This window comes from Planosporangium spinosum, from assembly GCF_049999945.1.
GTDB classification, from domain to species: Bacteria; Actinomycetota; Actinomycetes; order Mycobacteriales; family Micromonosporaceae; genus Planosporangium; species Planosporangium spinosum.
In genome coordinates this window covers 228,082-285,752 of record NZ_JBLYUB010000006.1, presented here as the reverse complement: position 1 = coordinate 285,752, position 57,671 = coordinate 228,082, and the positions used below count along the sequence as shown (strand labels likewise).

The 57,671-nt window shown below is 71.7% G+C and carries 55 protein-coding genes (1 of these 55 running past the window's edge); 16 read left to right on the top strand and 39 right to left on the bottom strand.

Translation table 11 applies throughout. The features are described 5' to 3' along the window. Positions 1–39 precede the first annotated feature (39 nt). The 4 genes from ACNTMW_RS11345 to ACNTMW_RS11330 form a co-directional block, all read right to left on the bottom strand. A complete protein-coding gene (locus ACNTMW_RS11345; protein WP_426633396.1) occupies positions 40–606 on the bottom strand; it encodes a hypothetical protein in 567 nt (188 codons plus the stop codon). A 27-nt stretch (positions 607–633) separates the two neighbouring features. Continuing rightward, the gene (locus ACNTMW_RS11340; protein ID WP_426633395.1) at positions 634–1,023 is read right to left on the bottom strand and encodes an ACT domain-containing protein; all 390 of its coding nucleotides are present in this window, start codon (positions 1,021–1,023) and stop codon (positions 634–636) included. A 183-nt stretch (positions 1,024–1,206) separates the two neighbouring features. Continuing rightward, positions 1,207–1,635 (bottom strand): hypothetical protein, encoded by a 429-nt coding sequence (locus ACNTMW_RS11335; RefSeq protein WP_426633394.1) that lies wholly within the window; start codon positions 1,633–1,635, stop codon positions 1,207–1,209. Between the two features lie 194 nt (positions 1,636–1,829). Then, entirely contained in the window at positions 1,830–2,441 is a 612-nt protein-coding gene (locus ACNTMW_RS11330) for a nuclease-related domain-containing protein (protein ID WP_426633393.1), read from the bottom strand. A gap of 256 nt (positions 2,442–2,697) precedes the next feature. Here ACNTMW_RS11330 and ACNTMW_RS11325 point away from each other — a divergent pair, with 256 nt between their 5' ends. Further along, positions 2,698–3,894 carry an arginine deiminase gene (locus tag ACNTMW_RS11325; protein WP_426633392.1) on the top strand — a complete coding sequence of 399 codons (1,197 nt, stop codon included), beginning with the start codon at positions 2,698–2,700 and terminating at the stop codon, positions 3,892–3,894. 187 nt (positions 3,895–4,081) lie between these two features. On the opposite strand, the gene ACNTMW_RS11320 is transcribed toward ACNTMW_RS11325, so the two are convergent. The 14 genes from ACNTMW_RS11320 to ACNTMW_RS11255 all read right to left on the bottom strand — a co-directional run bounded on the left by ACNTMW_RS11320 (position 4,082) and on the right by ACNTMW_RS11255 (position 18,858). Beyond that, positions 4,082–5,011, bottom strand: coding sequence for a DUF5926 family protein (locus ACNTMW_RS11320; protein WP_426633457.1), 930 nt, complete (start codon positions 5,009–5,011; stop codon positions 4,082–4,084). Beyond that, entirely contained in the window at positions 4,978–5,472 is a 495-nt protein-coding gene (locus ACNTMW_RS11315; protein WP_426633391.1) for an ATP-binding protein, read from the bottom strand. The genes ACNTMW_RS11320 and ACNTMW_RS11315 overlap by 34 nt, the downstream gene beginning before the upstream one ends. A gap of 34 nt (positions 5,473–5,506) precedes the next feature. After that, positions 5,507–6,781 (bottom strand): sensor histidine kinase, encoded by a 1,275-nt coding sequence (locus ACNTMW_RS11310; protein WP_426633390.1) that lies wholly within the window; start codon positions 6,779–6,781, stop codon positions 5,507–5,509. A 22-nt stretch (positions 6,782–6,803) separates the two neighbouring features. Then, positions 6,804–7,637, bottom strand: coding sequence for a glycerophosphodiester phosphodiesterase (locus ACNTMW_RS11305; protein WP_426633456.1), 834 nt, complete (start codon positions 7,635–7,637; stop codon positions 6,804–6,806). 64 nt (positions 7,638–7,701) lie between these two features. Further along, the gene (locus ACNTMW_RS11300; RefSeq protein WP_426633389.1) at positions 7,702–8,040 is read right to left on the bottom strand and encodes a rhodanese-like domain-containing protein; all 339 of its coding nucleotides are present in this window, start codon (positions 8,038–8,040) and stop codon (positions 7,702–7,704) included. A gap of 59 nt (positions 8,041–8,099) precedes the next feature. Further along, positions 8,100–9,173, bottom strand: a complete 1,074-nt coding sequence (locus ACNTMW_RS11295; RefSeq protein ID WP_426633388.1) for an LCP family protein — start codon at positions 9,171–9,173, stop codon at positions 8,100–8,102. Positions 9,174–9,717: 544 nt separating this feature from the next. Beyond that, positions 9,718–10,977: an LCP family protein gene (locus ACNTMW_RS11290; RefSeq protein WP_426633387.1), complete on the bottom strand. Its 1,260-nt coding sequence runs from the start codon at positions 10,975–10,977 to the stop codon at positions 9,718–9,720. Between the two features lie 237 nt (positions 10,978–11,214). Continuing rightward, entirely contained in the window at positions 11,215–12,432 is a 1,218-nt protein-coding gene (locus tag ACNTMW_RS11285; RefSeq protein ID WP_426633386.1) for an LCP family protein, read from the bottom strand. A gap of 97 nt (positions 12,433–12,529) precedes the next feature. After that, positions 12,530–13,504, bottom strand: a complete 975-nt coding sequence (locus tag ACNTMW_RS11280) for a UDP-glucuronic acid decarboxylase family protein (RefSeq protein ID WP_426633385.1) — start codon at positions 13,502–13,504, stop codon at positions 12,530–12,532. A gap of 95 nt (positions 13,505–13,599) precedes the next feature. Continuing rightward, entirely contained in the window at positions 13,600–15,276 is a 1,677-nt protein-coding gene (locus tag ACNTMW_RS11275; protein ID WP_426633384.1) for a solute symporter family protein, read from the bottom strand. Further along, positions 15,273–15,650, bottom strand: coding sequence for a DUF485 domain-containing protein (locus ACNTMW_RS11270; protein WP_426633383.1), 378 nt, complete (start codon positions 15,648–15,650; stop codon positions 15,273–15,275). The genes ACNTMW_RS11275 and ACNTMW_RS11270 overlap by 4 nt, the downstream gene beginning before the upstream one ends. Positions 15,651–15,891: 241 nt before the next feature. Then, complete coding sequence (locus tag ACNTMW_RS11265; RefSeq protein ID WP_426633382.1) at positions 15,892–16,407, bottom strand: flavin reductase family protein; 516 nt, start codon at positions 16,405–16,407, stop codon at positions 15,892–15,894. A gap of 7 nt (positions 16,408–16,414) precedes the next feature. Then, positions 16,415–18,115 (bottom strand): ABC transporter permease, encoded by a 1,701-nt coding sequence (locus ACNTMW_RS11260; protein WP_426633381.1) that lies wholly within the window; start codon positions 18,113–18,115, stop codon positions 16,415–16,417. Next, positions 18,106–18,858, bottom strand: a complete 753-nt coding sequence (locus ACNTMW_RS11255) for an ABC transporter ATP-binding protein (protein WP_426633380.1) — start codon at positions 18,856–18,858, stop codon at positions 18,106–18,108. Before ACNTMW_RS11255 ends, ACNTMW_RS11260 begins: the two co-directional genes overlap by 10 nt. 122 nt (positions 18,859–18,980) lie before the next feature. Here ACNTMW_RS11255 and ACNTMW_RS11250 point away from each other — a divergent pair, with 122 nt between their 5' ends. Further along, positions 18,981–19,538, top strand: a complete 558-nt coding sequence (locus ACNTMW_RS11250; RefSeq protein ID WP_426633379.1) for a Uma2 family endonuclease — start codon at positions 18,981–18,983, stop codon at positions 19,536–19,538. 24 nt (positions 19,539–19,562) lie between these two features. Here ACNTMW_RS11250 and ACNTMW_RS11245 read toward each other — a convergent pair whose 3' ends face one another. The 5 genes from ACNTMW_RS11245 to ACNTMW_RS11225 form a co-directional block, all read right to left on the bottom strand. After that, positions 19,563–21,263, bottom strand: coding sequence for a sodium/solute symporter (locus ACNTMW_RS11245; RefSeq protein WP_426633378.1), 1,701 nt, complete (start codon positions 21,261–21,263; stop codon positions 19,563–19,565). Beyond that, the gene (locus ACNTMW_RS11240) at positions 21,260–21,661 is read right to left on the bottom strand and encodes a hypothetical protein (protein ID WP_426633377.1); all 402 of its coding nucleotides are present in this window, start codon (positions 21,659–21,661) and stop codon (positions 21,260–21,262) included. Before ACNTMW_RS11240 ends, ACNTMW_RS11245 begins: the two co-directional genes overlap by 4 nt. A 91-nt stretch (positions 21,662–21,752) precedes the next feature. Next, positions 21,753–23,396 (bottom strand): DUF4153 domain-containing protein, encoded by a 1,644-nt coding sequence (locus tag ACNTMW_RS11235; RefSeq protein WP_426633376.1) that lies wholly within the window; start codon positions 23,394–23,396, stop codon positions 21,753–21,755. A 96-nt stretch (positions 23,397–23,492) separates the two neighbouring features. After that, a complete protein-coding gene (locus ACNTMW_RS11230; RefSeq protein ID WP_426633375.1) occupies positions 23,493–24,512 on the bottom strand; it encodes a HAMP domain-containing sensor histidine kinase in 1,020 nt (339 codons plus the stop codon). Next, a complete protein-coding gene (locus ACNTMW_RS11225; RefSeq protein WP_426633374.1) occupies positions 24,512–25,204 on the bottom strand; it encodes a response regulator transcription factor in 693 nt (230 codons plus the stop codon). Before ACNTMW_RS11225 ends, ACNTMW_RS11230 begins: the two co-directional genes overlap by 1 nt. A gap of 165 nt (positions 25,205–25,369) precedes the next feature. Between ACNTMW_RS11225 and ACNTMW_RS11220 the strand changes: the two genes are divergently transcribed. Beyond that, positions 25,370–26,197 carry a DUF4097 family beta strand repeat-containing protein gene (locus tag ACNTMW_RS11220; RefSeq protein ID WP_426633373.1) on the top strand — a complete coding sequence of 276 codons (828 nt, stop codon included), beginning with the start codon at positions 25,370–25,372 and terminating at the stop codon, positions 26,195–26,197. Positions 26,198–26,335: 138 nt separating this feature from the next. On the opposite strand, the gene ACNTMW_RS11215 is transcribed toward ACNTMW_RS11220, so the two are convergent. The 5 genes from ACNTMW_RS11215 to ACNTMW_RS11195 all read right to left on the bottom strand — a co-directional run bounded on the left by ACNTMW_RS11215 (position 26,336) and on the right by ACNTMW_RS11195 (position 32,639). Beyond that, positions 26,336–27,121 (bottom strand): LytR/AlgR family response regulator transcription factor, encoded by a 786-nt coding sequence (locus ACNTMW_RS11215; protein WP_426633372.1) that lies wholly within the window; start codon positions 27,119–27,121, stop codon positions 26,336–26,338. After that, complete coding sequence (locus ACNTMW_RS11210; protein ID WP_426633371.1) at positions 27,118–28,335, bottom strand: sensor histidine kinase; 1,218 nt, start codon at positions 28,333–28,335, stop codon at positions 27,118–27,120. The genes ACNTMW_RS11215 and ACNTMW_RS11210 overlap by 4 nt, the downstream gene beginning before the upstream one ends. 70 nt (positions 28,336–28,405) lie before the next feature. Continuing rightward, positions 28,406–29,899, bottom strand: coding sequence for a sugar transferase (locus ACNTMW_RS11205; protein WP_426633370.1), 1,494 nt, complete (start codon positions 29,897–29,899; stop codon positions 28,406–28,408). A gap of 236 nt (positions 29,900–30,135) precedes the next feature. After that, positions 30,136–31,749 (bottom strand): DUF2142 domain-containing protein, encoded by a 1,614-nt coding sequence (locus tag ACNTMW_RS11200; protein WP_426633369.1) that lies wholly within the window; start codon positions 31,747–31,749, stop codon positions 30,136–30,138. Positions 31,750–31,778: 29 nt separating this feature from the next. Next, positions 31,779–32,639 (bottom strand): Fpg/Nei family DNA glycosylase, encoded by an 861-nt coding sequence (locus tag ACNTMW_RS11195; RefSeq protein WP_426633368.1) that lies wholly within the window; start codon positions 32,637–32,639, stop codon positions 31,779–31,781. Positions 32,640–32,700: 61 nt separating this feature from the next. On the opposite strand from ACNTMW_RS11195, the gene ACNTMW_RS11190 reads away from it, so the two are divergent. Both ACNTMW_RS11190 and ACNTMW_RS11185 read left to right on the top strand, forming a co-directional pair. Then, positions 32,701–33,855: a glycosyltransferase family 4 protein gene (locus ACNTMW_RS11190; protein ID WP_426633455.1), complete on the top strand. Its 1,155-nt coding sequence runs from the start codon at positions 32,701–32,703 to the stop codon at positions 33,853–33,855. After that, a complete protein-coding gene (locus tag ACNTMW_RS11185) occupies positions 33,852–35,297 on the top strand; it encodes an O-antigen ligase family protein (protein WP_426633367.1) in 1,446 nt (481 codons plus the stop codon). Before ACNTMW_RS11190 ends, ACNTMW_RS11185 begins: the two co-directional genes overlap by 4 nt. Before the next feature lie 89 nt (positions 35,298–35,386). On the opposite strand, the gene ACNTMW_RS11180 is transcribed toward ACNTMW_RS11185, so the two are convergent. Beyond that, positions 35,387–35,692, bottom strand: coding sequence for a hypothetical protein (locus tag ACNTMW_RS11180; protein ID WP_426633366.1), 306 nt, complete (start codon positions 35,690–35,692; stop codon positions 35,387–35,389). Positions 35,693–35,920: 228 nt separating this feature from the next. Here ACNTMW_RS11180 and ACNTMW_RS11175 point away from each other — a divergent pair, with 228 nt between their 5' ends. Beyond that, positions 35,921–36,142, top strand: coding sequence for a GntR family transcriptional regulator (locus ACNTMW_RS11175; protein WP_426633365.1), 222 nt, complete (start codon positions 35,921–35,923; stop codon positions 36,140–36,142). A 265-nt stretch (positions 36,143–36,407) separates the two neighbouring features. On the opposite strand, the gene ACNTMW_RS11170 is transcribed toward ACNTMW_RS11175, so the two are convergent. The 5 genes from ACNTMW_RS11170 to ACNTMW_RS11150 form a co-directional block, all read right to left on the bottom strand. Further along, positions 36,408–36,734 (bottom strand): hypothetical protein, encoded by a 327-nt coding sequence (locus ACNTMW_RS11170; protein ID WP_426633364.1) that lies wholly within the window; start codon positions 36,732–36,734, stop codon positions 36,408–36,410. 682 nt (positions 36,735–37,416) lie between these two features. Next, a complete protein-coding gene (locus ACNTMW_RS11165; RefSeq protein ID WP_426633363.1) occupies positions 37,417–38,733 on the bottom strand; it encodes an MATE family efflux transporter in 1,317 nt (438 codons plus the stop codon). A gap of 2 nt (positions 38,734–38,735) precedes the next feature. Then, positions 38,736–39,461 carry a CDP-alcohol phosphatidyltransferase family protein gene (locus ACNTMW_RS11160; RefSeq protein WP_426633362.1) on the bottom strand — a complete coding sequence of 242 codons (726 nt, stop codon included), beginning with the start codon at positions 39,459–39,461 and terminating at the stop codon, positions 38,736–38,738. Then, the gene (locus tag ACNTMW_RS11155; RefSeq protein WP_426633361.1) at positions 39,458–40,162 is read right to left on the bottom strand and encodes a phosphocholine cytidylyltransferase family protein; all 705 of its coding nucleotides are present in this window, start codon (positions 40,160–40,162) and stop codon (positions 39,458–39,460) included. Before ACNTMW_RS11155 ends, ACNTMW_RS11160 begins: the two co-directional genes overlap by 4 nt. An 86-nt stretch (positions 40,163–40,248) precedes the next feature. Beyond that, positions 40,249–41,700 carry a GuaB1 family IMP dehydrogenase-related protein gene (locus ACNTMW_RS11150; RefSeq protein WP_426633360.1) on the bottom strand — a complete coding sequence of 484 codons (1,452 nt, stop codon included), beginning with the start codon at positions 41,698–41,700 and terminating at the stop codon, positions 40,249–40,251. A gap of 148 nt (positions 41,701–41,848) precedes the next feature. Between ACNTMW_RS11150 and ACNTMW_RS11145 the strand changes: the two genes are divergently transcribed. The 3 genes from ACNTMW_RS11145 (at position 41,849) to ACNTMW_RS11135 (ending at position 44,846) form a co-directional block, all read left to right on the top strand. Then, entirely contained in the window at positions 41,849–42,241 is a 393-nt protein-coding gene (locus ACNTMW_RS11145; protein ID WP_426633359.1) for a CBS domain-containing protein, read from the top strand. A gap of 152 nt (positions 42,242–42,393) precedes the next feature. Next, complete coding sequence (locus ACNTMW_RS11140; RefSeq protein WP_426633358.1) at positions 42,394–43,494, top strand: aminotransferase-like domain-containing protein; 1,101 nt, start codon at positions 42,394–42,396, stop codon at positions 43,492–43,494. Between the two features lie 227 nt (positions 43,495–43,721). Next, entirely contained in the window at positions 43,722–44,846 is a 1,125-nt protein-coding gene (locus ACNTMW_RS11135) for a magnesium and cobalt transport protein CorA (RefSeq protein ID WP_426633357.1), read from the top strand. 123 nt (positions 44,847–44,969) lie between these two features. Here ACNTMW_RS11135 and ACNTMW_RS11130 read toward each other — a convergent pair whose 3' ends face one another. Next, positions 44,970–45,605: a hypothetical protein gene (locus tag ACNTMW_RS11130; protein ID WP_426633356.1), complete on the bottom strand. Its 636-nt coding sequence runs from the start codon at positions 45,603–45,605 to the stop codon at positions 44,970–44,972. Positions 45,606–45,863: 258 nt separating this feature from the next. Between ACNTMW_RS11130 and ACNTMW_RS11125 the strand changes: the two genes are divergently transcribed. Next, a complete protein-coding gene (locus tag ACNTMW_RS11125) occupies positions 45,864–46,403 on the top strand; it encodes a peptidylprolyl isomerase (RefSeq protein ID WP_426633355.1) in 540 nt (179 codons plus the stop codon). 10 nt (positions 46,404–46,413) lie between these two features. Continuing rightward, positions 46,414–47,346, top strand: a complete 933-nt coding sequence (locus ACNTMW_RS11120; protein ID WP_426633354.1) for a rhomboid family intramembrane serine protease — start codon at positions 46,414–46,416, stop codon at positions 47,344–47,346. A gap of 109 nt (positions 47,347–47,455) precedes the next feature. On the opposite strand, the gene ACNTMW_RS11115 is transcribed toward ACNTMW_RS11120, so the two are convergent. Further along, on the bottom strand, positions 47,456–48,037 hold the full coding sequence (locus ACNTMW_RS11115; protein WP_426633454.1) for a TetR/AcrR family transcriptional regulator: 582 nt from the start codon (positions 48,035–48,037) through the stop codon (positions 47,456–47,458). A 123-nt stretch (positions 48,038–48,160) separates the two neighbouring features. Here ACNTMW_RS11115 and ACNTMW_RS11110 point away from each other — a divergent pair, with 123 nt between their 5' ends. From ACNTMW_RS11110 to ACNTMW_RS11100, 3 genes are all read left to right on the top strand, one after another. After that, complete coding sequence (locus ACNTMW_RS11110; protein ID WP_426633353.1) at positions 48,161–48,613, top strand: SCP2 sterol-binding domain-containing protein; 453 nt, start codon at positions 48,161–48,163, stop codon at positions 48,611–48,613. A gap of 3 nt (positions 48,614–48,616) precedes the next feature. Next, a complete protein-coding gene (locus ACNTMW_RS11105) occupies positions 48,617–49,831 on the top strand; it encodes an acyl-CoA dehydrogenase family protein (protein WP_426633352.1) in 1,215 nt (404 codons plus the stop codon). 110 nt (positions 49,832–49,941) lie between these two features. Next, positions 49,942–51,681, top strand: a complete 1,740-nt coding sequence (locus ACNTMW_RS11100) for an AMP-binding protein (RefSeq protein ID WP_426633351.1) — start codon at positions 49,942–49,944, stop codon at positions 51,679–51,681. Between the two features lie 60 nt (positions 51,682–51,741). On the opposite strand, the gene purD is transcribed toward ACNTMW_RS11100, so the two are convergent. Both purD and ACNTMW_RS11090 read right to left on the bottom strand, forming a co-directional pair. Further along, entirely contained in the window at positions 51,742–52,995 is a 1,254-nt protein-coding gene (purD, locus tag ACNTMW_RS11095; protein WP_426633350.1) for a phosphoribosylamine--glycine ligase, read from the bottom strand. 31 nt (positions 52,996–53,026) lie between these two features. After that, positions 53,027–54,313 carry an adenylosuccinate synthase gene (locus ACNTMW_RS11090; RefSeq protein ID WP_426633349.1) on the bottom strand — a complete coding sequence of 429 codons (1,287 nt, stop codon included), beginning with the start codon at positions 54,311–54,313 and terminating at the stop codon, positions 53,027–53,029. A gap of 82 nt (positions 54,314–54,395) precedes the next feature. Here ACNTMW_RS11090 and ACNTMW_RS11085 point away from each other — a divergent pair, with 82 nt between their 5' ends. Both ACNTMW_RS11085 and ACNTMW_RS11080 read left to right on the top strand, forming a co-directional pair. Beyond that, the gene (locus tag ACNTMW_RS11085) at positions 54,396–55,328 is read left to right on the top strand and encodes a diacylglycerol kinase family protein (RefSeq protein WP_426633348.1); all 933 of its coding nucleotides are present in this window, start codon (positions 54,396–54,398) and stop codon (positions 55,326–55,328) included. Between the two features lie 188 nt (positions 55,329–55,516). After that, on the top strand, positions 55,517–57,523 hold the full coding sequence (locus tag ACNTMW_RS11080) for a MinD/ParA family ATP-binding protein (protein ID WP_426633347.1): 2,007 nt from the start codon (positions 55,517–55,519) through the stop codon (positions 57,521–57,523). A 129-nt stretch (positions 57,524–57,652) separates the two neighbouring features. On the opposite strand, the gene ACNTMW_RS11075 is transcribed toward ACNTMW_RS11080, so the two are convergent. Then, positions 57,653–57,671: the 3' end of a DUF3151 domain-containing protein gene (locus ACNTMW_RS11075; RefSeq protein ID WP_426633453.1), read on the bottom strand. Its footprint extends 437 nt past the window's final position; the window shows 19 of its 456 coding nt (coding positions 438–456); the start codon falls outside the window, past its right edge; it ends in the stop codon at positions 57,653–57,655.

Sequence of the window (57,671 nt, the reverse complement as noted above, 5' to 3'; positions counted from 1 at the left end):
GGCTCGCCGGCAGTGCACCGCACGGGCCGCCGCACGGTCCTACTGGCAGTGTGCCGCGGCGACGATGCCGGCCGGCGCCGCACCCTTGACCTCCGGCGTACACACGAACGTGCCGGCCGTGACGACCGTGAGCGGGTCACCGCCCCGCGTCACCACCTGGAGCATGCCCTGACCGGGGAAGTCCAGCACCGTGTACTGCCACGAGCCCGCGCACACCGGCGCGGTCACCACCCGGGGCGTCGTACCCGGCGGCCGTACGCCACCGTTCCGGCGCAGCGCCGCGATCACCTGGTCGACGCCGGGCTGGCCGGCGCACGGTACGGCGGTGGCGCCGGGCGTCGGGGTGGGGTACCCGGAACCGGGCAGGCCGGCGGCCGGATCGTCCGGTCCGGCCGACGGGTCGGCGCCCGGCGACGGGCCGTCACCCGGATCGGTTCCGGTCCCCGGCCAGGCTTCGTCATCCGGCGACGCCGAGGCGGCCCCGGGTGGCGCGGACCGGCTCCCGTACGGGGCCGGCACCCGCTCGACCCGGCCGCAGCCGGCCGCCGCCAGCAGCATCGCCGTTACCACCAGCAGGGCCCCGGTCAGCGTCCTCGGCCTGCTCACACCTGCTGCGCTCCTCCGCGTTGCCCGCTACCCGGAGACGCGATGCCCCGCCGCGGTGAGCGCGGCGACCGCCTCGGTCAACCGGACCGATGGCACCAGAAGATAGTCGGTATCGAAAGTGGAGAAGGCGAAGATGTTGACCCGGGCATCGGCGAGCGGGCTCACGATCGAGGCCAGGATGCCGGTGAGCGCGAGGTTGACCGGCCCGACGACCCGGAAGCACCGCCACGGCGTCTCGACGCTGGCCCCCTCGGGGGCGTACACCGCCGGGCACATGATCGACACCTCGTCAGGGGTCCACGTCACGGAGACCACCTTGCCGCGAGCGGCGTGCGCGAGGAGGTTCTGCGGCAGTGGGGAGCCGACCGGCAGGCGGCAGACAGCATAGTCCTCGCGCAGCAGCTCCAGGTCCAACATGCAAGGAGACTACGGGCCTTCCAGCGGTGAAACCCAGCGAGAAACCGCTCGTGGGACTTACGCAACATAGAGTGATCTCACGTAGGCCATCGAAAGCGGACGAACCAGACCGGCCGCTGGCGGGGTCAGGACGGCCGGAGAGACGACGGACCGGGCGGCCCACACCGGGCAGCAGCGGGCGACTCAGACCGGGCAGAAGAAGGTCAGCGAGCCGGCCAGCACGGAGCCCTCACGCAGCGGCGTGGCGATCGCGTCCACGGTGCACGGCCCCTGGTGGCACTCCACCCGCAGCAGGCCGCGGGCCAACCGGCCGGAGTCCAGTGCGAGCAGCGGCGGGATCTTGCGCGCCTCGCTCTGGCTGAGCGCCCCGCCGGGGCTGGAGAAGTCGAGCAGTCGCAGGACGTCGAGCAGGTGGGCGCCGACCGCGGGACCACCGAGGTCGAACATCTCCTCGCACGCCGGCGACACCGCCACGATGACGGCCTCGGCGTTGATCACCAGACTCGACTCGGCCGCCTGAGCCACGGCCTTGGCCCATCGACCAAGCGACGACCGGCCCGACGGGCGTCGCTGGACCGCCGGTTCGGACAGCGACAGTTCGACGTGAGGCACGGCGCCTCCTCAGGCAGCCAGGATGCGCGGCGGTTCGGTGAGCCTCTCCATCATCGGCTCCCGATCCGGCGCCGTGCTACCGCTGAGGAGGAACGGGCCGAACATTCGCACACTCCGGCAACGCCCGAGGTGCCGAGAGGGGGAATGCTGCCTGGCGCCATGCGAAGCTAGGTTACCCGCCCGTCGATCTCTTGTCAGCGGCGCGTACCGACCGAACTGTCGCCCTCCGAGTACCAGCGGTACCGGTCCGCGAGCGGGACGTACGGTGGGTTGATCCAGGTAGCGGGGTCGGCCGCCAGGGCGTACACCTTCTCCACCGTGTCCGGCCCGAGCCGGTGGCCGCGGGCGTTGAGGACCCGACTCAGCTCCTGGTACGAGGAGATGATCACGCCTTTGGGCATGCCGTACACGCTGATCGCCCCGGTTCCGGCGAACGCCAGCACCGGCATCACCGGTACGGAAACGCCCGCGATGCGGGTCAACGCGATGGCCGCGCGCTTGGCGACCTTGCGGGCCTCCTGTACGTACTTGGGCCGCCGCCCGTCGATCTGCACCACGTCCCCGGAGAAGCTGACCCGGCTGCGCCCGTGGTCCTTGACCGTCACGGCGAAGATGCCGCCGGGCCCGACGGCGAGGAAGCTCATCCGGTCCGAGCCGGCGGTCGCCTGCAGGTCGAGAACCCGCCAGTTGTCGCCGAGCGCCTCCAGTCGTTGGGCGGCCCGCTGGTGGGCCAACTCCGCGCGGCGGGTCTCCCGCTCCGTCCGTCGACTACGGATCCACTCCAGTGCGGACGTTCGGCCCTCCATGGTTGCCGGGGATGATGCGTACCCTTCGGCGGAAGACCGAAGATCACGACCACCGCTGGCATGGAGGAAACTGGTCATCGCGCACCTCCCAGTTCGTACCCGCACCGTGCTTGTGTCACTACGTTACGTGTCAACTTACACGATCATCGATGAATGAGTACGAGTGAGTGTGGATGAAAGCCGCATTCACACGAAGATTCAGAATCAGATGGTGCCCAAGTGGCCCATACCGGACTGCTCGATAGGGTGATTGTTCGTGAACCATTACGTCGACAGCGAAGTCGGCCAGTTGGGTACGGTCCTGCTCCACCGGCCCGGTCGCGAACTCGCGCGGCTGACCCCGCGCAACAACGACTCACTGCTCTTCGACGGCATCCCGTGGGTCGGCCGCGCGCAGGAGGAGCACGACCAGTTCGCCGCCGCCCTGCGCGGCCGCGGCGTGGAGGTGCTCTACCTGGCGGACCTGATCACCGAAGTGCTCGGAATTCCGGCCGCCCGGGCCGAACTGACCGAGGCGGTGCTGTCGGACGTCCGACTCGGCGACACGCTGCGCGCGGAGGTCGCCGCGCACCTGTCCGACCTCGACCCGGCCGGCCTGGCCGACGTCCTCATGACCGGGCTGGCCCACGAGGAGCTACGGACCGGCAGCGGCATCGTGTACTCGCTGATGGACCGGCACGACTTCATCATCGACCCGCTGCCCAACCTGCTGTTCACCCGCGACTCGTCGGTCTGGGTGGGCGACGAGGTCGCCGTCACCAGTCTCGCCATGCCGGCCCGGGGCCGGGAAACCACTCTCACCCACGCCATCTACCGCCACCACCCGCGCTTCGCCGGCACCCCGCTGGTGTACGAGCCGGGGCTGGAGCACCTCGAGGGCGGTGACGTGCTGCTGCTGGGACCCGGCGTGCTCGCCGTCGGCGTCGGCGAACGCACCCGGCCGGCCGGCGCCGAGCGGCTGGCCCGCCGCTGCTTCGCCCGCGGCCTCGCACACACCGTCCTGGTCGTCCCGATCGCCCAGGAGCGCGCCACCATGCACCTGGACACCGTGTGCACCATGGTCGACGCCGACGCCGTCGTCATGTACCCCAACATGGCCGACAGCCTCCAGGCCTGGACCGTCACCGCCGGCGAGGGCGACGAACTGCGGATCCACCCGCCGGAGCCGTTCCTCACCGCGGCGGCCAAGGCGCTCGGCATCGACACGCTGCGCGTCATCGACACCGGGCTCGACCCGGTGACCGCCGAACGGGAGCAGTGGGACGACGGTAACAACACGCTCGCCCTGGCGCCCCGGCTGTGCGTGGCGTACGAACGCAACGTGGAGACCAACGCCCAACTGGAACGGGCCGGCATCGAGGTCATCCGGATCAGCGGCTCGGAACTGGGGTCGGGGCGGGGCGGACCGCGGTGCATGTCCGCGCCCGTGAGCCGGGCGCCGGTCAAGCTCTGATAGCCCGCAGCCCCTGTCCGCGGTCGCGGTCGCGGTCGCGGTCGCGGAGCGCCTCAAGATCCGCGCAATGTCGCAGACATTGCTGCTATGGACGAACCGGTAGCAGCAATGTTCGCGACATTGCGCGGATCTTGGGACGCGGAGGCGGAGCGAGGCGCGCAGGGCGGGCGCGGACCCTGAGGATCGCTCAGCGAAGCGTGAACTGGCGGCCCAGCAGGCCCTGGCGCGACCGGCGCTCCGCGGCGGTCAGCGGCTCGCTCACCCCGAGCGCCTCGCCGTACCGCTTGGCGAACTCCGCCACGGGCGCCTCCCAGTCGCCGGCCTCCCGCTCGCCCGGCAGATCCCACACCGGTACGAGCAGACCGTGCGCCCGGAACATGCCGGCGAACTTCGTACCGTCGCCGAGTAGCAGGCCACCGGCCGCGGACAGCCGGGCCAGGGCGTCCAGCGCCGGATCCTCGTCCTCGGTGAGCACCCAGCGCACGTGGGCCCGGTCGGGCATCCGGCACCAGTACGCCGCCGGCGCGGCGGTGAGCTTCACCGTCGGGTAGATGGCGGCGTTGGCCCGCTCCAGCGACGCCTTGACGTTCGGGTCTTCGGTCGCCCCCGGTTCCAGCCAGAACTCGTAGCTGTCATGCAGTGTGATCTCCAGCGGCCCGTCGGCGAGCACGTCCTGCAGCCGGGGACCCTCACCCGGCAGCGCCGGTACGCCGACGGTGGCGCCGGGCTCGGTCTCCAGCGCGTTCAGCACCGCCACCGCGAGGTCACGCGAGACGTCGCCGGACTGCACGTGCCGCTGCAGGCCGATGAAGATCCGGCCGTCCGGCTTGGTCATGGCCGGCCACGCCATCGGCAGCACCGTGGCGAGTGTGATCGGGCGGTCGCCGAACTGCTCCACGAGGTCCGGCGCCAGCCGCAGCGGGGCGGTGGCCGCCGGGACGAGCTCACGGAGGGCGATCCACTCGGCCTCGTCGGCGAGGCCGGCGAACGGGCGGGGGACGAAGATGTCACGCACCTTCTGGCGCTTGGGTGCGTCGGTACGGGTACGCGAGTTCCTGGCACGCTTGCTCACGGCGACCCAGCCTAGGCCCTGCCGGGCGGTACGGCGCGCACCCAGGTCGGTTCACCGGACGCGCCGGCCGGTTCGGCACCGGCCGGGGGCGACACCGAGGCCGCCATCCGGGCCCAGACGCACTGTCCGAGGCCGTCCCGGTCGACTCCCCACCGGTCGGTGAGCGCCGCGACGATCGCCAGGCCGCGGCCGTCCGGCGAGTCGGAGCCGACCCGACGCTCCACCGGCCGGGTCGCGGCACCGCCGTCGGTCACCCGGATCTCGATGTCGCCGCCCGGCTGCAGCCGCCACGCCACCCGCACCACGCCACCGGGCAGCGGTGCGGCGTGCCGGACGGCGTTGCCGACCAGCTCCGCGGTGACCGCGATCGCGTCCGCCAGCATGACCGCCGGTAGCCACCCGGCCAGGCTCGCGGCCAGGCGCCGCCGGGCCAGCCGGGCACCATCGGCGTGGTGCGGCACGACCACGCACCAGGTACGCGCGGCTTCTGCGGCCTGGGTACTCATTCCGGCGCCTCGCTTTGCCACGTCACTCGCCTGCTCATGTCGGACCGCCCGCCGCGTCGGCGCGGGGCAGGCGGATCTCGGCGACGGCACCGCCGCCTGGGCGTGGGCGCAAGCTGACCCACCCCTGTTGGCGCTCGACAATCTTGCGGACAAGGTACAGGCCGAGGCCCACCCCGCCGTATTGTCGCTGATCTCCCCGTTCCAACTGCCAGAAACGATCAAAAGCGCGTTCGGCGTGCTCGGCCCGGATCCCCACGCCGCGGTCGGTGACCCGGATCCAGACCGTGTGCGCGTCCGAACCCGCCGTCAGCTCCACGTCTACCCGATCCGGGGAGTACTTGCACGCGTTCGTCACCAGTTCCGTCAGTACGGTGGCGAAACTGGCCCGGTCGCCGCGCACCTTCGGCAGCGTGTCGGGGAGGTTCACACGCAGGTTGCTGCGCAGGTCCGGACTCAGCTCCAGGGCGGCGTCGCGCAGCACCCGGGCGGGGTCGAAGGGCATCGCGGTCGAGCCGTCGCTGATGCCGGTGACGTCGCTGGCGGCGATCAGCAGACGGTCGATCAGCCGGGCCAGCTCCCGGGCGCGCTGCCACACGGCGTGAACGGCCTCCCGGCGGGTCGGCTCGTCGAGCGAGGCCCACCGCTCGACCAGCGTGTCCGCGTACCCCTTGATCACCGTGACCGGGGTGCGCAGTTCATGACTGGTCATCGCGATGAAGAGGTCACGCCCCTGCTCCCGCTCGTGCCGCCCGGCGGCGGCCGCGTCGGGTCGGCCGTCCGCCGGCCCGTCCGGGTGCACCGGCGGCCCCGCGCTCGCCTGGTACACCGCGGTGGCGACGGTGGCCAGCAGGCGCATCGCGGCGATCTGCCGGGCGTCGGCCCGGCCGTCGGGGTCGGGGAAAGCCGCGTGCAGCGATCCGACCAGCACACCGTCGACCGTGCTGACCGAGGTGAGGACCCGGCCGATGCCCCGGCCACGGAGGTGGTCGGCCCACGGCGGCAACAACTGGTCGACCCGGACCTGCTGGCCGTGCATGGCGACCAGGTCCTGTTCGGCACGCGGCCCGGACAGATCGACCGGTACCCCCATCCCCCAGCTCAGCGAGGTCGTGGCGGCGACGACATGACCGCCGGGCGGGACGTACTCGATGAACACCGCCCCGGTGGCGCCGGTCGCCTCGGCGGCCAGCTCGACGATGAGCTGCAGGACCGACCGGCCCGCCGCACCACGGTTGGTCAACGCGATCAGGTCGGCGAGGCGGTCGAGCAGCGCGACCGGGTCGAGCGGCTGGGTGGGGGAGGCGGCCATGATGCAGAGTGTGCCGGGCCGGTCAGGTCCGCGGTAGGCCCAGCTCGTCCAGGCGCCGCTGCACGAAGGCCGGCCGGTCGCTGATCACGCCGTCGATGCCCAGCTCGACCATCAGGTCCACGTCGGCCGCCTCGTTGACGGTCCACACGTACACCTGGTGGCCACGCTCGTGCAGCCGGACCGCCACCTCTGGGTGGGCGCGCAGCAGGCGTACACCGGGGCCGCCGATGCGGGAGCCGAACGGCAACCGACCCCCGCGCAGCCCCGCCGGCAGCAACTCCATCAGCATCACCGTGGGCAGCCGCGGCGCCAGGCGGCGGGTACGGCGGATGGCGAGCGCGGAGAACGACATCACCGAGACCTCGACGGGGTGCCCGGCGCGTGGCTCGTCCAGCCCGTACCGGCGCAGCGCCTCGATGACCTGTTCCTCCACCGCCGGCCCGTACCGGGTCGGGTGCTTGGTCTCGATCAGCAGCCGGATCGGCCGGTTGGCGTCGTGGACGGTCGCCAGCAGGCGGTCGAGGGTGAGGATCCGGGCCCGGCCGTCGGCCGTGACGTCGTAGACGAGGTCGGCGTCGTCGTCTCCGGGGCCGGGATGCCAGGAACCGAAGTCCAGCTCGTTGAGTTCGGCCAGCGTCCTGGTGCTCACCAGGCCACGGCCGTTGCTGGTGCGCTCCAGTCGCCGGTCGTGCACGCACACGAGCTGGCCGTCCCGGGTCAGCCGGACGTCGCACTCCAGCCCGTCGACGCCCTCCTCGATCGCCCGCAGGTACGCCGCCAGGGTGTGCTCGGGCTCGGCGGCCGACGAGCCACGGTGAGCGAAGACGAGCGGACGGGTCGGTGCGGTACGCCGCACCGACCCGTGCGCCGCGCGCGGGACACGTCGGATCCGGCGCCGGAACGGCAGTTCCGCGGTCACCTCAGGCAACCTGCGGTGCGCTGCCGTCCTCGCTGACCATCGGCCGGCCGGTCCGCGCCCATGCCGCCATGCCACCGTCGAGGTTGCGGACGTTGTCCCGCCCCATCGCCACCAGGTATGCGGTCACCTGTGCCGACCGTCCGCCGGAGCGGCAGACCACGACCACGTCCCGGTCAGCCGGGATCTCGTCCAGCCGGGCCGGCACGGTGTGCATCGGTACGTGGTGTGCGCCGGGAGCGTGGCCCGCGACCCACTCCTCGTCCTCCCGTACATCCAGCAGAAATGCTTCGTCCGACACGTCGGCGGCGGTCACGCCGGGAACCTGGTTACGCCCAAACACGCCGCCAGCTTAGAGGCTGCCCGGACGGCCGGCCGCTGACATCCCGGTACATCCACCATTCAGAGGCTGTTGAGCCAGGTCGGATTGTTCTGTATCCACGTGTCCAGGCTGTCCTCGCGGATCGCCTGGTACAGCGCGGTGGCCTCCTGCTCGTGCGCGATCACGTAGGAGATGCCGCCGATGTCCTGCGGCTCGGATGGGATCTTGATGCCGACGAGCTCGCCGGGGTTGACGCCGCGCAGCGCGTACCCGAGGTCGGCGAGCGCCACGCCGCCGGTGTCGACGGTCAGCGAGGATCCGACCGAACGGATCAACGAGTCCAGCTTGCGCGGGTTGGTCGCCAGGCCCTGTCGGCGCGCCTCGTCGAGCATCGCTCTCAGCAACTGCTGCTGGTGGCGCTGCCGGCCATAGTCGCCGTCCGGGATGCTCTTGCGCTGGCGCGAGTAGTCCAACGCCTGCCACGGCTCCAGGCGCCGGCAGCCGATCTCGTACACCTCCGGCGTGCTCTCGTAGTTGCGGTACGAGCCCTCCGGCCCGTACCACGGGGGCAGGAAGTTGCCGTCCTTGTCGTGGCCGATGTGCTGGGACTCGGTGCGCTCGTCGATGCACATGTCGACGCCGCCGAGCAGGGTCATGACCTTCTCGAAACCGCTGAAGTCGACCACGGCGGCACCGTCGAAGCGGATGCCGATGAGGTCGTGGAGGGTGGCGGACAGCAACTGCACCCCGCCCTCACCACCCCGGCCGTAGTCGAACGCCCCGTTGATCTTCTCGTGGCTGCCCTGGAAGTCCGTCGCGGGGAACGCCGGGATCTGCACCCGCAGGTCGCGCGGGACGGAGATCAGGTACGCGCGGTCCATGGAGGCCGGGACGTGCACGATGATGATCGTGTCGGAGCGCTGGCCGGCCGCCGGGTCGTCGGCCCGCGCGTCGGAGCCGATGAGCAGGTAGTTGAGCGGGCCGGTGAGCCGCACCTGCGGCTGATCCCCGCCGGACCGGGCCTCCGGCGCGATCAGCGTGCCCTTCTTCACGGCGGCGTCGTACCGGTGGGTCAGCACCTCGGTCGTGGTGACGGTGGCACCGGCGGTGACCACCAGGAGCACGCCGAGCAGGACGAGCAGCCGCGCCCACACCGGGTCCCGTCCGGGCAGCTTGCCCGGACGGAAGGGGCGGGCGGCGGCGGGCGGCGCCGGGTCGGCGGGCTCGGACTGACCGGCGGGCTCGGCCGCGCCGGTGGACTCGGACTGACCGGCGGGCTCGGCCGCGCCGGTGGACTCGGATTGACCGGCGGCCCCGGCCGCGCCGGTGGACTCGGACTGACCGGCGGCCCCGGCCGTACCGGCGGATCCGCTCTCGTCGACCCGGTCGGCGCGGTCGGTTAACTCGGCGTCGACCCGGTCGGCGCGGTCGGTTAACTCGGCGTCGACGGCGTTCGACTCGGTCGCCGGCGCCTCCGGCTGGCCGGACGCGCGTCCGGTAGCCGGATGACTGGTTTCAGGTGCGGTGGGCGTCGCGACTCCCCGTGCCGATGCTTGACCCGCATCGGCCCATGTTGATGTAGCCGACCGGCGGGAATGGCTGCCAGTTTACGACACCCCTACCACGGTCCCGGGCCCGAAAGATCCGTTCGCGGGCCCGCGACCGGGGACGTCAATCCGTAAATCCTGGCCATGAACGTCAACCCGTGAATCCGTCCGTGGAGACGAAGGTGGGGTTGTCCACGACGAACCGGTCGAGCGTGTCGTCGGCCAGCGCCCGGAACAGCTGGACGCTCTCCGGTGTCAACTCCTCGGCCTCTTCGTTGCCCAGCTGGACCGTATTGGTCCGGCCGGCATTGGTCTTGATCATTACCGGCTCACTGGTGATCACGTTGCGCACGGTGAACAGCCAGTCCTCCAGGGCGATGCCGTGCCGGTCGACGGTGAACGCCTTCCCCGCGGCATCCATCATCTTGACGAGCTTGACCGGATTGGTCGCCACGCCCTGCTTCTGCGCCTCCTTGAGCATGGCCTTGAGGAACTGCTGCTGGTGGCGCTGGCGGTCGTAGTCGCCGTTCTCCAAGCCGTACCGCTGGCGGGCATAGTCCAGCGCCTGCCAGGGCTCCATCCGCTGACAGCCCTTCTCGTACACGACCGCCTTGCCGCCCTTGCTCGGCGACAGGAAGTTGCCCTTCCGGTCGAAACCGATGTGGTGGGAGACGACCCGCTGGTCGATGCACATGTCCACGCCACCGAGCACGTCGACGAGGGCCTGGAAGCCACCGAAGTCGACGATGGCGCCGCCGTGGAACGTGAGCCCCGGCGCGATGTTCTTCTGGATGGTCAGCGCCAGCAGTTCGAACCCGCCCTCGCGGCCACCCTTGCCCTGACTGCCGAACGCGAACGCGGCGTTGATCTTCTCCCGGCCGCCCCGGTAGCCGGTCTTGTCGTACGCGGGGATCGTCACCACCAGGTCGCGCGGGATCGACACCAGGAACGCCTGGTCGTGCGCGGCGTTGACGTGGGCGATGATGATCGAGTCCGACCGGATCAGGTCCGTACTGTTCGGACGCTGGTCGATACCGACCAGGAGGATGTTCAGCGGCCCGTCGATCGAGACGTGGGTGGCACCCGCGTCACCGAGCAGGTTGCCCTGCTGGATCGCGCTGCCCGCCCGGCCGACGAGAACCTTGACACCGACGATCGTGCCGCCGCTCGCCAGCATGATGAGCGTTCCCACGACCACCAGGAGCCGGGCCCACAGCGGACCACCGGCCCGGCGACCCTTGCGCGGCGCACCGGGCGTGGCCGGTGGGGAGGGCGGCGCGGGCACCGCGGCCGGCGCGGGCACCGCCGGCGACACGGCCCGGGCGGCCGGCGGAGGTACGACCGGCGCGGCTGCAGCGGGCGGCGCGAGCGGCCGGGACGGGACCTCGCCGGTCGGCGCCGGCGGCCCCATGGGCCGACCGTAGGTCGTCGACGACCCCCGAGGCGTGGTCTGCTGCATCCGGTCTCCCGCGCGGCGAACTGAGGGTAGCGATCTTGGCCTATGTGACTGTACGGGTCGTCGGCGGTTTCCGCGACGCATCGAAGGCGGCATCAATACGCATATCAAAGGCGAAAGGGGCATCTCCGCACTCGCGGAGATGCCCCTTTCGGTATCGGCTCAACTCAACGTATTCGGCTTTGATTCAGCTCAACGGCCAGGCTTCGCCGCCGAGGTGCCATTCTGCGCCACCCATTCGGCCACCGTGTCCTCGGCCACGGCCTTGTACAGCGACAGCGCCCGCGGCTTGTCGGAGACGACCACGCTCTCGCCGTTGACCGTGTCCGAGCCGAGGTTCGGGCTGGTCATGAACGTCAGGTCCGCGCTGGTCATGTTGTGGAACGCCCAGGCGGTACTGGCGAGGGAGAAGTCGTTGTCGACCGTCATCGCGTTCGTCACCGACTTCAGGAATGCGTTCAGCTTCAACGGGTTACTCATCGTGCCGGTACTGGTCGCCTTGTCCAGCAGCGCCTTCATGAACTCCTGCTGATGGCGCATCCGGGCGAAGTCGCCGTCGGGGAACTGGTACCGCTGACGCACGTAGTCGAGCGCAGCGGCGCCGTCGAGGTGCTGCATTCCCTTCGTGAACTTCCGGTTCGGCTTGTGGATCGAGGTGATGTCCTGCTCGATATTCATGTCGACCCCACCGAGCGCATCCGTGACCTGCTGGAAGCCGCCGAAGTCGACCAGTACCACGTGGTCGATGTGTACGCCGCTGTAGTTCTCCAGGGTCTGCACCGCCAGCGGTACGCCGCCCCACGCGAACGCCGCATTGATCTTGGCGTTGGTGTCGCCGAAGTCCGGGTTGGTCGGACTCTTCGGGATGTGGACGTACAGGTCACGCGGTAGCGAGATGAGGTACGCCTTCTGGTGAGCGGCGTCGACGTGCAGCAGAATGATGGTGTCGGTACGCCACTGCCCCGGCTTGGCCTTGTTGTCCGGGTCCCGCGAGTCACTGCCGAGCAGCAGGATGTTCTGCGCACCGGCGACAGAACTGGTCGGCCGATCCCCGGAGATCTTCGAGAACGCGTCGGTGCGCTGGAGACCGGAGTCGAGGTTGCGGTAGTACAGGAACGCGCCACCCGCGCCCAGCCCCGCCAGCAGGAGCAGCGCGAGCGCCAGCACGAGCGCGATCCGCCCCCAGCGGGGACGGATCCGGCGCCGGTACGGCGTGCCGCCAGGGCCCTGCGGCGGGCGGCCACCGGGGTCCTGCGGCGGGCGGCCGTCCCGGTACTGCGGTGGAACGGCGCCGTGGCCCACGGCACGGGGAGGGATCTGAGCCCGGCCGGAGCCGCGGTACGCGGAAGGACCGCTGGGTACCGAGGCCCGGCCGCTGGAACTGCCACGGCGGGGGGTCGGGGAGGACATGGCACCAGCCTACGTAGCCCACGCCAGTACGCGCGCAGGCCGATACCGATGGTGACCAGGAACCGGGCCCGCTACCCGCGCCCGGTGAGGCCGCGGGTCAGCCGCGACCGGTGAAGTAGTCGATAGTGCGCCGCAGCCCGTCCTCGGGACCGACGGTCGGCTCGTACCCCAGGAGCGTGCGGGCCCGGGTCAGGTCCGGCCGGCGCTTCTCCGGGTCGTCCGCGGGGCGCGGCACGTACGTGACCTCCGACGCGCTCCCGGTCAGCCGGACGATCGTCTCGGCCAGCTCGCGCATCGTCATCTCGTGCTCCGTGCCGACGTTGACCGGCCCGGTCTCACCCGAGTCGAGCAGCGCGACGATGCCCCGGACGAGGTCGTCGACGTAGCAGACCGAACGGGTCTGCGCGCCGGTACCGTGCACGGTGATCGGCTCCCCGCGCAGCGCCTGCGAGATGAACGTGGGGATCGCACGGCCGTCGTCGGGGCGCATCCGCGGGCCGTACGTGTTGAAGATGCGCACGATGCCGACGCTGAGGCCGTGGCGGCGGTGGTAGGCCATGGTGGCCGCCTCGGAGAAGCGCTTGGCCTCGTCGTACACGCTGCGCACGCCGATCGGGTTGACGTTGCCCCAGTAGGTCTCAGGCTGGGGGTGCACGAGCGGATCGCCGTAGGCCTCCGAAGTGGACGCCATGACGAAGCGGGCACCGTCGGCCACCGCGCGCTCGAGCAGGTTCAGGGTCGCGACCGAGCCGACCCGCAGGATCTCGATCGGGATCTGGGCGAAGTCGGTCGGGCTCGCCGGTGACGCGAAGTGCATGATCGCGTCGAACCGGCTGGCGAGCGCCCCGGCGTCGGCCGGCAGCGGCTCGGTGACGTCCGCCTCGATCAGCGTGAAGCGGGGGTGGTCGGCAAGGTGGGCGACGTTGTCCTTGCTTCCGGTGACGAAGTTGTCGACCGCGACGACCGTCGCGCCCCGCGCCAGCAGCGCGTCCACCAGGTGTGACGGCACGAATCCGGCGCCCCCGGTGACGAGGATCCGATGATCTTGTCCGTACTGTCGCGCATCCGTCATGCCGGAGAGCCTACGCTGAACCGGCCGCGCAGACGCGGCGCGGGGCGGATCATCCGACCCGCCCCGCGCCATCGAACCACTACTTTACGTGACGATCAGTGCGCACCCGCTCCGGTGAGCGACCGGACCTCCATCTCCGCGTACTTCGCCGCGTCGGCCGGCTCCCGCGACAGCACGGTGCCGAGCCAGCCGCACAGGAACCCGACCGGAATCGAGATGAGTCCCGGGTTGGACAGCGGGAACCAGTGCCAGTCGTTGTGCGGGAACATCGCCGTCGGCGAGCCGGAGACCACGGGCGAGAAGAACACCAGCACCACGGCGGAGAGCAACCCGCCGTAGATCGCCGCCGTGGCGCCCGTCGTGGTGAACCGCTTCCAGAACAGCGAGTACAGGATCGCCGGCAGGTTGCCCGAGGCGGCGACCGCGAACGCCAGCGCCACCAGGAACGCGACGTTCAGACTCTGCGCGTAGATCGACAGTCCGATCGACACCGCGCCGATGATGAGCGCCGAGATCCGCGCGACCTGCACCTCCTGGCGCTCCGACGTCTGCCCGTTCTTGAGCACGTTGGCGTAGAAGTCGTGCGCGAGCGACGACGACGACGCCAGCGTCAGGCCGGCCACCACCGCGAGGATCGTGGCGAACGCGACCGCCGCGATGACCGCGAGCATCACCGAACCGCCGGTGGCACCCCCGAGGTACTTCTCGCCGAGGACCTGGGCGAGCTGCGGGGCCGCGGTGTTGCCGGCCTTGTCCTGAGTGGTGATCGCCTTGCCGCCGACCAGCGCCGCCGCGCCGAAGCCCAGCGCGAGGGTCATCAGGTAGAACGCGCCGATCAGCCCGATCGCCCACAGCACGCTCTTGCGGGCGGCCCGGGCGTTGGGCACGGTGTAGAAGCGGGTCAGGATGTGCGGCAGGCCCGCCGTGCCGAGCACCAGTGCGATGCCGAGCGAGAGCAGGTCCATCTTGTTGTAGAAGGTCTGCGCGGCGTCGCCGGGGACCTCCTTGCCGTACCGCAGACCCGGCTCCAGGAACGCGGCGCCCTTGCCGGACTTGGCGGCCGCCTCGCCGAGCAGGCTGGAAAGGTTGAACTTGTACGCGGCGAGCACCAGCAGGGTCATCAGCAGCGCACCCAGCATCAGCATGAACGCCTTGACGATCTGGACGTACGTGGTGCCCTTCATGCCACCGACGACCACGTACACGATCATCAGTACACCGACGAAGACGATCGTGGCGACCTTGGCCGTGTCGGCGTCCATGCCCAGGAAGGTCTGGCCGGGCTTGATACCCAGCAGCAGGGAGACCAGCGCGCCGGCGCCGACCATCTGCGCGAGCAGGTAGAAGATCGACACAGTGATCGTGGAGACCGCAGCGGCGGTCCGGACCGGTCGCTGCCGCATCCGGAATGCCAGTACGTCGGCCATCGTGTACTTGCCGGAGTTCCGCAGCAGCTCCGCGACGAGCAGCAGCGCGACCAGCCACGCGACCAGGAAGCCGATCGAGTACAGGAAGCCGTCGTAGCCGCTGAGCGCGATGATGCCGGCGATGCCGAGGAAGCTGGCCGCCGACATGTAGTCGCCGCCGATCGCCATGCCGTTCTGGAAGCCGCTGAACGAGCGGCCGCCGGCGTAGAAGTCGGCCGCGCTGCGGGTCTGGCGGCTGGCCCAGACCGTGATGCCCAGGGTGATCAGCACGAAGATCACGAAGAGCGTGATCGTGAGGCCACGGGCGTTGCTGCCCGACTCGGCCGCGAGAAGGAGGCGGTTCACGAACGGTTCCCTTCTTCCACGCGCTCCCGGAGGTCCCCGGCCAGCGGGTCGATCCGGCGGTCGGCATACCGGGAGTACAGCCAGGCGATGAGGAACGTCGACACGAACTGCAGCAGCCCGAAGACGAGCGCCACGTTGATGTTGCCGACGATCTTCACGCCCATGAAGTCACGGGCATAGGCCGACAGGATCACGTACAGCGCGTACCAGACGAAGAACGCCGCGGTCATCGGGAACACGAAGCCACGCAGGGCCTTGCGGAGAGTCGCGAACTCGGGGCTCTGCTCGACCGCGAGGTACCCGGCGGCGACCGGGTCCGGTTCCGTCGGCGGGGACTGCGAGGTTGACCGGGGTACCGGTGTCTCGGTGCTCATGTATCAGGTCACCACCTGTCGTGGGGGAACGGTCGGTGGCCGGCGCCCGACGTGAGGACCCGGGCGCCGACCGATGCCCGGACGGTAGAAACCCGAGTGCGGGGTGGTGAAGGTCCCGGGCCGGCGGCGGTACGGCCCTGCGCTAAACGGCGCCTGCGGTGCGCCGAGTAACCGGCGTCACACCGCTGACCGCCGTGCCCGGCGACACCGGATGGCCCCGCGTCGACCGACTCGTGACGGCTCAGGCCAGGTCGCGGTAGCGGCCCCGGTAGTGCACGAGCGGTGCCTCCGCCCCGCCCAGCGCCACCGTCTCGATCGTCGCCTCGACCAGCAGCCCCCAGCCGACCGGCCGCGCGCCGTCGAGCCGGCACCCGGCCAGGGTTTCCCGGCCGGCCGGCACCGGACCGTACCCGCTCTCCCGCCAACCGTCGCCGGCGAACAGGCCGCCGGGGGCCGGCATCAGCCCGGCGAACCGGTCGGCGAGCTGGCGGTCGTCGGACGCCAGGACGGTCACCGCGAACCGTCGGGTGTCCTCGATCGCGGCCCACAGCTCGGACTCCTCGTCGACGACGCCGAGCAGCCGGGCCGGGTCGCCGTCGACGACCAGCGTCGAGGAGACCGTCAGACCGACCGGTGCGCCCCGGCCGTCCCGGGCCGTCCACAGCGTCACCGCCGAGGGCAGCCGGCCACGCAGCCGGCGTACCGGCGAGCGCAGGTGGTCGGGCGTGGCGAACGGGTCGGACGGCGAGATGGTCATGATCGGCCTATCGACGCGGGGTGACGGCGGCCAGGATTTCCGGCCCCCGTTGATCGAGGATGTCACCGGCGAGGCGGGTGCCGGCCAACAGCCCCGCACCGCCCCACACCAGTCCGGCGGCGAGCACCCCGGACCCGGCGACCGGACCGCGCGTGAACACCGCCACCAGCAGCAGCGGGGCCACCAGGACCCCGGACGCGAGCGAACCGGCCAGCGCCAGCATCCCGCGCAGCCCACTGGTGCCGCCGCCGACCGCGAACGGGTTGGTGGAGTCCGGGAACGCGTACGGCGCGAGCACCGACAGCAGCGCGGCGGCGCCGGCCGAGATCCCCAGGGCACCCAGGACCGTGCCGAGGGCCGCCGGAAGTTGCCCGGGCACCCCGGTCAGCACGGCGATCACGACGGTGACCAGTACCAGCACCGGCACCATGAACGCGAGCAGCGCCACCGCCCGGGCCCGCAACTCGACCCGGCCCGGCACCCCGACGAGCAGGTGCAGCGCGTACGCCGAGGCGTCGAGGCCGAACTGGTTGGCCAGCACCATCGCGGCCAGCAGCGCGCTGAACGCGACGGCCAGCGGCAGCGGCGTGCCGCCGTGACCGACCGACGGGCCGGCCCGCAGCGCCACCGGGACGACCACCCCGGCGATCGTCATCGACAGCAGGCTGGCGCGCCGGCGCGGATCACGCCACCAGTACCGCCACTCCCGGGCGACGATCCCGCCGAACCGTCCGGCGCGCGGCCGCCGCAGCGCGGCCGGTACGAGTGCGGCCACCACGCCGACCGTGCGTCCGGCCCGGGCGGACGACCGCCCGCCCGAGGCCACGCCGATCATGGCGGACTCGATCGTGGCGCCCCACCACAGCGCCAGCGCCGCGACCGTCGCGGCGGCGATCGCCAGCCGGGCGAGCGCGTACCCCCACCGGCCGGCGGCGGCGTCGAGGTAGGCGGTGTACGGCGCGGCGAGCGGCGTCCAGGCGAGTACCCGCGCGATCCGGACGGCGCGGTCGAGGTCGCCGTGCGAGATCAACGACGACGCCGCGAGCTGCAGCGGACCGACCGACGACGCGAGCACCGCGAGCAGGATGGCGGCCAGGTCGCGTACCCGCCGGGACCGCAGCATCGACGCGAACGCGCTGGTCAGGGCGCGGCTACCGAGAACACAGGTGAGCAGTCCGAGTACCGCCCCGGCGAACGCGACACCGGCCGCCGCCGCGCCGTGCCCGATCCCCGCACCGGCGACCAGCCCGAGCAGCGCCAGCGCGGACGCGACCGCCGGTACGCCGACACAGGCGGCCGCCAGCATCCCGCGCAGCAGGGTGCCCCGCGGGATCGGCAGCAGCGCGAACCGCGCCGGGTCGATCGTCTCGTCGACTCCGAAGAACAGCATCGGCAGCAGCAGCCAGCCGAGCGTCAGCGCGGCACCCGCGAACGCCACGACGAGCGGGCCGATCCGACCATCGGCCGCGGCCGCGCCGGTGAACAGTGCGAAGCCGCCGACGGCACTGCCCACCGCGACGAGGACGCCGACGACGAACAGCACCATCCGCCAGGTCTGGCCGCGCAGGCCGTTGCCGGTCAGCCGCAGCTTCAACCGTACGAAGTGGAGTGCGCGGACCGGTCGGGCGGCCGGGCCGCCCGCGCGTGTGTCCGGTGTGGCGGGACCACCGGCCGGCGGGTTACCGTCGGACGGCGCTGCTACAGCCACGACAGCTCCGCCCCGGTCGCCACCCGCCCGCCCACCACGCTCACGAACACGTCCTCCAGGCGGCGGCCCTGCCGGACCGCGTCCAGGGTGCCGTCGACCCTGATCTGCCCGCCGGCGAGGATCGCGACGTGGCTGCACAGTCGCTCCACGACCTCCATCACGTGGCTGGAGAAGACGACCGTGCCGCCGCCGGCGACGTAGCGGTGCAGGATGTCGCGGATGAGCGCCGCCGACACCGGGTCGACCGCCTCGAACGGCTCGTCGAGGACGAGCAACCGCGGCGCGTGCAGCAGCGCGCAGGCCAGCCCGATCTTCTTCTTCATACCCGCCGAGTAGTCGACGACGAGGGTGCCACCGGCACTGGCGAGGCCGAGCACGTCGAGCAGTTCGGCGGCGCGCGCCTCCACCGTCTCGGTCGGCATGCCGCGCAGCAGGCCCACGTAGGCGAGCAGCTCACCGCCGGAGAGCCGGTCGAACATGCGCACCGAGTCGGGCATGGCGCCGAGCAGCCGCTTGGCCTCGACCGGGTCGGACCAGACGTCGTGGCCGAGCACCGAGACCGTACCGGCGTCCGGGCGGAGCAGCCCGACGGCCATGGACAGGGTGGTGGTCTTGCCCGCGCCGTTCGGGCCGAGCAGTCCGTAGAACGAGCCGGTCGGTACGTCGAGGTCGACCCCACCCACGGCGGTGAGCCCGTCGAACCGCTTGACGAGCCCCCGCAGGACGAGCGCATTTCCGGTCACCGCTCGACGGTATCCCGGTCGCGCACGTCGCGTCGTCAATAGGCCGTCGCCGGCTGTGGACACGTACAGTGGCCTGTGGACAACCGCTGGAACTGTCGGGCGCTCCGTGAAGGATGGGGGTCGTGACCGTGACCGAATCCCTCCGGCCCCCGACCGCCGGCTGGACCGTCGACGACCTCTACCGACTTCCGGACACGGGCGTGCGCTACGAGCTGTTCGACGGGAGTCTCCTGGTGACTCCAGCGCCGGCACTGCGTCATGTCCGCGCCGTCAATCGACTTCGTGATCTGCTGTCGGCCCGTGCGCCGCACGATATCGCGGTCGTGCAGGACGCCGGGGTGACCATCCACGGCCGCCGCACCTACTTCATCCCCGACATCTGCGTGGTCCGCACCGTGGCGCTGGACAAGGACGCCGACCAACTCGACCAGGACGACGTCCTGCTCGCCGTCGAGGTGCTGTCGCCGTCCAACCCGGGCAACGACCTGGTGCTCAAGCGGCACTACTACGCGGCCGGCGGCATCCCGCAGTACTGGGTGGTCGACCCCGATGCGCGCCGGCTGACCGTGCTCACGCTCGACGGCGACACCTACGCCGAGCAGGCCGTCGTCGAGCCCGGACAGGTGTGGCGGTCGGCGGAGCCGTTCGACCTGTCGGTGGATCCGGCCGACGTCGTGTGAACCGGTCTCCGGGGCGGTCCGGTACTACAGCCTCAACGTCTCGGGGGCGTGCAGCCGCAGCATCGTCGCGCCGACGCTCGACGGGACCCGTCCCCGGGTCAGCAGCGACACCACGACCATGACCGTGAAGGCCAGCGACACGGTCCACGCCGCCGGCTGGGCGAGCAGCGCGGCCGGCCAGTCGTCACCGGGCGCCCCGACGAACACCGTGAACAGCACCGCGCCGACCGCGGCGCCACCCCCCACCACGATGCCGGCCGCGGCTCCGGCCGCGGTGAGCCCGCGCCACCAGATGCCGAGCACGAGCAGCGGGCAGAAGCTCGACGCCGCGACGGCGAACGCCAACCCGACGACCTGCGAGACGTCGAGGTCGGACACCCGCAACGCCAGGACCAGCGGTACCGCCCCGGCGACGATCGCCGCCCGGCGGAAGTCCCGTACCGATCCCCGCCCGAGCACGTCGGTCGACAGGACTCCGGCGACCGACGTCAGCAGCCCCGACGACGTCGACAGGAACGCGGCGAACGCTCCCGCCGCCACCAGGGAGCCCAGGAACTGACCGACCAGGCCGGAGCCGAGCGCCGCGCCGGGCAGGAGCAGCACCACCGCGTCGGTCTCCCCAGTCAGCAACAGGTGCGGCACGTAGATCCGTCCGAGCACGCCGTAGAGGGTCGGCATCAGGTAGAACAGCCCCACCAACGCGAGCACCACGAGCGTGGTCCGCCGGGCGGCGGCGCCGTCGCGGTTGGTGTAGAAGCGTACGAGTACGTGCGGCAGCCCCATCGTGCCCAGGAACGTCGCCAGGATCAGCGAGTACGTGGCGAACAGCCCGTGGCCGCCGGAGCCGCCGGGCAACAGCCAGGCCAACCCCGAGTCACTGTCGACCCCGCCGACCTTCGGCACCGGGACCCCCTGCGGGAAGCGCAGGGTGCCGCCGGCGCCGACGGTGTGGTCGCCGGTACCGACGGTCACCGTGCCGGCGGTGCGCTCACCGTCGAGTTCACCGCGTACCTCGACGGTCGTCGCCTCGGTGAGGGTGAGCACCGCGGGATGCCGGAACTCGACGGTGGTCGGGCGGGTGAAGCTGACGGTCTCCGATCCGAGCGCCGGGCGGCCGTCCTGCTGCCACTGCAGCACCAGGAAGAACACGGGTACGGCCAGCGCGGTCAACTTCAGCCAGTACTGGAACGCCTGCACGAACGTGATCGCCCGCATCCCGCCGAGCGCGACGTTCAGCGTGACCACCCCGCCGACGAGGATCGCACCGAGGGCGTACGGGCCACCGGTGACCGTGCGGAGCGTCAGACCCGCCCCCTGCAACTGGGGCACCAGGTAGAACCAGCCGATGAACAGCACGAACACGGTCGCGAGCTTGCGCAGCGGGCGGGAGCCGAGCCGCACCTCGCAGAAGTCGGGCAGGGTGAAGGCGCCGGACCGGCGCAGCGGTGCCGCCACGAACAGCAGCAGGGCGAGGTAGCCGGCGGCGAAGCCGACCGGGTACCACAGCACGTCGACGCCGTGCTTGAGCACCAGGCCGGCGACGCCGAGGAAGCTCGCCGCCGACAGGTACTCCCCGCCGATCGCCGCCGCGTTCCAGGTGGGGCTGACCATCCGGGAGGCCACCAGGAAGTCCGACGTGGTACGGGCCAGGCGCAGCCCGTACGCGCCGATGCCGACGGTGACCAGGGTGACCGCGACGACGGTCGGCAGGGCGTACGGGTTCACTTCTCCGGCCGTTCGACCAGTTCGGCGAAGTCGCGTTCGGTGCGCTCGGCGAGGTGCACGTACGCCCAGCCGACGGTGGCCAGGAACGGGTACGCCACCAGCCCGAGCAGCAGCCACGGCAGGGCCACCCCGAACGGCCTCGCCCGGGCCACCGACGGCGCGACCGCGAACAGCAGCGGCAGCCCGCCGAGCCCGACCGCCACGACCGCGGCGAGCCGCAGGGCGAGCGCGAGCTGGGTGCGGACCAGGCCCCGCACCAGTGCCTCCCCGATCTGGCTCTGCTCCTCCAGCTCGATCCGGGTGTGCCCGGGGGTTCTGGCACGGGCCACCTCGGCCAGCACGACCCGGACCCGTTTCTCAGGCCCCGCCGGGCCGGGCTGCGTCGGTGCGGTTGCCATGCGGGGAGTCTGCCCGACCCGATCATGATCGTGAAGACTTCAGGGGGTCATCGCCCCACGAACTCTTCACGATCGCGGAACGGCAGCGTGATCAGGGGGACGCCAGCCTGCGGGCCCGGCTACGCCCGAGGTTGTAGCCGTACCAGGAGTCCGGCTGGTCGTCGAGGCGCGCGGTGATCTCCGCGAGGGGGTACGACCGCACGTCGGCCGGCAGCCGGGTCAGCGCCGGTACCGCGTCCGCCGACAGGCCGGACAGGTAGAACATGTCCACCCGGCCGGTACGCTCGAACCGGTCGACGTTGCGGTCGGCGATGAACCGGTCGGGGTCGACCGCGGCCAGCGCGAGAAGCCCGATCACCGCGCTCGCCAGGACGGCCCGCGGCAGCCAGCGCGTGCGCAGCCGGACGCCGGCGACCAGGACGAGCACGAACAGCAGGCCGAGCCACAGTTCGGTGGCGCTGATGACCAGGCGCAGCCGGGTGTACCCGTACACCTCCTCGTACAGGGCCATGCGCTTCAGCGCCGAGGCGACGATCACCAGGGTGAGGGCCGCGAGCGCGCCCACCAGCGCCCGGATGGCGGTACGGTCGGCGCGCCCGACCCGCGGCGCCCACCGCACCACCACGCCGACCACCCCGAGGGTCAGCATGGTGACGACGAGCAGTTGCCAGAAGCCGCCGCGGGCGTACTGGGCGAAGTCCGGACCGCCCGGCCGGAGGACGTGGTCGCGGCCGCCGAACAGCACGGTGACCTGGACCAGTACGAACAGGGCGAACAGCGCGTCGAGCAGGGCGACCGGGAGCGCCCACTCCAGCAGGCGCAGCGGCCGGCGGGGCTCGCCCGCCTCGGTCAGCTGTGGCCGCGACGCCACCAGGTACCCGATACCGAGGCTACCGAGCCCGATCGCCGTGAACAGGAACAGCCAGCGCGGCAACCCGCTGAGGTCGGCGTCCGGGACGATCCGGCCCACGAGCCGGGCGAACGCGTCGTCGGCGCTGGCGAACAGGGCTCCGAACACGATCAGCAGCACCACGCTGACCGCGGCCGAGGCGAGCAGCCGGCCCAGCGCCTGCGGCCGGGCGCCCGGGGACATCCCACGGATCCCGCGGCCGGCCCACGGCAGCGCCCGGAGCACCGCCACCGGGCCGGCGAGGACACCGGCGACCATGTTGCGCAGCGACGCCCCGTCGACAAGGGCCTGGGCGGCACACAGCCCGGCCATCGGCAGGCAGACCAGATACAGCCAGTCGGCGGCCCGGACCGTACCGACGGCGAGCAGCGCGATGCCGGCGAGCGCCCACAGCCACCGGCCGACCGCCAACCGGACCCGGAACTGCACGCTCGTGGCGACCACGACCGCGACGACGGCGAAGCCGGTGAGCAACCACCCCAGCCCGGGCCGGTCCAGGGTGACGGTGCCGGCCCCGAGCAGCGCGGCCAGCAGCACCGCCCCGAGGACCTGGGCTCCGGGCGCCACACCCGGTCGGTCCCACCGGTGGACCGGGAACGACGAGGGGGTCCGGGGCGGGCCAGCCAGCGCCGGGACGGGCGGCACGGCGGGGAAGGGCGGTGCCGGCGGCAATCCGGCGAAGGGCTTGGCCGGCGGCACGGACGCGTCAGAGGCTTCAGGTGCCGGCGGGGCGGGAGGCGTCGGGTCGGCGGGGGCGGCGCCGGTCGGCTCCGACTCGACCGGGTCCCGTTCGGTACCGGCCTGCGTGCTCTGGCTGTCATCCATCGCGCATCACTCCTGTTCTCGGGCAGCATGAAGCGACGCCGATCGCCGGGCGGCGAACTGCGCTCGTGCGGTGTGGGACGGGGAGGCCGGCCGGCCTCAGGTTGTCGTCGCGGGGCCGGGCAGGGTGACCCGGATCCGGCAGCCCTCCGCCGCTCCGGTGTCGGCGACGGAGATCGAGCCGTGGTGCAGTTCCACGACCCAGCGGGCGATCGCGAGGCCGAGACCGGTGCCGCCGCCGGTGGACCGGTCTCCCCTGGTGAACCGCTCGAAGACGCGGTGGCGCTCCTCGACCGGGATGCCCGGACCCTCGTCGACGACCTCGATGGTCACCGCGCCCGCCGCCGCGATGCCGGTCACGGTGACCGTGCCGTCGGCGGGGCCGTGCCGGACGGCGTTGTCCAGCAGGTTGACCACGACCTGGTGCAGCCGCTCGCGGTCGGCGTAGACGGTGGTGTCCGGCGGCACGACCTGGGTACGGAACACCACCTTCCGGTCCCGGGCGGCCGCCGCGACCTCGGCCTCCGCCACCACGTCGGCGAACAGGTCGGCGACCGCGAACTCGTCGAGGTCGAGGGCGAGCACGCCGGCGTCGATACGGGACAGGTCGAGCAGTTCGGTGACCAGCCGGCCCAGCCGCTCGGTCTGGGTCAACGCCGTCCGCAGCGTCGCGGGGTCGGCGGCGGCGACGCCGTCGACGATGTTCTCCAGCACGGCCCGGAGCGCCGAGATGGGGGTCCGCAGTTCGTGCGACACGTTGGCGATCAGCTCGCGCCGCTGCTGGTCGGCCGACTCAAGGTCGGTGGCCATCTGGTTGAACGCCGCCGCGAGCTGCCCGACCTCGTCGCGCGAGGTCGCGCGGACCCGGCGGCTGTAGTCCCCCCGCGCCATGGCGCGCGCGGCGGCCGTCATCTCCCGCAGCGGTGCCGTCATCCCGTGCGCCAGGATCTGGGACGTGACGAGCGCGACGACGATCGCGGTGGCGGCGGTCCGCGGCCGGAACGCCCCGGTGCCGTACCAGAAGACGGCCATCCCGGCGGCGCCCGCGCCGACGAGGGTGACGCCCAGCTTGACCTTGATCGAGCGCAGCGGGTCCAGTGGGCGGGGCAGGAAGTCCATCACGCCGGCACCTCGAGGGCGTACCCGACGCCGTGCACGGTCCGGATCAGGTCGGAGCCGAGCTTGCGACGCAGCGCCTTGACGTGGCTGTCGACGGTCCGGGTACCGAGCGCGTCCGACCAGCCCCAGACGTCGGCGAGCAGGCGCTCGCGCGGCAGTACCGTGCGCGGCCGGCTCGCCAGGTGGACCAACAGGTCGAACTCGGTCGGGGTCAGGTGGGCCTCGACGCCGTCACGGCGGACCCGCCGCTCAGCCCGGTTGATCTCCAGGTCACCGATGACGATCGGCGGCGCGGCGTCGTGGTCGTCGGCGGGGTGGGCGAGCTTGTCCATCCGGCGCAGCAGCGCGTGTACCCGCGCCGCCAGCTCCCGCATCGAGAACGGCTTGGTGAGGTAGTCGTCGGCGCCGACGGCCAACCCCACGAGCAGGTCGGTCTCGTCGTCGCGGGCGGTCAGCATCAGCACCGGTACCGGACGGTGGGCCTGAAGGCGCCGGCACACCTCCAGCCCGTCGAACCCGGGGAGCATGACGTCGAGGACGACCAGGTCGGGCTGGAGCGCCTGGGCGCGGGCGACGGCGGTCGGACCGTCGTGGGCGAGGTCGACGGCGTACCCCTCGGCCCGCAGCCGGGCGGCGACGGACTCGGCGATCGTCCGCTCGTCCTCGACGACCAGTACTCGACGTTGGCTCATACCGGCGCACTCTATTCAGTGGCGGTGGAGACGACCGGCGGTTGGTGTGAACATTCGGTGCAGAGGTCGCGCGGGAACCGGGCTGGCACTCGGGGGAGATGTTCAGGGGTGACTCGGGGAGTGTCCCGGATGCCCGCACACCCGGTCGGCCCGTAACTTCGGGGCATGAAAAGGATCGTTGCCGGTGGGGCCGGTGTACTGGTCGTCGGGCTGCTGGGCGGCTGTGATCTGATGGCCGACCAGGAGTTCCGCGACGAGCGGACGGTGGCGGACCGGGTTGCCGCGATCACCATCGCCGGCGGGGCCGGATCGGTGACCGTGTCCGCGTCGCCGGACGGCACGATTCACGTGAAACGTCACGTCCGGTACCGCGACGACCGGCCGGGAGCCACGGACTCGGTACGCGGCGACACACTGATCCTCAACACCTCGTGCGGGCGGGTGTGCCTGGTCGACTACGAGGTGACCGCGCCGCGCGGGGTACGGGTCAACGGTCGCAACGGCTCCGGCGACATCACGCTGAGCGGTATCGCCTCGGCCACGCTCGAGGTCGGCTCGGGCAACGTCCAGATCCACGGCGCCTCCGGCGACGTGGTGGTACGCACCGGCTCCGGTGACGTCGACGTCGCCGACGTCACCGGCGACGTCACCGGCCGGGCCGGCTCGGGCAACCTGCGGCTGGCCCACGTGACGGGGGCGGCCACCGTGGAGACCGGGTCCGGCGACATCGACGCCAAGGACCTGCGCGGTTCGCGGACCGCCGTGCACACCGGGTCGGGCAACACCACCCTGGTGCTGGCCACCGCGCAGGATGTCGACGCGAACACCGGCAGCGGCGACGTGCGGCTGACCGTACCGGGTGGGCAGACCTACCGGGTATCGGCGACCAGCTCCTCGGGCGACCTGGACGTACGGGTACCGAGCGACGCCTCCGGCACCCACCACGTCAAGGTGCGCACCGGCAGCGGCAACATCACGGTCCAGCCGAGCTGACCAGCGTTTGTCAAGGCCGGAGGCGGCCTGTGGACGGTTACTGTGGAAAGTGGCGCCGCACCGGACCGGCCCTCCAGGATGAAAGGCCCGTTCCCGCTGGTGATCGACCCGGCCGAGGTGTTCTGACCGTCCCGTTCGCTAACCGCCCCAGTTCTGCTTCGCCGCGCGGACCAGCCGGTCCTTGAGCTCGCGGGTGTGCCGGCGCGACACCGGCAGCTCCCGGCCGTCGACGACCACGACGTAGCCGCCGTTGGCCGCCCGCAGCTCGGTGATCAACTTGAGCTGCACCAGGTAGGAGCGGTGCACCCGGACGAACCCGGCGTCGGCCCAGCGCTCGGCGAGCGTCGCCAGCGGCACCCGTACCAGGTGCGAGCCGTCGGCGGTGTGCAGGCGGGCGTAGTCGCCCTGCGCCTCGACCCACCGGACCGCCGAGCGCGGCAGCATCCGGGTCGTACCGGCCAGCTCGACCGGGATCGTCGGGTCGTCGGCCCGCTCACGGTACCCGGCGACGGCGGGGTGGGCGCTCACCAGCCGGCCGGCGAGTACCCGGCGCAGCGACTCGGCGATCCGGTCGGCCTGTACCGGCTTGCGGACGTAGTCGGTGACCCCGAGGTCGAACGCCTCCGCGGCCCGGTCGTCGTACGCGGTGACGAACACGACCGCGGGCGGCTTGGCGAACCGGCCGAGCAGCCGGGCCAGCTCCATGCCGTCGAGGCCGGGCATCCGGATGTCGAGGAACACCACGTCGACGTCGGTGTCGCGGAGCACCCGCAGCGCCTCGGTCGCGTCGGTCGCCGTGCTGACCTCGGCGACCCGCGGGTCGGCGCGCAGCAGGAAGGCCAGCTCGTCCAGTGCCGGCGGCTCGTCGTCGACGGCCAGTACCCGCAGGTAGGCGGGCGCCACCCGGGGATAGTCAGTGATCATGCCGCGCTCCGGGCCCGGACGACCGGATGGAACTTGGGTATCCGCATACTCACCTTCGTTCCCGCGCCGGGCGCGGTCTCGACCACCAGCCCGTACTCGTCGCCGAAGACCGATCGCAGCCGGTCGTCCACGTTGCTCAGTCCGACATGCTGCCCCGCCTCGGCCGCCTCGTCGTCGGCGGAGGCCGGGCCGGCGAGGACCGACGGATCCATGCCGACGCCGTCGTCCTCGACCGTGAGGTGGCACTCGGCGCCGGCGTCGCGGGCGACGATGCTGACCGTGCCGACGCCCGGCTTGGCCGACAGCCCGTGCCGGACCGCGTTCTCCACGAGTGGCTGGAGGCACAGGAACGGCAGTCCGACCGGCAGCACCTCGGGCGCGATCTGCAGGCGTACCTGCAGCCGTTCACCGAAGCGGGCCCGCTCGATCGTCAGGTACCGGTCGATCGAGCGCAGCTCCTCCGCGAGCGTGGTGAACTCACCGTGCGCGCGGAAGGAGTACCGGGTGAACTCGGCGAACTCCAGGATCAGCTCCCGGGCCCGCTCCGGGTCGGTACGCACGAACGACGCGATCGCGGTGAGGGCGTTGTAGATGAAGTGCGGGCTGATCTGGGCCCGCAGCGCGCGCACCTCGGCGCGGGCGATGCGGGCCCGCGACGAGTCCAGCTCGGCGAAGGCCAGTTGCGCCGCGACCCAGCGCGCGGTTTCGACGGTCGCCTGGACCAGCCCGGGCGCTACGGGCCCGTCGCTGACCGCGACCAGCGCGCCCTGGCTGCCGCCGCCGCCCCGGTCGATCGCCACCACGACCCCGCCGCGGACGGCGCAGTCCATCAGGTCGCAGGGGAGGTCGCCGGTGCCGAGCACGACGGAGCGGCCGGTGGCGGCGACCTTCGCGGCGGCGGCTTCCAACTCGGGGCGGTGGTGGTCACCCACCCCGTCCAGCGCGAGGATTCCGTCGGTCGAGGCGATCGCGAAGCCGGCCGCCCCGGTGAGCGTACGCAGGTGCCGTACCGCCTTGGCGGCCGCCGCGGCGGTGAGCCCGGCCCGCAGCGGCTCGGCCGCGAGCGCTCCGATGTGCAGCACCTCGTACGTGGCCCGCTGGGTGGCGGTCGCGATGCCGGGCCGGGCGCGCAGCCGCAGCACCGCGTACACCGCACCGGCGAGGGCGGCCAGCAGCGCCAGGACGGCCGACGCGGCCGAGAGGTTTGCCCGCACGGCAGGGATCGTCACCCGCGCACCGGCGCCGGCACAACCTCCATCGAGGTCCTACGGCCTGGCCACTGGACTAGTAGGCGCCCTTGCGGCGGAGGACCACCCCGACGGTCCGCCACAGCGTGTGCAGGTCCAGCACCAACGACCAGTTGTCGACGTAGTACAGGTCGAGTCGAACCGCGTCGTCCCAGGACAGGTCGCTGCGCCCGGAGACCTGCCAGAGGCCGGTCATGCCGGGGCGTACCAGCAGCCGCCGCCGCACGTCACCGAGGAAGTCGCCGTCCTCGGCGGGCAGCGGACGCGGCCCGACCAGGGACATCTCGCCGATCAACACGTTGATCAGCTGCGGTAGCTCGTCGAGGGACGAGGCGCGCAGGAACCGGCCGACCGGGAACACCCGCGGATCGTTGCGGATCTTGAACAGCAGCCCGTCGGTCTCGTTCATCTCCTCCAGTTCGGCGACGCGGTCCTCGGCGTCGACGTACATGGTCCGGAACTTCCAGACCCGGAACGTGCGGCCCTCGCGGCCCACCCGGGCCTGCCGGAAGAAGACCGGGCCGGGGTCGGAGATCCGGATCGCGATCGCGATCGCGAGGAACACCGGCAGCCCGACGATCAGGCCGATGAGGGCGACGATCCGGTCGATGAGGTTCTTGAACAGCCAGGCCAGCCCGGACAGGGTGGGCTCTTCGACGTACAGCAGCGGCAGCCCCTCGACCGGGCGGATGTGCACCCGGGGGCCGGCGATGTCGGTCAGCTGCGGCGCCACGACCAGGTCGACGCCGGTGCCCTCCAACTGCCACGCCAGGCGCCGCAGCTCGCCGGGCTCGGTGCTGGCCGAGCCGCACACCGCGATCGTGTCGGCACCCAACTCCCGGACCAGCGCGACCACGTCCCGCCCGGCGAAGACCGGCACCGGCGGCTCCTGCCGCTGCGTGGTGTACCCCTCGGTGGCGTGGATGCCCACGGGCACCAGGCCGGCCTCCGGGCTGCGGGTGATCGTGGTGAAGACCTCCATGGTCTCCGGCACCGTGCCGACCAGCAGCAGCCGGTGGGTGGCCAGGCCGTGCCGGCGGGCGAGGTAGAGCAGCTTCCGGGCGACGTACCGCAGGACCAGGATGTAGGTCAGGGCGCCGACCAGGGCGATACCCACGGAGAGCCGCGACAGTTGGGTCTTCGTGGAGAACGCCAAAAACGACACGATCGCGATCATCGTCCAGGAGGCGCGGAACACCTGCTTGAACTCGTCGGTGCCGACCCCGGTGTAGCGCCGGTCGTACGAGCCGTGCGCCCACATCACGACCAGCCAGCCCAGCGGCAGCAGCACGTACTTGATCAGGCTGAACAGCCCCAGGTTCTGCTGGAAGCCCGAGGTGGCCTGGTCGAGGGTGGCGCTGGCGGTGAAGCTGGCCAGTACGACGGCCACGTAGTCGAACAGGACCAGCAGCACCGCGTAGGACCGGTACCAGGTCGCGCGGCGGCGGGTACGGAACCAGGCCGACCGGGGGATCCCGTTGGACGCCTGGGGTGCTTCCGGGATGATCTCGAAGCTGTCAAGCTCCCGCACGCTCGTTCTCCGGCTCGCTCCGCTCGCCGGACGTTGCAGGCTCGTGGTCACTTCGGCGCCCTCCCGGCCCGCGTCGTGCGCTGACCGATGAGGACTACCCGACCGGTACCCTTGCCCGCCCGTGCGTTCATACAACCCATCACTGAGCGTCGATTCCGCCACTGGAGAGGCCGATCGCTCACGGCGCCCCTCGGGTGGCATGTCGTAGGGGGACGATAGGTGACGACCGGCCGACACTAATGGCTCGCAGTGTCGGTTGTCGAGGTCTCCGTACCCCTGTTCGCGCCCGGTCGGACCGGTGTGACGCTTCCGTTATCCAGCTCGCCGGAAACGGTACCAGGCGCCGCAGTGACGCTACGCTCAGTAATGAGCATCACGGCCAGCAGGACCGCCAGCCCGGCAACCGCGGCGAGCAACGGCACCGCCGGGCCGGTGGCCGGCCGCCACGACCCGGCGAACGGATTCAGCGACGCGTCGAGGCCGCTTTCGAAGCGGGTCATCACCCGGGCGAGCGCGTACAGGTGGAGCGGCACGGTCACGGCCACCAGCCCGAGCGCCAACCGCGGCCCGACGGCGGCCAGCGCGCCCGCCACCCGCTCCGCGAACCGGCCCGGCGCCGGCTCCGGAAACCGGCCCGCCACCCGCTCCGCCGGCCAGGCCAGCGCCGCGAGCAACACCACGCCGACCGCGGTGGGCAGCGCGTACCGGCCCTGCGCGAACCAGCCGGACAGCGGTGCGAAGTGCACGTCCAGGGCGACCAGGAACGCCGCGCAGAACGCCAGCAGGCCGGCGAGGACCAGCCGCAGCCGCCACCCGCCCCGCACCAGGGCTCCGACCACCACGGCGCACAGCAGCAGGTACCACAGGTAGATCGCGTACCGCGAGATGGTCACCTCCCCGTACCCGAACTGGCCGACGATCTGATGTACGTAGAACGGCACCCGTTCGGTCAGGATCCGACCGGTCAGGTCGCCCGGGACCGCGCGCTCCGAGATGACCGCGGCCGTGTCGGCGCCCCCGGACACCGCCATCCAGCCGCCGACCACCGCGACGCCGGCGGCCGCGAAGCCGCCGAGGATCCACCGGGCGCCCCGGTCGCGCAGGAGCGCGAGGGTACGGGCCCGGCCCGCCAGCAGCACGCAGGCGGCCACGTCGACGGCGAGCAGCACGGGGCCGAGCTGGCGCACGGTCAGCAGCAGCGCCGCCGCGACGCCGGCGAGCACGAGCAGGCGCCGGGTCACCGGGCCGCGCAGCAGCGCCGAGAGCGTGACGAACAGCAGCACCCCGGCGGAGATCTCCAGCCCGTTCGGGTTGACCGAGCCGTTCAGGTTCATCGCCATCGGGGTGGCGACCAGCGCGACCCCGGCGGCGAGCACCGGCGCGCGCAGGCGCACGGCGGTGACCACCGCGGCGGCCAGCAGCAGCGCCGAGACCGCTGCCGACACCAGCCGGGCGAGCACCACGCCGGTGGCGTCCGGGCTCACCAGCAGGGGCAGGCCGACCGGCAGGTAGTACACCGGGGAGTACCGCGCGGCGGCGCTGGGCACCCGGACGATCTCGCGGCTGTCGACCGGCCGCTGGCACGCGGCGGATCCCCGCTGCCGCTCCCCGACGGCGCAGTTGACGTTCGCCGGCAGCAGGCTGCGGGGTACGTCGAAGCCCTCGTCGCCGAAGGTGGTGCCGTCGCTGGCCGGCCCGTCGGGCAGCCAGTGTCCGGTCACGACCGCGTAGGCGCGCACGACGTGGTGCTTCTCGTCGTAGGTGCCGTTGACCGGCAGCGCGAGCGCCCAGGCCGCCGACATCAGGAAGAACGCGGCGAACGCGAGCAGAAAGACCCGGCGTGCGTACACCCGGACAGGGTACGGGTCGCGTCCGTGGGCTACCGAACCAGGCGTGACAGGCGCCGGTCGGCAAGCGGCTTGCCGCCGGTCTGGCAGGTCGGGCAGTACTGGAGGCTGGAGTCGGCGAACGACACCTCCCGAACCGTGTCGCCACAGACCGGGCAGGGCAGCCCGGTCCGCGCGTGCACGGCCAGGCCGGAGCGCTTCTCCGACTTCAGCGTGGCCGCCTTCCGGCCCACCGAGCGCGCGACGGCGTCGGTCAGCACCTCGTGCGTTGCCCGGTGCAGCCGGACCATCCCCTCGTCGGGGATCCGGTCGGTGATCGCGAACGGGGACAGCTTCGCCCGGTGCAGGATCTCGTCGGAGTACGCGTTGCCGATGCCGGCGAGCACCGACTGGTCGGTCAGCACCCCCTTGACCTGGCCGCGCCGGGACCGGATGCGCTCGGCGAAGGTGTCCGGGTCCGCCGTCAGCGCGTCCGGGCCCAACTTCGCCACGCCGGGCACGTCGGCCGGGTCGCGCACCAGGTACACCGCCAGCTTCTTCTGGGTGCCCGCCTCGGTCAGGTCGAACCCGGAGCCGTCGTCGAGGCGTACCCGCAGCGCGATGGGCCCCTTGCCAGGCTTGAGCGGGCCCGTACCGGGAAACTCCTCCCGGTACTGCAGCCAACCGGCCCGGGCGAGGTGGACAACCAGATGAAGACCACCGCCAAAACCGATGTCCAGGAACTTGCCGTGGCGGGTCGCATCGACGACCTCCGCCCCGGCCAGGGCGCTCACCGGCGGGTCGTACGTCTTGAGCGCACTGATCGCGGACACCTCGGCACGGCTGACGCGGTGGCCCACCGCCCGCTCGCGCAGGTAGGCGGCGAGCGCGGTGACCTCGGGAAGTTCGGGCACCCGTTCAGTCTGCCCGAGATCACGGCGCTGTCGTAGGCTCATCGTCGCCATGAAGCCCGGTTTGAAGGTCGTCGTCGCGCACAACCGGTACGCCACCGGTGCGCCCTCCGGCGAGAACGTCATCGTCGACGCGGAGATCGCCCAGTTGCGCGCGGCGGGCGTCACCGTCGTGCCGTTCCTGCGCAGCTCCGACGAGATCGGCACGCTGCCGGCGGCGCAGAAGGCGCTGCTGCCGCTGTCCCCGGTCTACAACGGACCATCCCAGCGGGCGCTGGGCGAGCTGCTGCGCACCGAGAAACCGGACGTGCTGCACCTGCACAACCCGTACCCGCTGCTGTCACCGTGGGTGGTCCGCACCGCGCACAAGCACGGCGTACCGGTGGTCCAGACGGTGCACAACTACCGGCAGGTGTGCGCACCCGGCCTGTACTTCCGCGACGGTCACGTCTGCCACGACTGCCGGGGCAGGGCGTTCGGACTGCCCGCCATCCAGCACGCCTGCTACCGGGGCTCCCGCGCGCAGAGCGCGGTCATGGCCACGGCGCTCGCCGTGCACCGGAGCACCTGGCGCTCGGTCGACCGGTACATCGCGCTGACCTCGGCGATCGCCGACCACCTGCGCGACTACGGCGTCCCGGACTCCCGGATCAGCGTCAAGCCGAACGCGATCCCGGACCCGGGTCCGCCGGCCGGTGCGCCCGGCCACGGCTTCCTGTTCGCCTCCCGGCTGTCGTCCGAGAAGGGGCTCGGCCTGCTGCTCGACGCCTGGCGCAGCCATGGCGAGGGCGAACTGGGGACGCTGCGGATCGTCAGCGACGGGCCGCTGCGCCCGCTCGCCGAGGAGGTGGCCGCGTCCCGGGCCGACGTGACCTACCTCGGCCCGCTCGACCACGCCGCCACGCTCGCCCAGGTCGCCGCGGCCGCCTGCGTGATCGTGCCGTCCACCTGGCACGACGTGCTTCCCACCATCGTGCTGGAGGCGCTGGCCGCCGGCCGCCCGGTGCTCGGCACGAACATGGGCGGCATCCCGTACCTCGTCGGTGACGCCGGGTGGGTGGTCGAGCCCGAGGTGGGCGCGATCGCCGCCGGGCTCAAGGCCGCGCATGCGGGTGCGGCCGCCCTGGCACCGGCCGCCCGGCACCGGTACGAGCAGAGCTTCGCCCCCGACGTACTGGTGCGGCGGTTGATCGACATCTACACAGAGGTCTCCAGGTGACAAACCGGATCGCGATCGTCGCGGGCACGGTCGTGGCGCTCGCGTGCGCGGCCGTCGAGTTCGTCCACAGCCAGTCCGCCCTGTACGCCTCGGGCGCACTGGTCGCCGGTGCCCTGGCGGCCGCGATCGCCTGGTTCGTCACCACGCTGCCCAGCCTGACCCTGCGCGGCCTGGTCACCGGTGGCTTCTTCGTGCTCGCCGGCATGCTGAGCTGGACGTCGCTGGGCTTCGGGCCCTGGCTGGTGTGGCCGCTGCTGGCCGTCGAGGGGGTCGTCTTCGCCTGGTGGTCCTGGCCCTGGCTGCGTGACCTGCGGGTGTCGTACCGGCTGGGCACCACCTGGCTGGGCGTCGCGTACTGGATCCTCGGCACGGTCGGGGCGCTGCTGGTGGCGAAGCTCGGGATCGGCGTGCAGCGGCTCGTGTACGCCGGGGTGTTCGGGCTCGCGGTGCTCGCCGTGATCGCGGGCACCCGCCGGGGTCGCGGCCGCGACCTGTCGGTCGGCATCGTCGGCGCGTTCCTGCTGGCCATCGCGCTGCTGTTCGTGTCGGGGTCGGGCAACCTGTTCCAGTACCGGCACGTCGTACCGCCGAGCGGCTGGGGCACCGAGGTGATGGTGCACCGGTTCTGGGGCGGATCCTGGCTGCTGTACCACCCCAACTCGCTGGCCCTGATCGCCGTGGTCGCCGCGATGCGTATCGGTGTGGACCGGGTCTTCGCGGTGTGGCAGCGGGTGGCGGTGACGCTGCTGGCCGGCGGGGTCGTCTACCTCACCAACTCGCGTACCGGCTTCGTGTACTTCGCCGCCGCCGCCGTGGTGCACGGCTACCTGCTCCTGCGCCGCCGGGGCGAGGACCTGCCGGCGTACCGGCGGGTCTGGCTCGCGGCGGCGGTACCGTTCGCGGTCACCGCGCTGGTCCTGGTGCTCTCCGAGGCGGGCGGCCAGAGCTTCCTGTTCAAGGCACGCTACGACGCCGGCGACGTGACCAGCGGCCGGACCGACACCTGGAAGCAGGTCGGGCGGGACTGGGTCAACGGCAACGTCGTGGTGAAGCTGCTCGGCGACACCGGGACGGCACGGGCGGTCGTGATCCGCGACGACGACGGGCACAAGCCGGGCGAGAAACCGCTCCAGTTGACCACCGACAACGCGGCGGTCGGCGCGCTGCGCCGCGGCGGGGTCCTCGGTGAGCTGGCCTTCCTGCTCGGCCTGGGCCTGCTGCTCGCGCGTGCGTGGCGGGGGTCCGGTGATCGCGCGCCCGCCGCCTGGCTCACCGTGACGGCGATCGGCGCGGTACCGACGATCGCCACCGCCGACTGGCTGCTCGGCGGCACCGGCGGCACGCTGTGGATCCTGCTGGTGGCCGGCGAGGCGTGGCTGGTGCTGCGCCCGGCGCCCGCCGGGGCGACCGAGCCCGAGCCGGAGCTGACCCCTGCGCCATGATCCTGAAGGATCCTCCGTGACTCACACCTGGAAGATCCTTCAGGACCATGAAAGCCGAGGGCATCGGCGATCAGAGACCCGTCCCGGCGTTACCCGGTACACCCCGCTGGCCGTACCGGTCGTGCGGTGCGGGCCGCGTGCCCGGTGCCGTCCCCCGCCTCGTACGCGCCGGCCACCCGTACCCGTTCGAGCAGGCTGATCAGTACGCGTAGCGTCGACAGGTCGAGGTGTCGTACCAGCCATGCGCAGATCAACTCGTCGTAGCCGCCGAGCACCACGCCGCGTAGCGCGTCGGAGAGCACCGCTTCACAGTCGCCGGGCGTCGCGTACGGCCCGACCGGCTGGGTGTGCAGCGGCGCGACAGGAGTGAAATGGCACGCCTTCATACTGGACATCGGATCGCCTCCCTATAGGCGGTCAAGGGCCCTGGTCGGCGGTGGAGCGCTGGCCAGGGCCCGCTCATGGGGGACAGCACTACCGGGCACCGGCAGCTGTCTCAGCCTCACCATAGCCCCCGACCACTCCACACGTACAGACCATGTACCCGTTCTTTCCATGTACGGGTATAGGCCCTGTACTGGGGCACATAATGGACCCGTATCCTCCGCCATAGCCTGACGATCGTGCTCGATCCACGTCCGCTCTATGAGCAGCTCGCCGATGTGCTCGGTGAGCAGATCAGGAGCGGCGCTCTCGCACCGGGTCAGCTCCTGCCCAGCGAGCCGTACCTGATGGGCGAGCATGGCGTGAGCCGGGGTACCGTTCGCGCCGCCATGCGACTACTCCGGGAACGGGGACTGATCGTCACCCGGCCGGGCAAGGGCTCATTCGTCGTCGAGCGCTAGGACGCTCGAGCCCGCACCTCGGCGCCGTGTGCATGATCCTGAAGGTCCTTCCGTGCTCCAACACGGAAGGACCTTCAGGATCATGGGAGGGCCGGAGCGGGCCGATCCTCATCGGCGTCGCGCTCCGGTTCAGCGGCCCCGAGGGAGCGCAGCGAGTACCGACGCAGACCCGCCATCGCCGGTCAGTTAATGCCGTCGGGACGCACGCATCTATCTACGACGAGAACCGCCCTCGATCTACGAGATGCGCCTCTGTTTGAAGCCATCAGGGGCGCTTCATGAGCACGGTTGGTACGCGACTGGTGGTGTCGATCCACCAGGGCAAGCGGGGTGAGACGTGTTCAGCAGTGTCCAACAGGGTGCGGTAGTCGCTTGGCAAGTCGCGCCCGTGGATCGGCTCATGGTGTGCGATCCGGTTCCGCAGCCGTCGCACGTCGTCGATAGAGGCATACAGCATGCCGCGGCGGGCATTCGGAAACGCCTGCCGGAGGCAGGGCTGCCAGATGGTGCGGTTGTAGTTCTCCGCCAGCAGGGACCACCAGAACCCCAAGCTCAGCTCCGCCACCACGCGACCCGGGGTCTTGGCGGCCATCTGCGGTCACTCGACCGATTGCTTCCAGGACCACCCTGCGCGATCTCTCCGTCAGGGGTACCTGTGGATCTCGGTACCAGCACCCGGATGCTCCTGGCAACGTCCTGGCCCACTTCGTCAGAGCCTCGTCCATGGTGTTCCGCAGCGCCACCTCCAGGTAGTGGATGCTCTCGAAGAAGGCAGCACTGATCTCCAGGTTCCAGGCATACAGGGCGAGAGCGGCGTCTAGCTTGCCGCCGGCGGCAGCCTTGTACTCCAGTAGCCGCGGTTGGGACAACAACCGGACCAGATCGTTGCGGACCGGTGGATAGATGGACACGGGAGTACCAGCCACCTCTCACTGCGACGCCTGATGACTGGACAGCCGGGCAGAAGATCCGTATTTTGGAGGGACGAGAGAGCCCCGGGAATCATGGCGTACCAGCTCCGGCTAGGGAAACCCCCCGGGGCCTTGTCATTTCTGCGTCACGGCCGTGAGATGTCAGTCGCGTCCACCGGAGACCGGTGCCAGCGCAATCCACCCCAGTTCCTGTCGCGCGTCACACTTCTCTCGGCAGCGGCCCCGTCGGAGATCTCCGCGGCAGATCATCCACACCGATCGCGGAAGACTTCGACTCCCTCGACCTCGGAGACCTCGAGCAGCCTGCGTGAGTCCTGGTCACTGTGAAGGGGGCGGCGTCGGTCACGCGAGGGTGGCGGCGTCGGCGGCCTGCTCCTCATCGGCGTCGCGCTCCGGTTCAGCGGCCCCGAGGAAGCGCAGCGAGTACCAGTACAGGCCCGCCATCGCCACCAGCCCGGCCGCCGCACCGGTGGTAAGGCCCCACGCGGCGCCGACAAGACCGCCCGCCCCCGCGCCGACCACGAGACCGGCGAGGCTCACGGTCGTGAACAGGACATACTGCGCGAAGAGCATCCGGGCGCGGTGCATGGCCCGCAGCGCCGCGGTGAACGGCAACTGGACCATGTAGATACCCGACTGGAGGGCCATCGGCAGGGCCAGCGGTTCGATGTCGGCGAACTTGGCGAAGCGCACCAGCACGAACGCGGCCAGCGGCCACGCTACCAGTACCGTGACGACGGCCAGTCCGGTGAACGCCAGCACCAGCTTCACGGTCAGCCGGCGCAGCGCGGCGGCCGCCTGCGCCCCCTCGGCCACCGGCAGCCGCCCGGCGTCCCCGGCCAGCCGGGACGCCCTCGGCACGACCAGTCCCTGCACCGCCATCAGGAAGTTCTGGACCGGCTGGACCAGCGCGGTCTGCGCGGCGCGCAGACCGGAGAAGGCCACGCTGGAGAGCTGATGGCTGACCAGGAACGTGACCGCGAGGACCTGGAACTGGCCGATAATCGCGGTGGCGGTGAACCAGCCGGACAGCTGCCGGGTCTCGGCGAACCACCGCAGCGGCCGGCCGCGCCAGGGACGCAGCCCGGTGCGCAGCAGGAACACCGCTGCGCCGGCCGCCGCACCGATCCCCCAGGACATGAACAGACCACCGGCGCCGCGCTGCCCGGCGAGCAGCATCACCGCCACACAGGCGGCCTGGGTACCGACGGCGACCAGGTCGACCACGAGCGCCTCGCCCGGGCGTCGGTCGGCGAGGTAGCTGAACCGGCCGGTGTCCTGCAACAGCAGGAACGGCAGGAACGGCGCGACCCACACCAGGTCGGTCAGGTTGACGTCGGCGCTGCGCGGCCAGAACGCCCAGGCGGCGAGCAGCACGACGGCGGCGGCAGCGGCGAACATGACGGCCGTGGCCAGACCGTTGCGCACCAGCCGGTCGCGGCGCTCCCCCTCGTACCGGGAGGCGAGCGTGAGCAGCACGTCGCCGACGAACGCCCGGTTGAGGAACATGACGACGTACGCCAGCGCCAGCGACTGGAGCATGATCCCGGAGCGGTCGCGGTCGAGCACGAGCAGCGCCAGAACGGTGTTGCCGGCGTTGGCACAGGCCACCACGAACTGGTCGGCCAGTCCGGCGCCCACCCATCGCGCCCCCCGCACCCTCAGCTCCGGCGGAGGCTGGTGCGCGCGGACGCGGCGATACTGACCAGCAGGAACCCGCCGTTCACCGCGGTGAAGGCGAGCATCAGCCACAGGGTCCACGCGGGGACCGCGGCGAGGACGAGCCCGATCACGGTCACCACCGCACCGTAGTCGCGGATCAGCTTGACCATGCGAACAACGAGCGAACGGCTGGTGACCAGACTCGCCGCCGCCGTGCCCTGCTGGAGCGCGGAGGTGACCAGGTTGACCATCCAGCTACCGGCGAACCCGGCCACCAGCCACGGCCGTACGCCGTCCGGGTGGTAGGCGTACGCGACGCTGGACACCGCCGCGACCAGGGCGATCTGGAGCGCGACGTCGCACAGGATGTCCAGCCGGGCACCGGCCGGGCTGGCCTGGCCGGTCACCCGGGCCAGTTGGCCGTCGGCGCAGTCCAGCGAGTACGCCACCTGCCACAGCACCAGCGCGACCAGCCCGACCAGCGGCGCCGGTACCCGCCCGTCGGCCATCGCCGGGGCGGCCAGCACGACCAGTGCCGCCGCAGCGAGCCCGAGGACGAAGTTGCCCAGGGTCAGCGCGGTCGGCGGCAGGCCGAGCCGCTCGGCGGCCACCGACATGTACGCGGCGATCCGCTGGTTGATCCCGTCGGTGAACAGCCCGGACTTCTTGTGCCTGGCCAGGAATTCGGCCGCGGTGTGCCGGTCGGGCCGCGTCGCGGTGGTCACCGGCCACCGTCCAGCGCGTTGGCCCGGTCGAGGTCGGGCTCGAAGTCGACCTCGACGCAGCCGTACGCGGAGATGTCCACGGCCTCCACCCGCAGGCCGGCCCCGGCGATCGCGGTCTCCAACCCGTACTCGAAGTACTCGTCGTCCGGGCAGCGCTCCAGGTGCTCGACCAGCACGGCCCGGTCGGCGGCGCCGATGTGGTTGATCCCGACCGCCTCGCCCAGGCCCCCGACGACCCGCTTGGACAGCGCCGCGACGTAGCCGTCCGCGTCGAGGGTGTACTTGACCTCCTCGTCGGCGACGCTCGCGGTGTTGACGGCGACGAAGCTGTGACCGGCCTCGATGTGCGGTACCAGCGCGTCGAGCAGGCCGGGCACGAAGACGACGTCCCCGTTGAGCCACAGCACGCCGCCCGGCGGGGCCAGCCGCAACGCCTTGAGCAGGCTCTTGGCGGTGCCGGTCTGGTCGTACAGCTCGTTGTAGACGAAGGCGGCCTCGTTCGCCGCCGCCTCCATGATCAGGTCCATCTTGTACCCGACCACGATCGTCACGTGGACCTGCCCGCCGAAGACCTGCCGCAGGTGGTCCAGTTGCTGGCGGAGGATGCTACGGCCGTCGGCCAGCGGCGTCAGCGGCTTCGGATGGGGGCGACCGAGCCGGGTGCCGAGGCCGGCGGCCAGGATCACCACGTTGAGCACCACGCGGGACTTCCCTTCGCGTCAGGACCGACCTCGTAGCCGGCGTCGGACGCGAGGCAGGATATCGCGGTCGAACCGGACCGCCGCCATCACCAACTGGTGGGCAGCGGTTTGCCCTCGGCGTACCCGGCCGCGCTCTGCACCCCGACGATCGCCCGTTCGTGCAGCTCGGCGAGGGTACGGGCGCCGGCGTACGTGCACGCGCTGCGGATACCGGCCACGATCTCGTCGATGATGTCCTCCACGCCCGGCCGGCGGGGATCGAGGTACATCCGCGACGTCGAGATGCCCTCCTCGAACAGTGCCTTGCGGGCCCGCTCGTACGGCGTCTCGTCGGAGGTGCGGCGGCTGACCGCACGCGCCGAGGCCATGCCGAAGTTCTCCTTGTACAGCCGGCCGTCGGCGTCGCGCTGCGGATCACCGGGCGACTCGTGGGTACCGGCGAGCCAGGAACCGATCATGACGTTGGACGCGCCGGCGGCCAGCGCCAGGGCGACGTCGCGCGGATGCCGTACCCCGCCGTCGGCCCACACGTGTCCGCCCAGCTCACGGGCCTGCTGGGCGCATTCGAGGACGGCCGAGAACTGCGGCCGGCCGACACCGGTCATCATCCGGGTGGTACACATCGCGCCGGGGCCGACGCCCACCTTCACGATGTCGGCGCCGGCCGCGATCAGGTCGCGGACCCCGGCCGCCGTGACCACGTTGCCGGCGGCCACGGGTACCGCCGGCCGCAGTGCCCGGACCGCGCGCAGCGCGGAGATCATGCGTTCCTGGTGGCCGTGGGCGGTGTCCACGACCAGCACGTCGATGCCGGCGGCCAGCAGCTTGTCGGCGCGGCCGGCCACGTCGCCGTTGATCCCGATCGCGGCGCCGACCCGCAGGTGGCCATCGGCATCGACGGCCGGGCGGTAGATCGTCGCCCGCAGCGCGGCCTTGCGGGTGAGGATGCCCACGAGCCCGCCGGAGGCGTCCACGACCGGCGCCACCCGGTGGTGGCCGGCCTGCAGCCGCTCGAACGCGTCCTCCGGGGCGATGCCGACCGGCAGCGTGAGCAGTTCACGCGACATGACGGCGCCGAGCTGGGTGAACCGGTCGACGTCGGCGCAGTCGACCTCGGTGACGATGCCGACCGGGCGCCCGTTCTCGACGACCACGACGGCGCCGTGGGCCCGCTTGGGCAGCAGCGCCAGGGCCTGCGAGACGGTGTCGCCCGGCCCGAGCGTGATCGGGGTGTCATGGACCAGGTGCCGGCGCTTGACCCAGCCCACCACGTCGGCCACAACGTCGATCGGGATGTCCTGGGGGATGAGCGCCAGGCCACCGCGGCGCGCCACGGTCTCCGCCATGCGACGGCCGGCCACGGCGGTCATGTTCGCGACGAGGATCGGGATCGTGGTTCCCGTGCCGTCGTCGGTCGCGAGATCGACGTCCAGCCGCGACTCGACGCTCGAACGCGAGGGCACCATGAACACGTCGTCGTAGGTGAGGTCGTAGGCGGCCGGACGGGACAGCCCGTACTGCTCGGACAGGAAGTGCATGGTGTCCAGTATTGGCCCTACGACCGGAAGGACCGGCGAACAGGGCCACCCGCGGGCGTAGCAGTGATGCCGGGGAATGGAAAGTCTTGAGTGTTCCGGCCACCGGCGGGAACATGTCCGTACCGCGTGCTGTGAGGGGGATTACACCATGCAAGTACGGGATGCGATGAGCAAGGTCGTCCTGAGCGTGGGGCCGGGGCACACGCTGCGCCAGACCGCTCGGCTGATGTCCTCCCGCAAGGTCGGCTCGGCCGTGGTCGTCGACCCCGACGGGTCGGGGGTCGGCATCGTGACCGAACGGGACATCCTCAATGCGCTCGCCGCCGGCCTCGACCCCGACACCGAGCACGTGGCCGGCCACATCACCTGGGACGTGGTGTACGCCGGGCCGTCGTGGACCCTGGCGGAAGCGGCCGCGGCGATGATCAAAGGGGGCTTCCGCCACCTGGTCGTGCTCGAGGACGACGAGGTGCTCGGCATCATCTCGGTCCGTGACGTGGTGCGGGTCTGGGCCCACGATCCCTCGGCGGTGCCGGCCTAGATCCGGCGGGCCGCCGGCCTAGATCCGGCGGGCCGCCGGCCCGGATTACGGCGGGCCGCCGGCCCGGATCCAGACCGCTCGTGCCCGTCCACAGGTTGGACCCTCGCGCTTTATCTCATTGGTCACGGCTGAGGGTCGTACCCTTTAGTGTCATGACCTCCGCGCAGCTCATTTCGTTCGCCCGTGGTGCCCCTTCCCTTGACATCGTCGACGTCGACGGCCTCAAGGCCGCCGCCGTTCGCGCCTTCGAGGCCGACCCGGCCGGCGTCACCGCGTACGGGACGTCCGTGGGCTACCCGCCCCTGCGCACGTGGATCGCCGACAAGCACGGCGTCGACGTCGACCAGGTCATCGTCACCAACGGCTCGATGCAGGCCGACGCGTTGCTGTTCGATCACCTGGTCCAGCCCGGTGACGACGTGGTCGTGGAGAAGCCGACGTACGACCGGACGCTGCTCAGCCTGCGTACGATCGGCGCCAAGGTGCACCAGGTCACCCTCGACGCCGAGGGGATCGACGTCGACGAGCTGCGCAAGCTGCTCGAGTCGGGGGTGCGGCCGAAGCTGGCGCACATCATCCCGAACTTCCAGAACCCGGCCGGCGTGACGCTGTCGGCCGACCGCCGGCGGACCCTCATCGCCCTCGCCGAGGAGTACGGGTTCACGATCTTCGAGGACGACCCGTACGCCGACGTCCGGTTCCGCGGCGAGAAGCTGCCGTCGATGCTGAACCTGGACACGGCCGGCACCGTCGTGCACGCCAGCTCGTTCACCAAGACGGTGTGCCCGGGTGTCCGCGTCGGTTACCTGGTCGGCCCGAAGGATCTCATCGGGGCGATCGCCAAGCGCGCCACGAACCTGTACATCTCGCCCGGCATGGTGTCCGAGGCGATCGTGTACCAGTTCTGCGTCTCCGGCGACGTCGACCGGTCGATCGCAGGCGTGTGCGCCGCCCTGGGCGAGCGCGCCCGGCTGCTCGGCGACGCGCTGCGCACGCACATCCCGGACGCGCGCTTCACCGAGCCGGACGGCGGCTACTTCCTCTGGGTCGAGCTGCCTTCCGACGTCGACGTCGACAAGCTCGTACCGGCCGCGACCGCGCGTGGCGTGGCGGTCGTGAAGGGCAGCGACTTCCTGCTGGAGGGCGGTCGGCACGCGCTGCGACTGGCCTACTCGGCGGTCACCGCGGACCAGGTCGACGAGGGGGTCCGGCGGCTGGCGGACGCCATCGCCGAGGTCCGCGGACAAGGCTGACACCAAAACGTGATGTGAAGGGGTTCCCCCGCCCGGGTTGGATGGATCACAATCCTGCGCGGCGCAGTTGTTGACCGCCTGCGCCGCGCAGCTCCATCCCCCGCCCCCCACGGCACCGGGCGGGCCGCCCCCGCCTACCCCCCCACCTGCGGACGGCCCGCCCGGTGCGCACCTGCTGACCAAGGCGCGATGCCCGGCGTCCCGGCCCACGACGTCTGGAGTAGCCGATGGCCCACGACGACGGCGCCGGGCGCGGCCTGTCGCGCGTCCTGCGGGAGCCCGTCCGGCGGGCCATGCACCGGATGCGTAGCGCTCCGCGATCGGTGGAGACCACCGGCGACGCCGGTCCGCCCAGCGGCATCGTCGACTGTGCCCTCTACGTCGACGGCGTCCGCCAGCCCGGCGACTGGAACTACCGGGACGCGCTGGCCGCGGCCCGCCGCACCCGCAACGCGTTCCTGTGGCTGGGGCTCAAGGAGCCCGGCGCGGACGAGCTGGCCGACATCGCCGACGCGTTCGACCTGCACGAACTGCCGGTGGAGGACGCGGTGAAGTCCCACCAGCGCCCGAAGGTGGAGCGCTACGGGGACATGACGTTCGTGACCCTGCGCACCGCCCGGTACGTCGAGCACGCCGAGCTGACCGAGAACAGCGAGGTCGTCGAGAGCGGCGACGTCATGATGTTCATCGGCGAGCACTTCATCATCACGGTGCGGCACGGCGACGCGGCCCGCCTGGCACCGGTACGGGCCGGTCTCAACGACAAGCACGACCTGCTCAAGCATGGTCCGTGGGCGGTTGCCTACGCGGTGTACGACCTGGTCGTGGACGTACTGATCGAGGTGTCGGCGGCGATCGAGGAGGACGTCGCCGTCGTCGAGGACAGCGTCTTCGCCCGCGAGGGCAGCGGCGGTCGGATCCAACGGATCTACCAGCTCAAGCGGGAGCTGATGGAGTTCAAGCGGGCGGTCCTGCCGTTGCAGCGGCCGCTGGCCGGACTGGCCACCGGGCAGCTCGCCGACGTGCCGGGCGAGATCCGCCGGTACTTCCGCGACGTCAACGACCACCTGACCCGCACGGTCGAGCAGGTCATGTACTTCGACGAGCTGCTCAACTCGATCCTGCAGGCGCGGCTCGCGCAGGTGACGGTGGACCAGAACAACGACATGCGCAAGATGGCGGCCTGGGCCGGTATCGCCGCGTTCTGGACGGCGGTCGCCGGCATCTACGGCATGAACTTCGACTACATGCCGGAGCTGCGCTGGAAGTACGGCTACGCGGGGGTGTTCGCGCTCATGGTCGCCGTCTCGTTCGCGCTCTACCGGGCGTTCCGGCGCTCCGGCTGGCTCTGAGCCCGGCGGCCGGCCACCTCGAGGTCGGCTCACGCCGGCCCGGTGGTGGAAGCACTCCGGGAGGAGCGGCGGTGCGCTCCTCCCGGAAACTGTGCTCCTCGCAGAGGCACGGTGTCGCCCGCGCTACGGGCGGCCGTTGCGCGAGCCCGAGCCGCCGGCGCCGCCGGAGCCGCCGGAGCCGCCGCTGAAGCTCTCCGACGTGCCCGTCGACGGTGACGTGTCGGACGCGCCCTTCATCTGCCCCATCACGTCCGAGGCCTTGTCCTTGGCCGTCTCCGCCGCGTTCTTGACGGTCTCCGCCGCCGACGACGCGGCCGAGCGGGCGGACTCGGTCATGGAGCGCGTCTGCTCAGTCGCGAGGTTGCCGGTGGAGCCGTAGTCGCCGGTGGAGTCGTACTCGTCCCACTTGCGCTGGCGGCGGCGGGAGAGCAGCGCGCTGACGGCGCCGAGCACCACACCCACGACCATCAGGCCACCGACCGTCCGTGACCAGTTCCGGCCGGTCCGGACCTTGACCTTCCGGCCGGTCACCCGGCGCGCCACGGTGCCCGCCCGACGCGCACCGTTGCGCGCCATGTCCACCGACTTGTCGACGGTCGGCTCGATCATCCGTTCCCGCATGACGTCCACTCGCGGGGCGATCGCCCCGGCGGCCGAGCCGATAGCGTGGGCCGCGGCCATGCGAAGGTGATCAACCCCCTCGTTGAACTCTTCCCGCATTATGGCGTTGTGCGTCTTCACCTGACGCCGTCCAAACACAGTCCCACCTCCCGTAGCGGTGCACACCCGTACCTCACCGCATTACCCAACGGCCGGCGAGAAGAACCTGCCGCCCTGGTAGGAGGTGATCTCCGGCGGTACGGGGCGCCCGGCCGGCTGTCCGGTGGGTGCCATGGCCTGCGCGGGTGCCATGGCCGGCGCGGGTGCGAGCGCCCGAGGGACGTGCCCACGAGCGGCGGGGTCACCGGGCCGGGGGTACGGTAATCGTTGGCGATCTTTTCCAGGAAAGGGACCATTGTGGCCGAACGCATATTCGCGACGTTGCACACGAACGTCGGGCCGATCCGCGTAGAGCTTTTCCCCAACCACGCTCCGAAGACCGTGCGGAACTTCGTCGAGCTGGCCGAGGGTACGCGTGACTACACCGACCCGCGCACCGGCCAGCAGGGCAGCGGCCCGTACTACGACGGCACGGTCTTCCACCGGGTCATCAGCGGCTTCATGATCCAGGGGGGTGACCCGACCGGCACCGGCACCGGTGGGCCGGGGTACACGTTCAACGACGAGATCCACCCCGAGCTGCAGTTCAACCGGCCGTACCTGCTGGCCATGGCGAACGCGGGCCTCCGCGGCGGGCAGGGCACCAACGGCTCGCAGTTCTTCATCTCGGTCGGGCCGACGACCTGGCTCAACGGCAAGCACACCATCTTCGGTGAGGTCGCCGACGACGACTCGCGCAAGACCGTCGACGCCATCGCGGGCACCCAGACCGACCCGCGCGACCGGCCGCTGCAGGATGTCGTCATCGAGCGCGTCGAGATTGAGCGGACTCAGTAGTCTTGCTGGCATGACCCAACCCCCGTCCGTCGGTGTGCCGGCGTGCTACCGGCACCCGTCACGGGAGACGTACGTCCGCTGCACACGGTGTGACCGGCCGATCTGCCCCGACTGCATGAACGAGGCGTCGGTCGGTCACCAGTGCCCGGAGTGCGTAGCCGAAGGGCGGCGCACCCAACGGTCGGCCCGGACCGCGTTCGGCGGGACCGCGGCCGGTAGCCAGGGCACCGTGACGAAGGTCCTCATCGCCCTCAACGTGGCCGTGATGATCATCGGGGTGCTGGTCAACGGTTCCCGCGCGGCGGTGGGCGGCGGGTTCTTCACCGGCGCCGGTGTCATCCAGGCTTTCGGCGCGGTCACCGCCCACAGCGTCTACCTGGGCCCCGACGGGCACTTCTACACCGGTCCCGTGCCCGGTGGCCACGTCTTTCCCGGCATCGACGAGGGCGGCTGGTACCGCCTGGTCACCGCGATGTTCATCCACTACGGCCTGCTGCACCTGCTGATGAACATGTGGGCGCTGTGGATCCTGGGCCGGCAACTGGAGCTGGCGCTCGGGCGGACCCGCTTCCTCGCGCTCTACCTGCTGGCCGGCATCGGTGGCAACGTGGCGGCCTACCTGTTCAGTCCGAACGCCCTCGCCGCGGGCGCCTCCACGGCGCTGTTCGGCCTGTTCGCCGCGTACGCGATCGTCATCCGCAGGCTCGGCGGGAGCCTGTCGTCGGTGATCCCGATCCTCGTGATCAACCTGATCATCACGTTCGGCGTGCCGGGCATCTCGATCGCCGGCCACCTCGGCGGCCTGGTCACCGGCGCGGTCACCGGCGCCGGCCTGGCGTACGCCCCGCGCAACGCCCGTACCCAGGTCCAGGTCGCGGTCATGGCGGGCGTGCTCCTGGTGCTCGCGCTCCTGACCCTGCTCGGATCGTCACTGCACGGCTGACCGCCGGCATCGCCGCACGGCTGACCGCCGGCCGCGGAATGCCTGGCCGTCCAGCACGGGACGACCGACCACGGATCCGTGGGCGCACCCGCCTGCCGGCGACGGGGGCTCACTCCGACGGGCGCCACACCTCGCCGCGAAGCAGGTCCTCGGCGCCGAGCCAGATGAAGTTCATCAGCCGGGCGGCGGTACGCCCGGGCTCCTCTCCCGGATGGTCGGCCAGCCAGTCGGCCATCGACTCCGCCGCACCCACCAGCGCGTACGTCACCGGCTCCAGGTCGGCCGGGCGGACCGGACCGCCGGCCGACTCGACGGCCCGGGCGAGGAGGCCGGACACGATCTCGACCATCCGGCCCCGCATCGTGGCCCACTCGCTGGCGAACGGTTCGAGGCCGCGTGACTGCCGGTAGAGCATGTTCCAGCCGTTGCGGTGCGCGGCGACGAAGCTGAAGAAGCCGCACAGGCCGTTCCACAGCTGCGCGTCCGGCCGGGCCGTGGACCCGACCCCGCCGACCACCGCCTCGACCATCCGGGTCGCCTCGCGGTGCAGGCACGCGGTGAACAGTTCCTCCTTGGTGCCGAGGTAGGCGTACACCATGGGCTTCGAGATCCCGGCCAGTTCGGCGATCTCGTCCATGGAGGCGGCGTGGAAGCCCTGCCGGCCGAAGACGGTGACGGCGGCGTCGATCATCTGTTGTTCGCGTACGGCGCGTGGGACGCGCTTCGGGGTGACGGGTGGCACCTTGCCAGCCTACCTACTCGCTCGTAAGGTTACGCACGAGTAAGGTAACGCCACGCACCCGATGGGGGACCAATGACCGACATCACCGGTCTCGACTTCGCGACCGTCGAGCCCAAGCAGTTCGCCCAGATCGTCAAGAGCACGAAGGACTCGGAGATCTCCGAGCTGTTGCAGGGCGAGCACCGCAAGGCGATCCTCGACGCGATCTTCGAGAAGTTCCCGAGCCTGTTCCGCCCGGACCGCGCCGGTAACACCAACGCCGTCATCCACTGGAACGTCGGCGGCGCCCCCGACGGCGGCGTGGACACGTACGAGCTGGTCATCGCGGACGGCGCCTGCACGCTGTCGCCGAGCCCGGCGCACGACCCGAAGCTCGCGATCACCGTCGGCCCGGTCGACTTCATCAAGGTCGTGTCGGGCAACGGCAACCCGATGATGATGTTCATGACCGGCAAGCTGAAGGCCAAGGGCGACCTGGGCCTCGCCGCGAACATCGCCAACCTCTTCGACATCCCCAAGGCCTGAGCGATGCCGGAATTCTCGCTTGACCTGAACGAGGAACAGCGGGACCTGCGCGACTGGGTGCACGGCTTCGCCAGCGAGGTCGTGCGCCCGGCCGGCGCGGAGTGGGACGAGCGTGAAGAGACCCCCTGGCCGGTCATCAAGGAAGCGGCCAAGATCGGCCTCTACGGCTTCGAGTTCCTCGCCAACGCCTGGGCCGACCCGAGCGGTCTCTCGCTGTGCATCGCCAACGAGGAGCTGTTCTGGGGCGACGCGGGCATCGCCATGTCGATCTTCGGCACCAGCCTCGCGGTCGCGTCGATCTACGGCTCGGGTACGCCCGACCAGATGGTCGAGTGGGTCCCGCAGTGCTTCGGGGACGTCGACGACCCCAAGGTGGCCGCGTTCTGCACCACGGAGCCGCACGCCGGCTCGGACGTCGGGTCGATGCGCACCCGGGCCCGCTACGACGAGGCCACGGACGAGTGGATCCTGAAAGGGCAGAAGGCGTACGCCACCAACGGCGGCATCGCCAACGTCCACGTGGTGACCGCGAGCGTCGACCCGGAGCTGGGCTCGCGCGGACAGGCCGGCTTCATCGTCCCGCCCGGTACACCCGGCCTTGAGGCCACCAAGAAGCTGAAGAAGCTCGGCCTGCGCGCCTCGCACACCGCGGACGTGTTCCTCGACGAGGTGCGGGTCCCCGGTAGCTGTCTGCTCGGCGGCAAGGAGGCGCTCGACGAGCGGCTGGCGAAGGCCCGCGAAGGGCGCAGGTCCAGCGGCCAGGCGGCCATGCGCACCTTCGAACTGTCCCGGCCGACCGTCGGCGCCCAGGCGCTCGGCATCGCCCGCGCGGCGTACGAGTACGCGCTGGAGTACGCCAAGGACCGCGAGCAGTTCGGCCGGCCGATCATCGACAACCAGGCCATCGCCTTCGCGCTCGCGGACATGCGGATGGAGATCGACGCGGCCCGGCTGCTGGTGTGGCGGGCGGCGTGGATGGGTCGCAACAACCGGGTGTTCGAAGCCGGTGAGGGCTCGATGAGCAAGCTCAAGGCCGGCGAGGTCGCGGTGGCGACGACGGAGAAGGCGGTACAGATCCTCGGCGGCGCCGGGTTCGTCCGTGACCACCCGGTCGAGCGATGGTATCGAGATGCGAAGATCTATACGATTTTCGAGGGCACCAGCGAGATCCAACGACTGGTAGTCTCCCGCGCCATCTCCGGTAGGTACATCCGCTGATGTGCGCCGCCGGGAGGCGGCCGCGCCACCCGGTTCGCGGTTCGGCGGCCACCGATGAAATAGTGGATCGCGGTTACCGTGGGGGGCACCACGAGTGATAGGCAGATGACGTGGAAGCAGCCTTCCTGTTGCGGACGCTGGCCCGGCGTGGACTCCTCCGTCCCGGCCGACCGGACAAGGTAGCGCGGCAGCTCAACGCATTGCGCCGGTGGGGTTTCACCCTCACCGGCGAAATGCGTTCGGCGGCCGCCCGCGATCCTCGTCGGGTGGCGGTCATCGACGAGACCCGCTCGCTGACCTACAGCGAGCTCGCGGCGCGGTCCCGGCGGCTGGCCAACGGCCTGCGCGTCGGGTACGGGCTGGTCCCGGGCCAGCGGCTCGGCCTGCTGTGCCGAAACTCCGCGGCGATGGTCGAGTCGATGCTCGCCGCCGGCATGATCGGCGCCGATGTCGTCCTGGTCAACACCGGGCTCGGTCCGGACCAGCTCGAGACCGTCCTGCACAACCAGCAGGTCCGCGTCCTCATTTACGACGACGAGTTCTTCGAGATGGCGTCGGCCGTACCCGCGTCGGTGGCGCGGATCAGCGCCGACGGTGACGCCGGTCGCCCCACGCCCACCGTGGCGGGCCTGATCGAGGGCGCCCCGGGCGATGAGCTTCCGCCGCCTCCGCAGCCCGGCCGCACGATCGTGCTGACCTCGGGTACGACCGGCACACCGAAGGGCGCGCGCCGGCCGATCCCGCCGAGCTTCAGTCCGCTCGCCGCGGTGATCTCCCGGATCCCGATGTCGGCCGGTGAACGGATCTTCATCGCCGCGCCGCTGTTCCACACCTGGGGGTACGCCGGACTCCAGATCGCCCTGGCGCTACGCGCGACGATCGTGCTCCGGCGCCGGTTCGACCCGGTCGAGACGGTCACGGCGGTCAACGAGTACCGGTGCACGGCGCTGCTCGCGGTACCCGTGATGTTGCAGCGCATGCTCGACGCCGCACAGGGCCACCGGGTGAACACACCCCTGCGGGTGGTCGCGAGCAGCGGCTCGGCCCTGCCCGCGCCGATGATCGGCCGGTTCATGGACAGCTTCGGCGACGTCCTCTACAACCTGTACGGCTCGACCGAGGCGTCCTGGGCGAGCATCGCCACGCCGCAGGAACTGCGCGCCGAGCCGGCCTGCGCCGGCCGGCCGCCGACCGGAACCACGGTGCTGATCCTCGACCCGGCCGGAAACCCGATGCCGCCCGGCCACATCGGGCGCATCTTCGTCGGCAACGACATGCTCTTCGAGGGCTACACCGACGGTGGCAACAAGGAGTGGCGCGACGGCCTGATCGCGACCGGCGACATCGGCCACCTCACGCCGGACGGGCTGCTGCACGTCGACGGGCGCGAGGACGACATGGTCATCTGCGGTGGGGAGAACGTGTACCCGTCCGCGGTGGAGAACACGATCGCCGAGCTGCCGCAGGTCCGCGAGGTCGCCGTGGTCGGCGTCTCGGACCGGGAGTACGGCCAGCGGCTGGCCGCGTGGATCGTGCTCTACCCGGGCGAACACCTCGACTCCGAGGGCGTCCGGGAGTACGTGCGCCGGGCGATGGCCCGCTTCAGCGTCCCGCGCGACGTGCACTTCGTCGCCGAACTGCCGCGCAACGCGACCGGAAAGATCATGCGGCGGTACCTGAACGCACCGCCCGGTACGCCGACGAGCCCGGCACCGGCCGCTGGCCCGGTCAGCCCGGCCGCTCCCACGGGTCCGGCCGCCCCCACGGGTCCGGCGCCGACCCCGATCCGTCCCCGCTCGGCCGCCGACTCCAACGACGTCACGCTGCACCTGCCGCGCATCGTCGACTGACGGGATACGGCTGAGGTCACGGCCCCGCGGTCACCCGACCGGCGGGGCCGTGACGTCGCTTCAGGCGACCGGGATCGCGATCTCGCCGCGCTCGGCGGCCAGCGCGATGTCCCGCCGGTGGTGCGAGCCGGCCAGCCCGATCCGGTCGACCAGCGCGTAGGCCGCCGCACGGGCGGCCGGCAGGTCGCCGCCGGTGGCGGTGCAGCACAGCACGCGTCCACCGGCCGAGACCAGGGCACCGTCGGCGCGGCGGGCGGTGCCGGCGTGGATGACCCCGGGTACGCCGTCGGCGCCGGTGATGACATCGCCCTTGCGGGGCGTACCGGGGTAGTTCTCGGCGGCCACCACCACGGTCACCGCCGACCCGTCGCGCCACCGCAGCGGCGGGTGGTCGGCCAGGGTCCCCGTCGCGGCGGCACGGAGCAGCCCGGCCAGGGGCGTGTCCAGCAGGGCGAGGACGGCCTGGGTCTCCGGGTCGCCGAACCGGCAGTTGAACTCGATCACCTTCGGACCGCCCGCGGTGATCGCGAGCCCGACGTAGAGCAGCCCGGCGAACGGGACGCCGCGGTCGCGCATGGCGGCCAGCGTCGGATGCACCACGGTGGCCAGCACGGTCTCCACCAGGTCCGGCGGCGCCCACGGCAGCGGCGCGTACGCGCCCATGCCACCGGTGTTGGGGCCGGTGTCACCCTCGCCGACCCGCTTGAAGTCCTGGGCCGGCAGCAGCGGCAGCGCGGCCGTACCGTCGGTCACCACGAACAGCGACACCTCGGGGCCGGACAGGTACTCCTCGACCACCACCCGGTCGCACCCGGCCGCGTGGTCCAGGGCCGCCTGCCGGTCGGAGGTCACCACAACGCCCTTGCCGGCGGCGAGCCCGTCGTCCTTGACCACGTACGGCGCCCCGAACTCGTCGAGCGCGGCGGCCACCTGGGCGGCGTCCACACACACCCGGGACCGGGCCGTCGGCACGCCGGCGGCGTCCATGATCTCCTTGGCGAACGCCTTGGACCCCTCCAGCCGGGCCGCCTCACGGGACGGGCCGAAGCAGGCGATGCCCTTCGCCCGTACCGCGTCCGCGACCCCCGCGACCAGGGGCTGCTCGGGGCCGATCACGACCAGGTCGGCCCGCTCCTCGACGGCCAGGCCGGCGACGGCGTCGACGTCCGTGACGTCCACGGGTACCACCTGCACGAATGCCGCCATGCCCGGATTGCCGGGGGCGCAGATCAGCGAGGTGACGGACGGGTCAGCGGCGAGGGCGGCGGCGAGGGCGTGTTCACGCCCGCCCGAGCCCACGAGAAGGACACGCACACAGCGATCGTACGGAACGCTCCGGCGGCGATCAGAGCAGCGGGTGGCGTACCACGTTCTCGTCGCGGCCCGGACCGACGCCGACCGCGCTGATCCGGGTGCCGACCAGTTCCTCGACGCGCTCGATGTACCGGCGGGCGTTCTCGGGGAGCTCAGCCTCGGTGCGGCACTTGGAGATGTCCTCGTCCCAGCCGGGCAGTTCCTCGTAGATCGGCGTGGCGTGGTGGAACGCGGTCTGCGTCATCGGCATCTCGTCGACCCGCTCGCCGTCGATGGAGTACGCCACGCAGACCGGCACCTTCTCCAGCCCGCTCAGCACGTCGAGCTTGGTGACGACGAAGTCGGTGATGCCGTTGACCCGCGCCGCGTACCGGCCGACGACCGCGTCGAACCAGCCGCACCGCCGCTCCCGGCCGGTGGTCGTGCCGTACTCGCCGCCGACCTTGAGCAGGTGCTGGCCGTTGGCGTCGAACAGCTCGGTCGGGAACGGTCCCGCGCCGACCCGGGTCGTGTACGCCTTGGCCACGCCGATGACCTGGGAGATCCTCGTCGGCGGGACCCCGGCACCGACGCAGGCACCGCCGGCGGTCGGGTTGGACGAGGTGACGAACGGGTACGTGCCGTGGTCGACGTCCAGCAGGGTCGCCTGGGCGCCCTCCAGCAGGACGGTCCTACCCGCCTCGATCGCCTTGCCGAGCACCAGCCGGGTGTCGGCGATGTACGGGCGCAGTCGCTCGGCGTAGCCCAGGTACTCGTCAACCACCGCGTCGACGTCGATCGCCTTGCGGTTGTACACCTTGAACAGGATCTGGTTCTTCTCCCGCAGCACCAGCTCCAGCTTCTTGCGGAAGATGCCCGGGTCGAGCAGGTCCTGCACGCGGATGCCCATCCGGCCGACCTTGTCGCCGTACGCCGGACCGATGCCGCGACCGGTGGTCCCGATCCGCGACGAGCCGAGGTAACGCTCGACGACCCGGTCCAGGGCCCGGTGGTGCGGCATGATCAGGTGGGCGTCGGTCGAGATGAGCAGCTTCGACGCGTCCACCCCGCGTTCGGCCAGCCCGTCGAGCTCGGTGAGCAGCACCTTGGGGTCGACCACGACCCCGTTGCCGATCACCGGCACGACGCCGGGCGTCAACACGCCCGACGGGAGCAGGTGCAGCGCGTATTTCTGCCCGTCCGGCGTGATCACGGTGTGGCCGGCGTTGTTGCCGCCCTGGTACCGCACGACGTAGTCGACACGCTCTCCGAGCAGGTCGGTAACCTTGCCCTTGCCCTCGTCGCCCCACTGCGCGCCGATCAGCACGATCGCTGGCATCTTGAAGTCCGCCTTCCACAGGGTCGGTGCCGCTCGGCCGCGGCCAGGCCCCGGGGTGCAAGGCTAACAAGGAGGCAAAACGGTGTACGACGTGGTGCTGCTGACGCTCGAGGACGAGCCGGGCGGCGGCTGTTCCGGCGGCTGCTCGGACGGCTGTTCCAGCACGCCGCGCGTGCCCGTGCTGGCCTGCCGCGACGCGCTGGTCGCCGGTGGTGCCCGGGTCAGGACCGTCACCGCACACTCCGACCAGGAGATCGACGCGGTCCTGGACTCCACCGACGCCCGGCTGGTCGTCGCCGCTGCCACCGACGGCGAGGTGCGTGCGGTCGTGCGGCGGATGGTCCGGCGGTACGCGCCCCCGCCCAGCAAGCGCCCCGATGATCTTCCGGCGGACCGCACCCTGCCCGACCTGCCCCCGATCGGCATTCTTTCGATGGGTCCGGCCCGCGCGGCGTCGCGTGGCGGCCCGGACCCGTCGCCCACGGGGGGCGTGCAACTCGTGCAGCGGCTCGGCCTACCCAGCGAGCCGGCGCAGGTCGCCGCGGCCGTCCTGGCCGGGCACACCCGCCGGCTGGACCTGCTCCGCAACGACGGCGGATCGGTGACGCTGCACGGCGCGCTGCTCGGCGGCTCCGACGACACCGGGCGGGCGGTCCCGTACGCCGCTCAGGTCAATGTCGATGACACGGTGCTCAGTGACGGCAGTGAGCCCCTGCTCGCCGTGGCCATCGCCAACGGCGACGGGTACGCGACCGTGGACGACCTGCCGCTGGTGGCCAAGGCCGACGCCGCGGACGGCGTGCTCGACGTGGCGGTCGCGCTGCCGGTCACCTCCCGACGCTGGTTCGGCCGGCGGGAGGTACGCGTGGAGGTACGGCGGGCCCGCGGTCGCGCCGTCGCGGTCCAACCGTTCGCCGAGGTGCCGTTCGTCGACGACGGGGTGCAGAGCTCCCTGACGCGGAAGCGCACCTGGTGGATGGAGCGGGGCGCGTGGGCGGTCTTCTGCGCCGGCTAGGTCGCGCCTCTCCCGCGCCGTCCAGGCCACGCCGCCGGCTGGTCCGGCCGGTGCATGCCTGGTTTGGGCCGGTGCATGCCTGGTTTGGGCCGGTGCATGCCTGGTTTGGGCCGGCGTGCCTCGGGCAACGCGGTGACGTATTCAAAACCATGCGAGACTCTGCAGTGGTTTGAGAAGGGGGGTACGCCATGGAAGAGCCGTTCTGGCCGCCGGATGAGAACGTCGCGTCGTCCAGGGATGACCGCGGCGGGCCACCACGGGACCAGCCAGCCCCGGCCGCGCCCGGTCACCCGTCTCCTACCCCGCCATCCGGTCAGCCGCCGGCCGCCGTACACGGCCAGCCGGTGACGATAGACCCCACCACCCCGGCGTTCGCACCGGCGCACTCGCGCGACGAGCACCTCGGCTCGCCATGGACGCAGCCGCCGGCGCCGGCACCCACGCGGCCGGAGACCGTCCCCGGCGGTAACGGCCGACCGGGCGTACCGGCGGCACCGGAACCTCCGCTGCCACGCTGGCCCGGGCAGCCCGCCGCGGCCGTCTCCGCGCCCGCCGGGTCGCCCGGGCCCGAACCCTCACCCGTGCCCGAACCCTCGCCCGCCGGGTCGCCCGCCGCGCCGATCTCGGTACCTCCCGCGCCTCCCGCTCCGGGCTCGGTACCTCCCGCGCCTCCCGCTCCGGGCTCGGTGCCTCCCGCGTCCGCGGGACCGGTCCCATCGGTGCCCCCGGCGCCGGGGCCGGCGGCCGCTCCACCGGCGCCGGCGACCGCGACCGGACCGGCCGCGGCATCCGCACCGGCCAGCCCCGGCGAACCACCCACCAAGCCGCAGATCTCGTTCGGGCCGGGCATCTACCGGCCCGCGGACCCGCCTCCGGCGCCCGCGGTACAACCGGCACCTCCCGCGCCCCCGGCACCGGCCACGCCGGTACCTCCCGCGCCACCGGCTCCCGCTTCTGGGCCGGTTCCCGTGCCCCCGGCGTGGGCAACGCCGGCGCATCCGGCGGCACCGGTAAACCCCGCGCCGCCGTCGGGACCGGTGCCGGCAGGTCCGCCTGTGCCGCCCGGCGCGCCCGCCGGGTACCCCGCTCTGCACCCGCCGTCCGGCGGTGCGCCGTACCAGGCCGGCTCCGCGCCGCTGCCCCCGCCGCCGGCACCACCGACGCCGGTGCCGCACTCGCCGGCGCCCGGGGTCTACCAGACGCCGGGATATCCGCCGGTCGAGCGACCGGCCCCGCCCGCGCCACCGGACTGGGCCCCCGACGGCACCGTCACCGCGGAGGACTTCGCCCGCCGGCGCGCGGCGCGCCCGGTGGAGCCGGTCGCCACCATGGGTGTCCGGGGAATGCTCCGCAAGTCCACGTTCGGCATGGTCAACCTCGGCCCCGGGCGGCACGAGCAGGAGATCCGCCACGAGATCGAGACGGTGCGCCGCAACTTCGGCGGGCTGCGCCAGGTCACGGTCGTCAACCCCAAGGGCGGCGCGGGCAAGACCATGGCGGTACTGCTGCTGGCGATGACCTTCGGCCAGCGGCGCGGCGGGTACGTGCTGGCCTGGGACAACAACGAGACGCAGGGCACCCTCGGCATGCGCGCCCAGCAGGACTTCCACTCCCGAACCGTGCGGGACCTGCTGCGCGACCTGGACAACTTCCAGGGCGCCCACGGCCGGGTCGGTGACCTGTCGCAGTACGTACGGGCGCAGGGCGAGGGCATGTTCGACGTGCTCGCCTCCGACGAGTCGGCAACCGCGGGTGAGATGCTCACCGCCGCGGCTTTCGCCGACATCCGTGAGATCGTCAGCCGGTTCTACAAGCTGATCTTCGTCGACACCGGCAACAACGTACGGGCCGAGAACTGGCAGGCCGCGATCGACGCGACCGACCAGCTCGTCGTGACCATGTCGGCCCGTAACGACTCCGCGGAGACCGCCGCCCGGATGCTGGACTACCTGGAACAACAGGGTCTGCAGCGACTGGTTCGGCAGGCCGTCACGGTGGTGTCGATGCCGCCGAGCCGGCGGGAGCTCGACATCCCGGCGATCGAGCAGCACTTCCAGGCGCGTACCCGCCGGGTGCTGCTGGCGCCGTACGAGCGGCTGATCGACTCGGGCGAGCCGCTGCGGTACAACGGGCTGTCCTCGCAGACGAGGATGGCCTGGCTGAAGATCGCGGCAGCGGTCGCCGAGGGCCTCTAGACCAACACAACGTCCGGGGCGTTGTGGTCCTACGGCTACCCGTGAGACCACAACGTCCCGGAAGGTGTGACGATCATGGCGCCAACGATCATGGCGCCGTGACGATCACGGCGACGATCGAACGGCCGGTCAGCTGGACAGGGCGTCC

Coding starts and splice junctions, on each gene's coding strand:
- ACNTMW_RS11340 (WP_426633395.1), bottom strand. CDS start 1,023: ATGTTGGACCTGGAGCTGCTGCGCGAGGACTATGCTGTCTGCCGCCTG.
- ACNTMW_RS11330 (WP_426633393.1), bottom strand. CDS start 2,441: ATGGAGGGCCGAACGTCCGCACTGGAGTGGATCCGTAGTCGACGGACG.
- ACNTMW_RS11315 (WP_426633391.1), bottom strand. CDS start 5,472: ATGAGTACCCAGGCCGCAGAAGCCGCGCGTACCTGGTGCGTGGTCGTG.
- ACNTMW_RS11310 (WP_426633390.1), bottom strand. CDS start 6,781: ATGGCCGCCTCCCCCACCCAGCCGCTCGACCCGGTCGCGCTGCTCGAC.
- ACNTMW_RS11290 (WP_426633387.1), bottom strand. CDS start 10,977: ATGGGGCCGCCGGCGCCGACCGGCGAGGTCCCGTCCCGGCCGCTCGCG.
- ACNTMW_RS11285 (WP_426633386.1), bottom strand. CDS start 12,432: ATGTCCTCCCCGACCCCCCGCCGTGGCAGTTCCAGCGGCCGGGCCTCG.
- ACNTMW_RS11280 (WP_426633385.1), bottom strand. CDS start 13,504: ATGACGGATGCGCGACAGTACGGACAAGATCATCGGATCCTCGTCACC.
- ACNTMW_RS11270 (WP_426633383.1), bottom strand. CDS start 15,650: ATGAGCACCGAGACACCGGTACCCCGGTCAACCTCGCAGTCCCCGCCG.
- ACNTMW_RS11265 (WP_426633382.1), bottom strand. CDS start 16,407: ATGACCATCTCGCCGTCCGACCCGTTCGCCACGCCCGACCACCTGCGC.
- ACNTMW_RS11240 (WP_426633377.1), bottom strand. CDS start 21,661: ATGGCAACCGCACCGACGCAGCCCGGCCCGGCGGGGCCTGAGAAACGG.
- ACNTMW_RS11235 (WP_426633376.1), bottom strand. CDS start 23,396: ATGGATGACAGCCAGAGCACGCAGGCCGGTACCGAACGGGACCCGGTC.
- ACNTMW_RS11230 (WP_426633375.1), bottom strand. CDS start 24,512: ATGGACTTCCTGCCCCGCCCACTGGACCCGCTGCGCTCGATCAAGGTC.
- ACNTMW_RS11225 (WP_426633374.1), bottom strand. CDS start 25,204: ATGAGCCAACGTCGAGTACTGGTCGTCGAGGACGAGCGGACGATCGCC.
- ACNTMW_RS11220 (WP_426633373.1), top strand. CDS start 25,370: ATGAAAAGGATCGTTGCCGGTGGGGCCGGTGTACTGGTCGTCGGGCTG.
- ACNTMW_RS11215 (WP_426633372.1), bottom strand. CDS start 27,121: ATGATCACTGACTATCCCCGGGTGGCGCCCGCCTACCTGCGGGTACTG.
- ACNTMW_RS11180 (WP_426633366.1), bottom strand. CDS start 35,692: ATGTCCAGTATGAAGGCGTGCCATTTCACTCCTGTCGCGCCGCTGCAC.
- ACNTMW_RS11170 (WP_426633364.1), bottom strand. CDS start 36,734: ATGGCCGCCAAGACCCCGGGTCGCGTGGTGGCGGAGCTGAGCTTGGGG.
- ACNTMW_RS11150 (WP_426633360.1), bottom strand. CDS start 41,700: ATGCACTTCCTGTCCGAGCAGTACGGGCTGTCCCGTCCGGCCGCCTAC.
- ACNTMW_RS11145 (WP_426633359.1), top strand. CDS start 41,849: ATGCAAGTACGGGATGCGATGAGCAAGGTCGTCCTGAGCGTGGGGCCG.
- ACNTMW_RS11140 (WP_426633358.1), top strand. CDS start 42,394: ATGACCTCCGCGCAGCTCATTTCGTTCGCCCGTGGTGCCCCTTCCCTT.
- ACNTMW_RS11135 (WP_426633357.1), top strand. CDS start 43,722: ATGGCCCACGACGACGGCGCCGGGCGCGGCCTGTCGCGCGTCCTGCGG.
- ACNTMW_RS11120 (WP_426633354.1), top strand. CDS start 46,414: ATGACCCAACCCCCGTCCGTCGGTGTGCCGGCGTGCTACCGGCACCCG.
- ACNTMW_RS11115 (WP_426633454.1), bottom strand. CDS start 48,037: ATGATCGACGCCGCCGTCACCGTCTTCGGCCGGCAGGGCTTCCACGCC.
- ACNTMW_RS11110 (WP_426633353.1), top strand. CDS start 48,161: ATGACCGACATCACCGGTCTCGACTTCGCGACCGTCGAGCCCAAGCAG.
- ACNTMW_RS11105 (WP_426633352.1), top strand. CDS start 48,617: ATGCCGGAATTCTCGCTTGACCTGAACGAGGAACAGCGGGACCTGCGC.
- ACNTMW_RS11090 (WP_426633349.1), bottom strand. CDS start 54,313: ATGCCAGCGATCGTGCTGATCGGCGCGCAGTGGGGCGACGAGGGCAAG.
- ACNTMW_RS11080 (WP_426633347.1), top strand. CDS start 55,517: ATGGAAGAGCCGTTCTGGCCGCCGGATGAGAACGTCGCGTCGTCCAGG.